Raw genomic sequence first — 57,242 nt, 5'->3', positions numbered from 1 at the left:
TTGGGAATGGTTTGCCATGGTCAAGGCCATGCTGGCCACCGGCATCACGCCGGACTTCATCGTGGTCGACGGTGCCGAGGGCGGCACCGGGGCCGCGCCGCTGGAATTCACCGACCATGTGGGCGCGCCGCTGCAGGAGGGGCTGCTGCTGGTGCACAACACGCTGCTGGGCGTGGGCCTGCGCAGCAGGATCAGCATCGGTTGCGCCGGCAAGGTGATCAGCGCCTTCGACATCACGCGCATGCTGGCACTGGGCGCCGACTGGTGCAACTCGGGCCGGGCCTTCATGTTTGCGCTGGGCTGCATCCAGGCGCAGACCTGCCACACCGGCAACTGCCCGACCGGCGTGACCACGCAGGACCCGTTGCGGCAAAAGGCGCTGATCGTGCCCGACAAGGCCGAGCGCGTCTGGCGCTTTCACCAGAGCACGCTGAAGGCGCTCAAGGAGTTGCTGGAAGCGGCCGGCCTGCGCCACACCGGCGAACTCACCGCGCACCATATCGTGCGGCGCATCAACGACACCGAGGTGCGCCTGCTGTCGAACCTGGTGCTGCATGTGAAAGAGGGCTCGCTGCTGACCGACCTGGACAGCCAGCACCAGGTCTTCAAGCTGTACTGGCCGCTGGCCAGCGCGCACAGTTTTGCGGTCAGCAAGCCCAAGGACAAGGTCTCCAGCACGGGCGAACAGGAGCCCGCTGCCGCGGTGGTGCCGGCATGACGGATCCTTCTGCCGCCATCGGCTCCATCCGCGATCTTTACGACGGCGCCCTGTGGCCCGACCTGCAGGTCAACACGCTTCGCAACGTGGACCGCCTGTTCCCCACCCGCCTCGTGGCGCGCGGCGCCCACGTCCATGCCCTGCCCGTCAGTTCCCGGCCCTGGCCCGCGATCGGCTTCGACGACGGCGGCCACCACTGGGATCTTTTCGACTACCTGTCCCTGAACCGTGTCAGCGGCTTGCTGGTCCTGCAGAACGGCGAGGTCGCCTTCGAACATTACGCGCTGGGCAATACACCGCAAACGCGCTGGACCTCGATGTCCATGGCCAAGTCCATCACCGCCACCCTGGTCGGTGCGGCCATCCACGACGGCCACATCGGCGGCCTGGACGAGCAGGTCTGCCGCTATGTCCCGGCGCTGGCCGGCTCGGCTTATGACGGCGTGACGATCCGGCAGGTCCTGCAAATGAACTCCGGCGTGCGCTGGAATGAAACCTACACCGACCCCCACTCCGACCGGCGCCGCCTGCTGGAGGCGCAACTGAGCCAGCGCCCGGGCGCCCTCATGGACTGCATGGCCGCGTTGCCGCGCGCCAGCCCACCGGGCACGGCATGGAATTACAGCACCGGTGAAACCCAGGTGGCCGGCGCCGTGCTGCGTGCTGCCGTCGGGCGGCCACTGTCCGACTACTTGTCCGAGCGTATCTGGGCCCGCTTCGGCATGGAGGCCGATGCCAGCTGGTGGCTGGAGTCGCCAGGCGGGATGGAAGTGGCCGGCAGCGGCTTGAGCGCACGCCTGCGCGACTTCGCGCGCTTTGGGCTGTTCATGCTGGGTGGCGGCGTGGCCGGTGGTACGCAGATCCTGCCCCAGGGCTGGATCGAGGAAGCCAGCAGCAGCCAGACAGTGAACGGCAGTGTGGTGCCGTATGGCTACATGTGGTGGCCGATGGAGGCTTCGGCCGGCGCGGTGCACCAGGGCGCTTATCTGGCGATCGGCATCTTTGGCCAGTACCTGTACATCCACCCCGCCAGGCAGCTGGTCATCGCCCAGTGGAGCGCCATGCCCAAGCCCAAGGGAACGCTGCCGATCCAGCCCGCGAGCTTCTTCGCTGCGGTCGTGCAAGCGCTGAGCTGAACCACAGACAAGTTCATATTGCTACCAAATTGATAGCCGTTTGCACCCGTACATCAAGGGCCAGCAGCCTTTTTTTCATGCAAAGCACGGCCTGGTCCTTGCTCAGCAGCCAGGCTTTGTGCGCCACCGCCAGGTCGATGAAGATCTGGTCGTCGGCGTCGCTGCAGGTCACCGGCGCCTTGCCGCCGGCCGCCACGGTGCGCGCATGGGTGTCGAAGGCCAGCAGCACTTGCGCCCCCGCCAGACCGTCGCGCGTCAGCCGTTTGGCGACCTGCGGGTAGTCCAGCACGCGCGCCAGCTCGACCCGCATGGCGGCGGTGGCCAGCCATTGCAGCCGCCCGGTGATCACCGCGCTTTTGAGCGCCTGCGCCGCCAGGTCGCCAAACACGAACAGGTCCAGCACGATGTTGGTGTCGAGCACCACGCAATCACCAGCCCGTGCCTGGGTATCCATGGCGACCGGGCTCAAGAGGTGGCGGCGGGCTTTTTCTCGCGCGCCGAGCCGGCCACCATGTCAAAGCGGAACAGCCGGCATTCGATGGGACCGTTCCACATCGGCACGCGGCGCGATTCCTTGAGCCGCATTTTCTGCGGCAGCTTCATGTCGGGCGTCAGCACGTGGGCGGTCCAACCGGCGTAGTTTTTCTTCCAGTGGCTGGCCAGTTGCGGGAAGAAGTCCGAGGCTTCCTCGCCCCAGGCATTGAGGGCCTGCTCGCGCCCCGGGTTGGCGGATCGGTCGCGCGAGGTCTCGAAGGCGGGCTCTTCGCGCGTGTCCCGGGTGTCGCGGCTGTCGCCGGCGTCACGGTTCAAGGGCTGGCCGAACTCGTCGATGGGCTGGTTGCGGTGGTCCTGTTGCGTCGGGCCGCCCTGCTGGCGGCGCTGGTCGCGTCCCTGCAGCGCGGGAATGCCGGCCACACCGGCCACATCGATACGCTCGCCATAAGGTGGGTTCACCAGCATCACGCCCGAAGGCGCGGGTGGCATGCGCTGCAGCGCGTCGCCGCCGCGCAGCTGCACCGCGTGCGCAACACCGGCGCGTTCGGCGTTGCGTTCGGCGAAGTCGACCATGCGGAAGGACACGTCGCTGCCGAACACCGGTGCCGTCGGCGGCGTGATGGCCTGCTCGGCCTGGTCCAGCAGGCCTTCCCAGACGTGGGGCTGGAAAGGCACGAATTTTTCAAACGCAAAATGCCGACCCATGCCGGCGGCGATGTTGCAGGCGATCTGCGCCGCCTCGATAACGATGGTGCCCGAGCCGCAGCAGGGGTCGTACAGCGGCACGCCCTGCTTGCACAGGCCGTTTTCCCCGCTCCAGCCGCTGGCAGCAATCATGGCGGCGGCCAGGGTTTCTTTCAGTGGCGCGTCACCCTTGTCCTCGCGCCAGCCGCGTTTGAACAGCGGCTCGCCCGAGGTGTCGATGTAGAGCGTGACGGTGTCGGTGGTCAGGTGGGCGTAGATGCGCACGTCGGGCCAGCGCGTGTCGACATCGGGGCGCACATCGTATTTCTCACGGAAGCGGTCGGCGATGGCGTCCTTGATCTTCAGCGCGGCAAAGTTCAGGCTGGTCAGCGGGCTGTGCTGCGCGGTGATCTCGACCTTGAAGGTCTGCTTGGGTGTGAACCAGATCTCCCACGCCACACTGGCTGCGGCGTTGTACAGGTCCTGCTCGCTGCGGTAGCTGTTGTGCTGCAGCTCGATCAGCACGCGCTGCGCCAGCCGGCTGTGCAGGTTGAGCTGCAGCGCGTCGCGCCAGGAGCCCGTCACCTGCACGCCGGCGCGCCAGGCCTTGCCCTGGGCGCCGGTGATGCGTTTGACCTCGGCGGCGAGAAGTTCCTCGACGCCGGCGGCGCAGGGTAAAAATAACTGGAGTTGGTTCATAAAGATTTTCGGAGGTTGGCCGGCGCAATGCGCAGGGCTTCGCGGTACTTGGCAACGGTGCGGCGCGCGCACTCGATGCCCTGCTCCTTGAGCATCTCGGAAATCTGGTTGTCGCTGAGCGGCTTTTTCAGGCTCTCGGAGGCAACAAACTGCTTGATCAGCGCGCGCACCGCGGTACTGGACGCATTGCCGCCGGTCTCGGTGCCCAGCGCCGAGCCGAAGAAATACTTGAGCTCGAAGGTGCCGAAGGGCGTGCTCATGTATTTGGCGGTGGTGACCCGCGAAATGGTCGATTCGTGCAGGCCCAGCTCGTCGGCGATTTCGCGCAGCACCAGCGGCCGCATGGCGAGTTCCCCGTGGGTGAAGAAGTTTTTCTGGCGCTCGACAATCGCGCTGCTGACGCGCAGGATGGTGTCAAAGCGCTGCTGGATGTTCTTGATGAACCAGCGCGCCTCCTGCAGGCGCTGCTGCAGCGCCGGCCCGCCCTGGCCCTTGTTCTGCTTGAGGGCGTTGGCGTAGATGTCGTGCACGCGCAGGCGCGGCATCACGTCGCTGTTGAGCGACACCTTGAAGCCGCGACCGGACTTGACCACCAGCACGTCGGGCACGATCAGGTTGCGCTCGACGTTGACAAAACGCCGGCCCGGCTTGGGGTCGAGCCGGCCGATCAGGCCGATCGCGCCTTTGATCACCGCATCGGGGAAACCGCAGAGCTGCGACAGGCGCTTGACGTCGCGCTTGGCCAGCAGCTCCATGGGTTGCTGGCACATCGCGATGGCGGCGCGGGTCTCGTCGTTGTCCCTGCAGTCGAGCAGTTGCAGGCTCAGGCACTCGGCCAGGTTGCGCGCGCCCACGCCGGCGGGCTCCATGTGTTGCAGCAGCTTGAGCGCCACCGCGAACTCATGCTCCACCGCTTCAAGCTGCTCAAGATCGTCACCGGCCAGGCCGGCGGCCAGCGCCGCCAGGCTGTCTTCGAGGTAGCCGTCGTCGTTCAGCGATTCGATCAGAAAATGCAGCGCGGCCTTGCCCTCGGGCGACAGGCGCAGCGACAGGGCCTGCCGGTGCAGATGGTCCTGCAGCGACTCCTGGCTGCGCGCCAGTTCGGTGGCATCGACATCGCTGTCATCGTTGTTGTTCTTGCGCGGCGTGGCGTCACCACCCCACTCGCTGTCGTCGGGTGCGGTGTCGACGCTGCCGTCGCCGTCCCAGCTTTCCTCGAGTTTGGCCTCGCTGCTCGGCTCCGCATCATTCTGGCCTGCAGCCCCCGTATCTTCTGCGGATACTGCTATTGAATCCGTAGTAGATTCAAACTCGCGGGTTTCCTGGCTGACCGGCGTGTCGACCTGGCCGAGGCCGAAATCCTCACGCGGGGCGGCCTCCTCGGCCACTTCAAGAAACGGGTTTTCGTCGAGCATCTGCTCGACTTCCTGGCTCAGCTCCAGCGTCGACAGCTGCAGCAGGCGGATCGACTGCTGCAGCTGCGGCGTGAGCGCCAGATGCTGCGAGACGCGGAGGGAAAGTCCCTGCTTCATGCCGCCCCCTAAACGCGCAGCAACGCGGGTTGGGAGGTATAAAGCAAGCGGGGGCCGCGCAACCGGCTTTGCCGGGGCGCAGGCGCCGCCCCCTGCAGGGGGGAGGGAGCTACACGCAGTGAGCGACAACGGGGGGGAGCCATCACGTCGGAGCCATCACATCTTGAAGTGCTCACCCAGGTAGACCCGGCGCACATCGGCATTGTTCACGATTTCAGAAGGGGTTCCCGTGGCCAGCACATGGCCGTCGCTGATGATGTAGGCGTGGTCGCAAATGCCCAGCGTTTCGCGCACGTTGTGGTCGGTGATGAGCACGCCGATGCCGCGCGACTTGAGGAAACCGATGATGCGCTGGATCTCGATCACCGCGATCGGGTCGATGCCGGCAAACGGCTCGTCGAGCAGGATGAAGCGCGGCTGGGTGGCCAGCGCGCGGGCGATTTCAACCCGGCGCCGCTCGCCGCCGGACAGCGCCGGTGCCGGCGAGTCGCGCAGGTGGTCGACCCGCAGGTCCTGCAGCAATGAATCCAGCCGTTTGTTGAGCACCGCGGCAGTGAGCGGTTTGCCGGCGTCGTCGGTCTGCAGCTCCAGCACGGCGCGCACATTCTGCTCGACCGTGAGTTTGCGGAAAATCGAGGCCTCCTGCGGCAGGTAGCTCAGGCCCAGGCGCGAACGCTTGTGGATCGGCATGTGCTCGATCGACTCGCCGTCGATGGTGATCTCGCCGGCATCGGCACGCACCAGCCCGACGATCATGTAAAACGAGGTGGTCTTGCCGGCGCCGTTGGGACCGAGCAGACCAACCACCTCCCCTTTTTTCACCTCGAGGGAGACATCCCTGACGACCTGGCGGCTTCCGTACGATTTTTGCAGGCCGGTGGCGACCAGGCGGCTGACGGGAGCGGTTTCCGGGGACACGTCCATAGGGGTTGGGTTATTTCTTGTCATTGCCCAGCGTGGTGCTGGGCCGCAGGGAGGGAGAAGGCCCGGCCGGCGCGGGCGCTGCGGTGGCACCGGAGACCGTGTTGCGCGGGGCCAGCAGGGCGCGCACGCGTCCCGTCGGGTTGGAAGGGGTCTTGGTTTGCGCGCCGCTGTCGACCGTGAAGACATCGGTCGGGTTGTCGTAAACAATCAGCTCGCCGGTGGTTTCGTCGGCCAGGGTGGCGCCCACATAACGGCGCAACACGGCGCGCTTGATGAACTTGACGGTGTCGGCGCGGCTGTCGTATTCGATTCTTTCGCCCTCGCCCTCGATGTATTCATCGACACCCTCGCGCTTCTTGCGGTAGTAGGCCAGCTTGTCGGGCGCCGCAATCACGATCGCGTTCTGGTAGCCCTCGGGGTCCTGCTGGACATCGACGCGGGCGCCACGAACAATGATGGTCCCCTTGGTGATGACCACGTTGCCGGTGAACACACTGGTTTGTTTGAGGTCGTCGTAACGCAGGGCATCAGCCTCGGCGTTCATGGGCTTGTCGCGGTCGGCCTTTTCAGCCGCAACCGGAAAAACCGCGAGGACGGCGGCCAGCATCAGTACACAGGCGGGTTTGTTCATAAAGGCACGAATCTTGCTGCTTTGGTGGTGTTGGCCCATTGTAGCGACGCAACTCCGGGTAAACCGCCACGCCCATAAAAAACCCGCCCAGCCGGGGCGGGGCTCGATAGCCACCAAGGGACATGCTTCGACAAGCTCAGGACGAACGGGATGGGAAGCAACAAGCGCGGGGCTGCTTCTCCCCCACCAGCCGGGGCCGCGGAACCGGCTCTGCCGGGCCGCAGGCGCAGCGGCCCCCTCGGGGGGCAGGGAGCTACACGCAGTGAGCGACCGTGGGGGGCTAACCTTTCCTTACCTGGGCAATCAGGTAGTCGGTGACCAGCAGTGCGCGCGCCATGGTCTGCGCCATCGACCCCGAGGTGAAATAACGCCCGGCCACGCCAAGCGCGGGAACCCCGTCGATCTTGTAGGCATCCTGCAGCTGGGTGGCCTTGCGGGCCTTGGTTGCCACCGAAAACGAGTTGTAGGTCTCGAGGAACTTCGCCTTGTTGAGGCCCTGCTTTTCCGCCCAGGCCGCAATCAGATCCGGCGTGTTGAGCATCTGCTTTTCCACATGGATGGCGTAAAACACCTTTTTGTGGAGTTCGTCGACCTTGTTCATGGCCTCGAGCACGTAATAAAGACGCTGCTGCGGCTCGAAATCGGCACGGAAGGCGATCGGCACGCGGCGGACCGCCACGTCTTTCGGCGCCTTTTTGATCCACTCCTCCAGTGCCGGCTCAAAACTGTTGCAGTGCGGGCAGCTGTACCAGAAGAACTCCACCACCTCGACCTTGCCGGCCGGCGCCTCGACCGGGGCCGGTTTGTCCAGGACCAGAAAGTCAGTTCCCGCGCGCGGCGCCGGTGCCTGGGCCCGGGCCGGGGTGCTCAGGGCGCCCAGCGAGGCGGCAGCAGCCACCGAAGCGGTGGCTATCGAAAATTCACGTCGTTGCATCGATCATTTCTCCGTTGGTTCTGGCGTTAGTTCTGGCAAGGTGCGACAAGGTTGGATACCCTGCCGGCAGAAAGTTCAGCGCTGGACGCGAACCAGGGCGGTTTCTATGCCGCTGGCGTCCAGCCGCTCCTTGGCCTTGTCGGCGTCGTCCTTCTTGTCGAAAGGCCCCAGGCGCACCCGGAACACCGTGCGGCCGGACTGCTCGCGCTCGGTCACCTTGGCCTCCAGGCCCATCAGCGAGATCTTGGCGCGCTGCTGCTCGGCGTCCTCGGGGCTGCGGAAAGCCCCCACCTGCACAAAATAGCTGAAGGGGTCGGCCCCGGTGGCGGCGGCCGGCGCGGCCAGCTTGGCCTTGGCCAGGTCGCCAATCGGGTCGGCCGCGGGTTTGGCGGCCTTGGCAGGCGGCTCGGCCGGGGCCACAGGCGCCGCGGCCGGCTTCTGGGGCGTGACATCGGTCACCGGTCCGCCCGATGCGGCAGCCGGCTTGGCCGGGTTTTTGCCATACAGGGGGGCATTGGGGTCCCAGTCCCGGTTTTTCTTGGCCTCGGCCGCGTCGTGGTCGGGGCTGCGCGACTGGCTCTTGTTCATGAAAGGCACCGGCACCTTGGTGATGTAGACGGCCACCGCCAGGGCAGCCGCCAGGCCGATCAGCGCGCCAATAATAAGCCCCAGCAGGGTCCCGCCTCGTTGTGTGTTCATGCCTTGCCCGGTTGGCTTGGTGAAAGGGTTGCGGTTACGCGTCATGGTGTCAGGCTCGGGTTTACATCTTCTGCGGGGCGTCCACGCCCAGCACCTTCAGGCCATTGTGCAACACCTGCGCGGTGGCGGCGACAAGTGCCAGGCGGGCCAGCTTGACCACGTCGTCATCGACCAGAATTCGCTCGGCATCGTAGTAGCTGTGGTAGCTGGCGGCGAGCTCGCGCAGGTAAAACGCCACGTCGTGCGGCGCAAACCCGGTGGCGGCATTGGCCAGCATGTCGGGGTACTTGGCCATCAGCAGCATCAGGGCCTGCGCCTGCGGGCTGTCGAGTGCGGACAGGTCCATGCCCTTGAGCGTGGCGACATCGCCGCCCCAGGCCGCCAGCACAGAGCAGATGCGGGCGTGCGCATATTGCACGTAATACACCGGGTTTTCGTTGTTCTTGGCCAGCGCTAGGTCGATGTCGAAGACGTATTCGGTGTCGGGCTTGCGGCTGAGCAGGAAAAAGCGCACCGCGTCCTTGCTGGTCCACTCGATCAGGTCGCGCAGCGTGACATAGCTGCCGGCGCGCTTGGAAATCTTCACTTCCTCGCCGTGGCGCATCACCCGCACCATGGTGTGCAGCACGTAATCCGGATAACCCGGGGGAATGCCGGCGCCGGCCGCCTGCAGGCCGGCACGCACGCGGGCGATCGTGCCGTGGTGGTCCATGCCCTGAATGTTGATGGCGCGCGTGAAACCGCGCTCCCACTTGGCCAGGTGGTAGGCCACGTCGGGCACGAAGTAGGTGTAGCTGCCGTCGCTTTTTTTCATCACGCGGTCTTTGTCGTCGCCGTAGTCGGTGGACTTCAGCCAGAGCGCGCCGTCCTGCTCGTAGGTTTTGCCGGCGGCCTTCAGCCTGGCCACCGTGGCCTCGACCCGGCCCGAGCTGTACAGGCTGGACTCGAGGTAGTAGTTGTCGAAGCCGACCGCAAACGCCTTGAGGTCCAGGTCCTGCTCGTGGCGCAGGTAGGCCACGGCGAACTGGCGGATCGCGTCCAGGTCCTCGATGTCGCCGGAAGCCGTGAACTCGCGGTCGTCGGACTTGACGGTTTTTTGGGCCATGAAGTCGGCCGCAATGTCGGCGATGTAGTCACCGTTGTAGGCCGGCTCGGGCCAGCGCGCGTCGCCGGGCTTGAGGCCCTTGGCGCGTGCCTGCGTGCTGGTGGCCAGGGTGTGGATCTGCACGCCGGCGTCGTTGTAGTAAAACTCGCGGTAAACGTCCCAGCCCTGGGTCGCGAACAGGTTGCAGATCGCGTCGCCGAGCGCCGCCTGCCGGCCATGGCCCACGTGCAGCGGCCCGGTCGGGTTGGCCGAGACAAACTCGACCACCACGCGGCGCGCCTTGTCTACCGGCTTGACGCCGTACTGCCCGGCCGCCGTCAGCACCTCGCGCACGGTTTCCTGCTTGGCCGCCGGCTTGAGCCGGAAGTTGATGAAGCCCGGCCCGGCGATTTCCACCGCATCAACCCAGCGCTGGTAAGCCGGCGCCGCCAGCAGGGACTCGCGCAGGCCCTCGGCGAGCTGGCGCGGGTTGAGCTTGAGCGGTTTGGCCAGCTGCATGGCGGCCGTGGACGCGAAGTCGCCATGGGCGGCGACCTTGGGCGACTCGAAAGCGGCCTTCTGGCCGGCACCGGGGGACAGCTTGTCCAGCTCAGCGGCCAGGACCGCGAGCAATTCTTGTTTGACTAGGAGCATGCGCTGATTTTACGGGTGCGGGCCGGCAAGCGGGCCGGCGCAGTTGGCCGCGCTGCCTACTTGCCGTAGCCGCGCGCCAGAAACACCGCGGCCAGCGGGATCAGCGGCAGCAGATGGGCCTGCACCATCACCAGCTTGCGCGCCTTGGTGACCTGGCTGTTGTCGGGCAAGCGGCCGGTGGCACGCAGCTCGCGGCGCCAGCGGGCAAACAGCCGCGTGGGCTGGATCGACAGCAGCGCGATGACAACGAACAAGGCCAGCTTGACGTAGAGCAGCGGGTTGGTGCCGTACCAGCCCGCCCCCTTGGCGCCCAGAAACACGCGCAGCAAGCCTGTCAGCAACACGGTACCCGCCGCCACGGCGTAGATCAGGTCGATCTTGCCCAGACGCTCGACCACGGCGGCATTGAGCCACTCGCTGCGGCACAGGGCGGCCTCGCTGGCAAGAAACACCACCATGGTCAGGATGGCCAGGATGTGGGCGTAGGCGAGCAGGGCTTCGAGGGTCATGAGTGTCTCGCGGAGGGTCCGGTGGTGGTGGTCAGGGGTGCGCGGTACGCAGGCCGGTCCAGAACGCCGGCTCGCCGTAGTTGTGCTTGAGGAAATCTATCCACAAGCGCACCCGCAGCGGCAGGTGCTTGCGCTGCGGGAACACCGCGTAAATCCCGTTGGGCGGCGCATCGAAGTCCTGCAGCACCGCCACCAGTTTGCCGGCGGCAATTTCAGCCTCGACCTCCCAGGTGCTGCGCCAGGCAATGCCGTAGCCGGCCATGCACCAGTCGTGCAACACCTGGCCGTCGGAGCAATCCAGCGGGCCGCCAGGCTTGAGATGGATGACCTCGCCATCGACCTGGAACGCCCAGCCCCGCGTCTGTGAAGCGTCGCTGGACAGCGTCAGGCAGTCAAATTTCGCGAGTTCGGTGGGGTGCTGTGGCGTGCCGTGGCGCTGCAGGTAGCCGGGCGTGGCCACACACAGGCGGCGGTTGTCGGCCATGCGCACACTGACCAGCGAGGAATCGGGCAGGTCGCCGACACGCACCGCGCAGTCAAAACCCTCGCCCGCCAGATCGACCACGCGGTCGCTGAGGTTCAGTGAAATGGTGACGTCGGCATGCAACTGGCGAAACAGCGGCACCAGCGGCGCCACATGGCGGCGGCCAAACCCGGCCGGCGCGGTGATGCGCAGATGCCCGCTGGCCTTGACCCCGCCAGCCGACACGCTGGCTTCGGCATTGGCCACGTCGATCAGCAGGCGCTGGCAGTCTTCCAGAAAGGCACTGCCTTCATGGGTCAGCGAAATCCGCCGCGTGGTGCGCACCAGCAGCTTGACGCCCAGACGTTCTTCCAGCGCATCAAGCCGCCGTCCCATGATGGCCGGTGCCACGCCCTCGGCGTTGGCCGCCGCGGTCAGGCTGCCGCGCGTGGCCACCGAGACGAAAGACTCCATCTGTTTGAGTTTGCTCATGACCCGCGATTATGAACACAAAAGGTGGCAATGGGACGTTGGAGGTCTTTATTGCGCTGCCGCTGCCGCAGCGTGTATCAATGCGTAGCGGCATCGAGGCCGCGCTTCAGACGAATGCGATTCGGCAAAGGCACGGACCGCCGGAGTACCTCTTCGCCCAGCCACAGCGCCGAGCGCCGGGCGCGCTGGGCCACCGTCGGCAACGGCATCTGCTGGTAGTCGTCGTTGAAGACTTCAAAGCTGTAGTCCCCGCGGTACCCCAGGCGGTGCAAACGGCTCACCAGGGCGGCGAGGTCGGCGCTGTGCACGCCTTCCCCGGGGAACACCCGGAAATGCCGGGCCGTGGCGATGCGCTCCTCCACCGACTTGATCTCGGTCCACATGAAGTCGGCCAGCTGCACCAGGAAGATCTTGGCGGGATCGAGCATGTCGAGTTCGTCCAACGGGGTCCGGGTCGCAAACATGTGAAACGAGTCAAAACCCAGACCCAGGTTGGGCATGTCGGCCTGGCAAATGAGCTCCCAGGCCTGCGGAAACTCATTGACGGTGCGGCCCCAGGACAGGGCTTCATAGGCGATCCGGATGTTCATCGGAATCGCCAGCATGGCCAGTTTGCGCAGGTCCCTGACCAGCGCCTGCGTCTCGCCGCTGGCATGCACCGAGGTCGAGGAGCAGATCAGCAGCAGTCGGCAACCGAGCGCATGGCACATCTCCAGCATGGACTTGGCAATGTCCACCTTGTAGTCGTGCAGGTGGCCCGACAGGCCCTCGAAATCACGCAGCACCTGAAAGCCGGTCACACGCAGGCCGCTGGCGCGCACGGCGGCCACCGCCGCGTCCAGCCCATCGGAGTGGCCCACCAGGTCCCGCGCGGCCAGCATGATCTGGGTGAACCCGGCGTCGCGCACGGCCTGGAGCTTGGCCTCGAGAGGCCCGGCCAGCGAGATGGTGTCCATCCCGAAGTCGGCGATATTTCCGCTGTCGTGGTTCATGGTGATCAGCCCCGTTCGTCGTGCACGAGCTCGAAACTCACACTGCCCAGCCAGGTGTGGGTCAGGGCGCCCCGGTCTTCGGTGTGCACACTGCGCGATTCGACAAAGGTTACGCCGCGCCGGCCGAGTTCGGCCACCGTGGCCAGCACATCGGCCGTGCCCAGGCCGATGCGCTGCAGGGCTTCGTCGTCCTCGACATCGAGCACCCCGGCTTCGGGCTCGATCAGCTGGATGTAAAAACGCGACGCGGGCGGGCACGGACTGCGCAGAATCCGACCCTTGGGCAGGATGCCGAAGCGCTGCTCGGCGGGCAACTCGGCAAAGCCGAACAACTCGCGGTAAAACTCGGACCAGTCCTCGGCGCGGTCATTGCCGATGTATTGCACGACGCCGAAAAAATGCAGGCCCGCCACCGCCGGCGGGTGCGGGTCCACCCCGGGAATCGGCACGAAGTCCACGTCGTAAATCGAAAACCTGTCGTAGCGGTCGACAAAATAGATGCGGCTGGTGCCCACGCCATGGATCGCCGGGATGTTCAGCTCCATCACCTCGACGCGGGGCGGCACGGCCCAGGCGCCCCGCTCCAGCGCGCGGCGGTAGGCGGCTGCGGCATCGCGCACGCGCAGCGCCACGGCGGCGATCACTGGCTTGTCCTGCGGTCCTGCCGCGTTGGGCAAGGCCGGCGTGTGGGCATTGACAATCACGTTGATGGCGCCCTGCCGGTAAAGCAGCACCTCGCGCGAGCGGTGCCGGGCCACCGGCCGGAAACCCATCATCTCCAGCACCTGGCCCAGCGCCTGCGGTCGGGTCGTGCTGTATTCGATGAACTCGATGCCGTCCAGCCCGAGCGGGTTGGCGGCCTCCGCAATCGCTTCCCGGTCGGCGGCTGTGGCCTGGCGTGGGGTGTTCATGGGGTTCTCCCTTGGGGTTGAGCAGTTCGACACATGAGACGACTTTCCGCCCGGCGGCGTCAGTAGCTCAGACGTGCCACCGAACGCAGGGCCTCGGGCGTTGCCGCGCCGAAACCGAAAAACTCGAGGTAGGCCGGAATCTGCTCGAACAGCATGTCCGAGCCCACCTGCACCTGGCAGCCGCGTGCCTGCGCCGCGCGCAGAAAGGCCGTCATCTCCTTTTTCATCACGACTTCGCCCGCAAAGGTCGATGGCGCCATGCGTGCCACATCGACCGGCAACGCGTCCCCGTCATTCATGCCCAGGGGTGTGGCATTGACCACCAGGTCGTAGCCGGCCGGGTCGTTGCTGCCGGTGCCGACCTGCAACGCCGGGTAATGCTTGCGCAGACGGGCGCCCAGCGCCTCGGCAGACGCCGGATGCACGTCATGCAGGCCAATCGCGCCAATGCCTGCCGCCGCCAGCGACGCCGCAATCGCCGATCCCACGCCGCCACTGCCGACCACGAGCACGCGGGCGCCTGCCAGCTTCAACCCCTTGCGCAACACGCCGCGCACAAAACCGGCGCCGTCGAACATGTCGCCGAGCAGGCTGCCGTCGGGACGGCGCAGGACGGCGTTGCAGGCGCCGGCAATTTCCACGGCCGGCGTGCATTCGTCCAGCAACGCCACGGTGCTCACCTTGTGCGGCATGGTGATCAGCGCGCCGCGGATGTTGGTGAGCTTGAACAGGCTTTTGAGCACCTGCGGGTAGTCCTCGGGCTTGACGCCCATGGGCACCACGACCGCGTCGATACCGGCCTGTTCAAACCAGGGGTTGTAGATCATCGGCGCCTTGAAGGCCTCGGTCGGGTAGCCGAGGTGGGCTATCAGGGTGGTGGTGCCGCGGATCATGTCCGCCTCCCGCAGGAGGCAGCGCGCGCGGCGTGGCCGCCGGAAAGAACGCTCAGGTCAGGGTTCATGCAAATCAGACAAGGGGATATCGTGCGGCCCGGCGCCCGGGGCCAGGCCCCGGACGCGCAGGCGTCTGCTTCTTATTTGCGCAGCTTGGCCAGCTCGGCCATCAGCTCATTGACCGTGGACTCGCCCACACCACCGGAGTACTTGGCGATCACCGGCTTCATCCGGTCGCGCAGCTTGGTCATTTCGGCGGGCGGCAATTCGGTGACCTGCATGCCGGCCTTCTTGAGGGCTTCCAGAGTGGCGCCCGCCGCATCACGCGATGCCTGACGCTGGTACTTGCCAGCTTCGACGGCAGCGTCGGCCAGCAGTTTTTTCTCGTCGTTGCTCAGGGTGTCCCAGAACTTCTTGCTGATGATGACCGACTGCGGGTTGTAGACATGGTTGGTCAGGGTCAGGTGTTTCTGGACCTCGGCGAACTTGTTGGCCAGGATGGTGCTCAGCGGGTTCTCCTGGCCGTCCAGCGCCTTGGATTCCAGCGCCGCATAGACCTCGGGGAAAGCCATGGGGGTGGGGTTGGCATCGAGCGCCTTGACCCAGTCCAGATTGATGGGGTTGGGAATCACGCGGATCCGCAGGCCGGCCAGGTCTTCCACCTTGTTGATGGGGCGTTTGCTGTTGGTCATGTTGCGAAAACCCAGCTCCCAGTAGGCCAGACCGACCATGCCTTTTTCCTGCAGCTTGTCGTGCAGTTTTTTACCGAAGGGGCCATCAACCACGGCATCGGCTTCCTTTGCATTGGCAAACAGGAAGGGGAAGTCGTACACCGCGAACTCCTTGGCCTGGCTGGCCAGGATGCCGGAGTTCAGCACCACCATTTCAATGGTGCCGCCCTGCAGGCCCGACACGTTGGGCGCATCCCCGCCAAGCACGCCGCCGGGAAACAGGTTGACCTTGATCTTGCCGCCCGACTTGGCGGTGACGATCTCGGCGAACTTCTCCATGCCCATCACGATGGGGTGGCCCTTGGGGTTCTGGTGGGCGAACTTGATCGTGCGCTCCTTGATGTCCTGGGCAGAAGCCAGGCCGAAGGCGGCCAGGGCGGCGGCAGCCACCAGGGTTTTGATCATCAGACGTTTCATGGTTGTCTCCTCGGGAAAGTTCAAAGTACGCAAACAGGGAGGGTGCAGGACCTGGCGTACCAGACACGCCCTGCTCCATGGAAATCACGATCTGCGCAGGGCTGCCTCCGACGGCAGCACAGCAAGACAAGCGGCAAGCATGGCGGCGGCATGTTCAGCCATAGAACCAGCGCGCTGGCACCATGACAATCTGGGGGAACAGCACCATCAGGAACATGACCGAGAACTGGGCCAGCATGAAGGGCCAGACCCCGCGGGTCACCTCGTCCATGCTGACCTTGCCGACACCGGCGACGGTGTTGAGCACCGTGCCCACCGGCGGGGTGATCAACCCGATGGCGTTGTTGATGATGAATAACACGCCGAAATAAACCGGGTCGATGCCCGCGGCCTTGACGATGGGCATCAGCACCGGCGTCAGGATCAGGATGGTGGGCGTCATGTCCATCGCCGTACCCACCACCATCACCAGCAGCATGATGGCCATCATCAGCAGTTTGGGACTGTCCAGCAGCGGCTGCAGCAGCGTCACCACCTGCGCCGGCAACTGGGCCACCGTGATCAGCCAGGCCGACACCATGGCCGCCGCCACCAGGAACATGATCACCGCCGTGGTTTTGGCTGCCGCGAGAAACAGGCCGTACAGCTGGCTCAGCTTGAGCTCCCGGTAGATCAGCGTCGAGACCAGCAGCGCGTACACAGCGGCCACCACCGCCGCTTCGGTCGGGGTGAACACGCCGAATTTCAGGCCGACCACCACAATCACCGGCAGCACCAGCGCAAAGGTGGCGTCCCGGAAGGCGGCAAGGACCTCGGCGCGGGACTTGCGCGCCGGAACCGCGACGGCTTCCTTGCGCGCCACCCACCACCAGGTCAACCAGAGCGCTGCGGCGAGCAGGACGCCGGGCGCAATGCCGGCCATGAACAGTTTTGAAATCGACACGTTGGCAGCCACGCCAAAAATCACGAAGCCGATGCTGGGCGGAATGATGGGCGCGATGATGCTGGCCGACGCCAGCAGGCCGGCGGATCGCGCCTTGTCGTGCCCGGCCGCCACCATCATCGGCAGCAGCAACGCCGACAGGGCTGCCGCGTCGGCGACGGCCGAGCCCGACAGGGCGGCCATCATGACCGCGGCCACGATGGCCACATAACCCAGACCGCCCTTGATGTGGCCCACCAGCGTCATGGCGAAGATGACGATGCGGCGCGACAGGCCGCCCGCGTTCATCACCTCGCCGGCGAGCATGAAGAAGGGCACGGCCAGCAGCGGAAAGCTGTCGGCGCCGTTGATCACGTTCTGCGCCAGGATCTGCGCGTCGAACATGTCGAGGTGCCACATCAGCGCGGCGCCGCACAGCAGCAGGGAAAAGGCAATGGGAATGCCCAGCGCCATGGCGGCGAGCAGGGAGCCCAGGAAAATGGCGATGGTCATGCGGTGTTCCTGCGGCTAGCGGGCGAGCGGTTGCTCTTCGTGAGGCACTTCTTCGTTTTCCCGAATGCCGACCAGTTCTTCGCTGGTGAGTTGGCCCGTGAGCAGGCGCCACAAATCGCTGAGCAGGATCAGCGCACCCGAAACGGCAAACACCAGGCCACAGCCGTAAAACAGCGCCATGGACACTTCCATCGCTGCACTGGTGGAGTCCCAGTTGATCTTGACCTGGTCCAGGGTGCCCCTGAAGAGCAGCCAGCAGATGAACAGCATGAGGACATGCCCCAGACCCAGGCAGATTTTCTTGCCCAGCACCGGCAAGCGGGCTACCAGCATGTCCGTGCCCAGGTGGGCGCGCTCGTGGAGTGCGACGATGGCGCCCAGAAAGGTCAGCCAGACGAACAGCCAGCGCGACAGTTCCTCGGAGACCGCGATGCCGGAGTTGAAGGCGTAACGCAAGACCACATTGGTGAACACCAGCACCACCATGAGCGCGAGGCTGGCGGCCATCAGCCAGGACAAAAGCTGGCAGTAGCTGTTGATGACTTTCCGGACCATGAATGTCTCCTGCAGGCGCTGCGAAAGGCGCCTGAAGCCATTAATGTACGAACTAGTTAGTTTCTATGAATCAGTATTTACCCTTGGCAGGGCGCCGGGACCGCTTAAGCGCGTACGAAGCGCACGACCATTTCGATGACGCTCTCGCGCCGCGCGGCCACCGCCTGCGGGGAGCGGGCATCCTGCTTGAAGATCAGGCCGAAGGTGTGCTGGTTGGACACATTGAAAAAGGTCAGGGCCGAGATCGAGGCGTGGATGTCGATCGGATCCAGGCCGGGCCGGAACACCCCGGAGGCCACGCCGCGGTCGTAGAGCTTGCGGATGGCCTGGATCGCGGGCACGTTGAGCTGCTGGATGCTTTTGCTCTGCGCCAGGTAGGCGCCGCGCTCCATGTTCTCGGTCATCACGAGCCGGATGTAGTCCTGGTTGTCATGGTGATGGTCGAAGGTGAAGCCCACCAGCCGGCGCAAGGCCTCTTCGGGCGGCAGGTCTTCAAGGTGCAGTTCGGCCTCGATGCTGCGCATGCGGCGGTAGGCTTCCTCGAGCACCGCGATGTACAGGCCCTCCTTGCTGCCGAAGTAGTAATAGATCATGCGCTTGCTGGTGCGCGTGGCCGCCGCGATCTCGTCGATGCGCGCGCCGCTGAGCCCCTTGCTGGCGAACTCCACAGTCGCCACTTCGAGAATCCCGGCCATGGTCCGGGCCGGATCGTTGGTGCGGGTGGTTTCGCGAACCGCGGTTTTGGCCACCGGCTTCGCCGGGCGCGCGGAATGTACTGACTGGTTCATTTCGGCAGTATAGAGGCGCAGGCGGCCGCCAGCCCGGCGCGCGCCACCTGCTTATCCCGCAACAATCTTTCCGCCCTGCAGGGCCTCGATGTCCGCCTCGCCATAGCCGAGCTCCTGCAGCAATCCCAGCGTGTGTTCGCCCAGCCGGGGCGGGTTCAGGCGCACGCCGGGGCGCTCGCCGCCCAGGGTCAGGGGCAGCAGCGGCACGCGGGTTTCCCGCCCGTCGGGCAGCCTCAAGGGCGCCAGGCCGCCGGTCTGCTGCAAATGCGGGTCCTCAAACAGGTCCTCGGGCCGCGTGATGGGCGCAAACGGCAGGCCGTGCTGCTCGAACAACGCGCTGAGTTCGGCCGCCGTTCGCGGCGCCAGGCGTTCGCGCAGCTGCGGCAGCAGCCAGTCGCGGGCACGCACGCGGTCGTTGTTGCTGTCCAGCCGCGGGTCGGCGCGCAGGTCGGCAAACCCGAAGGCGTCGCAAAACAGCTGCCACTGCGTGTCGCTGACCACGGCCAGAAAGATCTGTGCGCCGCCGTGCACGGTGAACACGTCGTAAATGCCCCAGGCCGAGATGCGGCCCGGCATGGGCGCGGCTGGCTGGCCGGTCACGGCAAACTGCATCATGTGCTGGGCCACCAGGAACACGTTGTTTTCAAACAGCGCCGCCTGCACCTCCTGGCCCTTGCCGGTTTGGGCGCGCGCAGCCAGCGCCGCCATGGCGCCGATGGCACCGAACATGCCGCCCATGATGTCGTTGACGCTGGTGCCGGCGCGCAGCGGGTCGCCGGGCCGGCCCGTCATGTAGGCCAGCCCGCCCATCATCTGCACAACTTCATCAAGCGCGGTGCGGTGGTCATACGGGCCGGGCAGAAAACCCTTGTGGCTGACATAAATCAGGCCTTGGTTGAGTTTCGACAGGCTGGCGTAGTCGAGCCCCAGCTTCTGCATGGTGCCGGGCTTGAAGTTCTCGCTGACGATATCGGCGGTCGCCACCAGCTTGAGCGCAATCTCCCGGCCCTGCGCCGTCTGCAGGTCCAGGGCGATGCTTTTCTTGTTGCGGTTGAACAGGGGGAAAAACCCCGCGCCGGAGCCGATCAGCTTTCGGGTGTTGTCCCCGGTGACGGGCTCGACCTTGATGACCTCCGCCCCCAGATCGGCCAGCACCATGCCGCAGGTCGGGCCCATGACCATGTGGGTGAACTCGACGACGCGCACGCCGGCATAAGGCAGGCTTTGGCCTTGCCCGCTGGAGGGAGCTGCTTCAGGCATGGACGGCTCCCTGCACAAAGCCCCGGGGCAGACCGGCCTGCGGCGTCATGCCGTAAAGAGGTTCACCCGGCAAACCCGTCTTCAGCGGCTCGCGCGCGGCCAGCAATTTCACGATATCAACGCCGGTGCGCAGGCCCATGGCCTCGAACATGAACACCAGGTCCTCCGTCACCACATTGCCCGAGGCGCCCGGCGCATGGGGGCAGCCGCCCAGGCCGGCCAGCGACGAGTCGAAGGTGCGCACACCCTCCTCGTATGCGGCCAGGCAGTTGGCCAGACCCAGACCGCGCGTGTTGTGCAGGTGCGCCGCGCCGGCCTTGTCGCCAATCTCGGCACGCAACCGCCTGAAGAGACGCCGGACCTGCGCCGGATTGGCATACCCCGTGGTGTCGGACAAGCCCGTTTCGTCGGCACCGGCGGCAATGCACTGTGCCGCCAGCCAGATCACCTCGTCTTCGGCCACATCGCCTTGCAAGGTGCAGCCGAAGGCCGTTGAAATGCCGGCTTCCACTTTCACGCCGGGCGCTGTGTCATTGCGCAGCTCGACGATGCGGCGGACCTCTTCGATCATTTCTTCGCGCGTCTTGCGCACATTGGCCAGCGAATGCGCGGCGCTGGCCGAAACCGGAATCGTCAGTTTGTGCACGCCAGCGGCCAGGGCGGCCTCGGCGCCCCGTGCGTTGGGCACCAGGGCCATCACGGTCAGGCCGGGCAGGGTCAGCGCGTGGCTCACCACCTCGGCCGCGTCGGCCATTTGCGGCAGGTGTTTGGCCGGCACAAAGGAACAAACCTCGATTTCGCGCAGGCCCGCGTCGTACAGGGCCGTGATCCAGCGCCGCTTGCAGGCCGTGGCCATGATGCGGGAGACACTTTGAAGGCCGTCGCGCGGACCGACCTCGCTGATCAGCACATCGTTGTCGGGATTGACTTGCATGGCATCCAATATTCTGTAAGATGGAATGGTATTCTTTTTTGTGAAATATTGAAGCAGAGTCCCGGCGCTGTCAAGCGGGGCCCGTCAGGAGAGCCGTTCATGCCGCGCAAAGCCCAGACCGAATCCGTCGCCGATGCCCATGCCGCGCCCGGTGGCGCCGCCGCCGTGGACCGCGCGTTGTCGCTGCTGGCAGCGTTCCGGGCCGGCGACACCGCACTGGGCCTGGGCGATCTGGCGCAGCGCACGCAGCTGTACAAAAGCACGGTGCTCAGGCTGCTGGCCTCGCTGGAGCACGCGCGGCTGATTCAGAAACTGGACGACGGCCGTTATGCGCTGGGTGCCGGGGTGGCGCGACTGCACAGCGTGTACACCGCCTCGTTTTCGCTGGACCGCGTGGTGCTGCCGGTGCTGCGCCGGCTGGTGGCAAGCACCGGCGAAAGCGCGGCCTACCACGTGCGCCAGGGCGAGGCGCGCCTGTGCCTGTACCGGGTGGACTCGCCGCACCCGATCCGTGACCACATCCGGGCCGGCGATGTGCTGCCCGCAGATCGCGGCACCGGCGCCCGCATACTGATTGCGTTCGATCCCCGGCGGGCAATGGCCAGAGACATCAAGAACCGCCGGCTTTACGCCCAGATCCGGGAACAGGGCTACTACACGGCCGTCGGCGACCGCCTCGCTGAAGTGGCCGGTATTTCAGCGCCGGTATTCAAGGCTGACGGTACGCTGGCGGGCGCACTTACCCTGACCATGCCAGCGTCCCGCTACGATTTGAAATGCGTCAAACCGGTGCTCGAAGCTGCCCGCCATCTCAGTGGCCTGCTCTGATGCCTCACTGCGGCGTCGGGTCGCGCGCTGACACGGACTCCGGAGTGACGGGCGGCGGCACGGTGGCCGATTGCGGTGCTACCGTCTGGCCAGAATCGTCTTGCGCGCGCAGGGCTTGGTCCTGGCCTTGGGCCTGGGCCTGGGACTCCGCCTCATAGGCGGCGCGTGCCCAATCACAGTATTTGAAAAATGCATCCTGAAAAGCCAGGCTGTCGGGCTCGCAATTGCATGTCGCCGCAGCGCGCCCGCACCAGACGAGCGCGAAGACCAATACCAAAATAGGCGTGTTCATGGTGATCCCCTTCTGATTGAGCGTCAATATTGGATACTGTCGTCCCGCCGCTGACGCGCTGGCGGGGTCTGCGGCCCGGTTGACTGTCCGTCAAAACGCGCCCGGCGCTCTTCAAATACCTTCCTGGCGTCGACGACCGACGCATGCTCGGGACGTGGCACCGGCACGCCGGCCGCCGGAGGGCGGAAGGCCAGGGCGGCATCCTGGTCTGGGCTGGTACTGATCCCGATCCAGGCCAGACCTGCCACGGCCAGCAGGCAAACGACGCTCTTCAGCACCGCGCCGACCACCCTGGCAGGTTCATAACGCATCTCGCGCAACAGCCTTTCTTTTTCATCATGCGTCAACATAACAATTCCCCTTTCCGAAGGTAAAAAGTCAATTGCCGGACCAGGCCGGCCGAAGCCACCGGCCGGCACGACGTCAAAATGCCTGGACATGCTCTTCCGGCTCTTTCGCCTGGTTGATGTAGTGGTCCGGGAAATAGTCGAACTCAGCGCTGATGCTCCCACCCGCCTTCACCTCGGGGGTTGCGGTACTCTGTCCGCTTCCGCGACCGGGTTGCGTCCATTGAGCGGCCGCGACAAGCAGCACGGCGGCGAGAATCGCGAGCGCCACGGCGACAGGATGCCTGGTGCGGCGTGTCGGCGCGGGCGGGCTCTCCTTGCCATGGCCGGGAGCATTGAAGTGTTGTTCACGTGTATTCATGACTGCCTCCTTGGTTTTGCACCGGATTGGCCGCCCCGATGCCATGCGGAAGAAGCTCGTTGGGTTCGCCTTCTTGTGATGACATTCTGGGCGGCCGGGAGACGCCGGGGAATCAGGCTGAAGCGCTACCACCAATGGCCTGGCCAGCGCCGCGACGGCAACAAAAAATCGTTCAAATACAAGCTGTTGTTAATTTTTTGACGCTTCGATCCCGCAAAAGACTAAGCTACGGCTCAAGTCCTATGACCTTGGTCATGGGGTGGAAAAATACGCCGCCATCTACCGCGCAGGGGAATGCAGATGAAAATTCTGACTGTCGACGATCACCCGTTGATTCGCGATGCGCTGCGCCAGGTGCTCGGGGCACTTGATGAGCGCATCGAACTCCTCGAGGCGCAAAACTGTACCGAGGCAATCGAGCAGGCGGCGGGCAATCCCGACCTCGCGCTGATACTGCTCGACCTGACCTTGCGGGGCAGCGACGGCTTTGTGGCCTTGCGCGAGCTGCGCAATCACTACCCTGCGGTACCGGTCGTCGTACTTTCGGCTTCGGACCAGTCCGAGGTCGTTACACGCGCCATCGACGGTGGCGCCATGGGTTTTATTCCCAAAACGTCAACCGGTCAGGGCCTGCTCAGCGCGCTTCGCCTGGTGCTTGCCGGCGGGGTTTACCTGCCTCTGGAAGTGCTTCACCGGTCTTCCGCAGACGGGTCAACGACATGGCCCGCGATGTCCACGAATGCCCCGCGCGAGATCGGACTCACCGAGCGCCAGGCCCAGGTGCTCGCGCTCGTGGTGCAAGGCAAACCCAACAAGCTTATCTGCCGCGAACTGAATCTGGCCGAGGGCACCGTCAAGATTCATGTGACAGCGATATTGAAAGCGCTCAACGTCACCAACCGCACGCAGGCGGTGATCGCGGTCAGCCAGCTCGGTCTGAAGCTCGGCGCCATCAGCGCCGGGACGCAGACTCCTGGCGGCGCATAGGGCCGAGCCAGCAGGGTGGTCCAGAGAAACGAAACGTGAACGGGGAAATCAGCGGCGGTTGATCCATGGCCATGACGCTGGCGCCTCTTTCCCCGATGGCCGGCCGATGGACATTCGCATCGATGCGGGGCAATCAGTCACGCGCCGGTGGCCGGGCGGCTATGACTTCTGTCCTATTCCACCCATCAGGGGACACGCGTATGGTAGGGCCAGCAGTGCCTGCGGCCGAATGACAGGCAGCACGGGAGAACATGGCAGACGGCGTTGAATCGCTCAAGGAAACGGCAATGACCCACTGGCTTCCGGAATGCAATGACCCTCCGACGACGCGGGAGTCGTGTCTTGTCTGATGCCGATTTGGCCGCCATCGCGCCGGCAGCCCGCGCGGCACAAGGCCCCGTCGATCCGGCGTGGGCCGCCCACCTGCGGCGCCAGCAGCTGGATCTGCTCGCCCGCCAATGGACACGCTCGCCGTTCGCGATCGTGATCGCCTGCGCCTTCGTCGCCTACACCGTGCGCAATCACGCGCCGCTTGCATTGGTCGGGGGCTGGACGCTGGTATTGACTGCGCTGCTCTTCGCGCGGCGCAGGTTCGTTCAGGCCCTGTTGCGCGAACCGCCCGCCGACACGCCACGCGCGCTCGATCATCTGGTCTGGTTCGCCTTCGCAAACGGCCTTCTCACGGGGATCGCGGCGCCGCTCTTCTTTACCGCGCTTCCGGGCGAAGAACGGGCGTTGCTCACCATGATTCTCGTGTGCTGGACGGCGGGCGGCGTCGCCACTGCCGCGGCCTATGCGCGGGCCTTCTACGCCTATGTCGCACCGGCACTGCTGCCAATTGCAGCGCTCTGGGCGCTGACCGGGGTACCGGCAAACATCGTGCTGGCCGTGTTGATCGTGCTGTTTGGCCTCATCCAGGTGTTCTTCGTTCGCGACAACGAACGCGTGGTGCACGAATCCTTCCTGATCCGCTACGAAAACGAGCGGCTTCTCGACGCGCTCGAGCGCGAGCGGCAGGAGGTGCTGCTCGCACGCGACCGCGCCGAGGAAGCTAGTCGCGCCAAGAGTCACTTTCTTGCGGCAGCGAGTCACGACCTGCGCCAACCGCTGCATGCGCTGTCGCTTTACAGTGCAGCCCTGAGCCTGCGCACGCCGGACGGCCCGGTGGGAGAAATCGCGGGGCACATCGTGCAGACACTCGATTCACTGTCGGCATTGCTGGACTCGCTGCTCGACATCTCCAGGCTGGATGCAGGCGCAGTACGGCCGGAACTCCGGCGCGTCAACGTGAAAGCAGTGCTCGAGCGCATCGAGGCTGATTTCCGGCCGGTAGCAAGCGCGAAGGGACTGGCGTTCCGCGTTACTGCGCTTGATACTGAGGTGGAAACCGATCCTGTGCTGCTCGAACGCGTGGTGCGCAACCTCGTGGACAACGCGTTCAAGTACACGGCGGCGGGAAGCGTCATGCTCGCCACAGAATCCGGCGAGCGCACGGTGCGCATCACGGTTCGCGACACAGGCGCGGGCATTCCCGCTGCCGAGCGGGAACGCATTTTCGGGGAGTTTTACCAGATCGGCAACCCGGAACGCGACCGCTCACAGGGGCTCGGGCTGGGACTCTCAATCGTGCAGCGGCTCGCGCGTCTGCTCGGGCTGCAGGTGGAACTCGACAGCGAACCGGGACGCGGCTCGACCTTCGCCATCACGCTGGCGCACGCGGCGCGGAGTGGCGCCGCATCGCCCGGAGCGCCTGCACCCGCGAAAACCGGAACACCTGTGTTCGACGCAGCCCGCGTGCTGGTCATCGACGACGAGCCCGCCGTGCGCCTCGGAATGCGCACCCTGCTCGAGTTGTGGGGTTGCAGGGTCGCCGCCTGCAGCGGCTATGCGGAGGCGGAACGGCTGATTGACGATGACGCGCTCGACGTCGACCTGATCATTGCCGATTTCAGGCTGCGACAGGGCGAGAGCGGAATTGAAACCGTGCACCGGCTGCGCGCGCGCCTGGGCGACGTGCCGGCGCTGCTGGTGAGCGGCGACACCGCGCCGGAGCGGTTGCGGGAAGCGCAGGCCAGCGGCATGCCCCTCCTGCACAAACCGGTGCCGGCCGACAAGTTGAAGCAAGCGATGGCCGGGGTACTGCGGCGCTGACGCAGCGCCGCGCGCTCTGCAACCGGGGAGAAATCACCATGGGATATCGTCCGGAATGGCTTTCGGCGGGAGCCGAAGTACTGGTCACGGAGCTTGACGCGAACGAGAAAGCCGGCCAGCCGACTGTTCTCGACGCGTTGGTCGTCGGCAGCGGTTACGGCGGCGCGGTGGCCGCGGCGCGGCTCGCTGGCGCCACCAGATCCGATGGAAAAAAACTCGATCTCTGCGTGCTCGAGCGCGGACGCGAGTATGTTCCCGGCACGTTCCCGTCCCGCTTTTCGGATCTGCCCGGGCACGTGCGTTTCAGCCGCTTCGATGATCCGAAACCCAAGGGCCGGGCGGACGGACTGTTTGACTTTCGCATCGGCGAGGATACAAGCCTGCTGCTCGGCAACGGACTGGGCGGCGGATCGCTCATCAACGCCAGCGTGGCGGAGCGCCCGCCGGAAGACGTGTTTGGCGAGGCGGCCTGGCCCGCGGCCTTGCGCCGCGATCGGGACATGCTGCGGGACTGCTTCGCTCAGGCGGAACGGATGCTCGGCGTGGAGCCGGCCGACGTGCGCGGACTGGCCAAGTACGAAGCGCTGCGCGGCTTCGCGCGCGCCATCGACGCCCAGGTGCGGCCGGCGAACATTGCCGTGCATTCGAAAGACGAAAACAACCCGCAAGGCGTGCCGCAGAAGGCCTGCACAGGCTGCGGCGATTGCGTCACCGGCTGCAATTTCTGGGCAAAGAACACCCTTGCGATGAACTACCTGGCCGAGGCCCGGCGCTGCGGCGCGCGCCTGTACACGAACGCGACCGTATCGCGCGTGCAACGCGCCACGGACCACTGGCTCGTGCATTTTCGTCTGACGGGCCCCCGGCATCCGCCCCTCGATCCGCCGGAGCGCATCGTGCGCGCACGGCACGTCGTGCTCGCCGCCGGCACGCTCGGCTCGACCGAAATCCTGATGCGCTCGCGCGCGGGCGGCCTGCGTGTGTCGGCCGAACTCGGCCAGCGCTTCTCCGGCAACGGCGACATGCTCAGCGTGCTCTACGGACAGTCGGCAGAGGTCAACGCGGCCCCCGAAGCCGCTTCTGACTTTACCGCGCGCCATGTCGGGCCGACCATCACCGGGCTCGTCCAGTCCGGCGCGACGCGCGCCGGACGGGTGGTCATCGAGGAATTGTCGATTCCCGCGCCGCTGCGGCGTATTTTCGAGGAGATCGTGACCACCGGCGCAGTCCCGGTCCGGCTCGCGAAATCCGACTGGAGCGCGCATTGCGGGGACGTGCCGGATCCGGCGGCCGTGGATCCGGACGCGATTCGGCGCTCGCAGATTTTTGCAGCCATGGGCGACGACGGCGCCCGTGGCCGGCTCGAGATGATCGACGGCTGGGAGACCGCCAATAGCGACGGCGACGGCGCGCTCCGGGTGCAGTGGGACAAAGCCGGCGCCCATCCGCTCTACGCGCGGCAGGACGACTTGCTGCGCCGGTCGGAAGCGCTGGGCGGCCTCTACCTGCGCAGCCCTTTGTGGAAACCGCTGCCCGACGCGCTCTCCGGGATGCTTTCCGGACCCACGCCAAGCGGCAAGCTCTTTTCCGTGCACCCGCTGGGCGGTTGCCCAATGGGCGACGACGCACAGTGCGGCGTGGTGGACGACCTCGGCCGCGTCTTCGATCCCTCGGACAAGGACAATCCCGCGCGCACTCACGACGGCCTGCTGGTCCTTGACGGTTCCATCGTGCCCATGGCCCTCGGGATCAATCCCCTGCTGACCATCACGGCCCTCGCGGAACGCGCCATCGCCGGCTACGTCGCGCTGCAGAACTGGACGACCGGCGGGGAGGCTGCGCGCGTGGCGCTGGCGTCTCCACCGCCGCTGCCGAAGGTCGAGCTGCCGCCGCAAGCGTCGACCGTCTTCCGTTTTACCGAGCGGATGACCGGCCATCTCGTGCTGGTGCCGGGAGACCGCGCACGGGAAGCCGTGCTGGAAGTCGAATTCGGCGAGATCGGCAACGTGCCGAAATTCCTGCGCGAGGGTCCGCACGAAGTCAAGGTCGCCCACGCGACGCTTGCGCTCAAGGACGGCCCGTCCGTTGCCCTCAAGGGAACCGTGTACTGGATGGAGCGCGGCACAACCCGGGGCGCCGGGCGCGCGGCCCGCGCGATCTGGACCTGGCTTTGCACACGCGCCATCAGCGACTGGTTCCAGCGCAAGCGTGAGAAAGGGCTGGGGGAAGCCCTCCGGACACTGTTCCGGAGCGGCCCGGTACTGGCACTTGCCACGCGCGTGGGAGAGCAGCGCTATCTGCGCTACGAGATGGAACTCGATGAAGCGCTCGAAATCTCAGGCAAGACCGTGCTGCCGCGCGGCACCCGCATCCAGGGCTTGAAAACGCTCCAGTATGTCCGCGGCGGCAATCCGTGGCAGCAGCTTTCAGAGCTGGCCATCACCCTGACGCTGCCCGAAGGCGGCCGGCAGCAGGCCGGCACGCTGCGCATTGCCGCGCTGCATCTGCTGCAGCGCTTCGCTGCGCAGTTCCAGATCGTGCGGCAACTCGACCGGCCCACCGCCATCCTGGACGTGGCATCCATCGCGCTCTTCATGGCGCGGATCGCGCTCCAGATTCACTTCTGGAGCCTGCGCGCGCCAGAGTACGAGAAGTACGATCCGGACCGGGCCCGGCGCCGGCTGCCGGGCCCGCTCGACGGCCTGCTGCTGGAGCGTTACCGCGTGCTGGTGAAAGCGCGCGACGGCGCGGAGCCGATCGCGCTTCCGCTCGCACGCTATTTCCAGGGCGCGAGCGCTGGCAAGCCGCCGGTACTGCTGATTCACGGCTTCGGTGCGAGCGGCGCGCAGTTCGCCCACCCCCAACTGGAGCGCAATCTGGTGCGCCATCTCTGCGAGCGTGGCTTTGACGTGTGGGTGGCCGAACTGCGCACCAGCATTGCGGTGCCCTCGTCCTTCGACCAATGGACCCTGGACGAGGTGGCGAAGGAGGATATCGGCAAGATCATGGACCAGGTCCGGAATGTGACGGGCCACCCCGAACTCGACATCGTCGCGCACTGCATCGGCTCGGCGATGTTCTGCACTGCGGCGCTGGCCGGCTGCCTGGACGGCCGCGTGCGCCGCGCGGTGCTGCTCCAGGTGGGACCGCTGATCACGCTGTCGCAAGGCAATCAGCTCCGGGGATATGTCGCCTCCGCGCTGCGCCGCTACATGCTCACCGGCCATGTGGACAGCTCGATCGATGACCGCGCCGGATGGTTGGACGTACTGATCGACCGGCTTGCCTCCACCTATCCGTACCCGGACTCGGAAAAACAGGCGCATCTGCTGCGGCCATGGCGCAAGCCGCATACGCATATCGCCAACTGCAACCGCTCGGCGGCGGTATTCGGACGACTCTTCCAGCATGCGAACGTGGACGCGAAGCTGCTTGACGCGCTTGGCGACCTGCTGGGCCACACCAACCTCAAGACCTTCGAGCAGACGCTGCAATACGCGTTCGTCAAGCGGCTGACCGACTACGACGGCTGCAATGCGTATGTCACCGACAGGCAGGTCGGGGATCATTTCCGCTTTCCAGTCCTGTTTCTGCACGGTGCCGAAAACCAGGTGTTCGCCCCGGAAACCACGCGTCGCTCCCAGAAACTGCTGAAAGACGTTTTCGGCGAGGCCCATCCGGCGCTGCGCGAGGTGATCCCCGGTTACGGCCACCTCGACCCGCTGATCGGCCGGGAGGCCGAATCGCTGTTTTTCAGCCGCATTTCGCGCTTTCTCCTGCGCGATGACCTGAAGCCGGCCACTGCCGCGCTCATTCACCACCGGCGCTATCCAAGACCGCCCCTCATCGGGCCCGTGCTGGGCTGGACGCGCAAGGAGAACGGCCGATGGGTCGCGCGGCTGTGGTGCCGCACCGACGACGAGCACTCGGATGCACGGTTTCTCGTGGGGGTCGTGCTCAGGGACGGCCAGCCCGTTGCCGGTCACTCGTTCTGGGCGCCCCTGCACCGGAAAATGGGCGCCCTGTCGGGATCGCTCGATCTGCAGGGCGTCATCGACGTGACGCTTCCGGACGCAGCGGGCGATTATGAGATCGCGGTTCTCGGTGCCTACGCCTCGACCGACGCCAATATGCCCCCGGACACAGCCGCCTTTGAACTGGATCAGCCAACCGGGGATGCGCTTGCACAGAACGCCCCAACGACCGACATGAAAGAGCAATTTGCCGCGCGGGCGGTCATGGGTGGGCCGCTCAACGACGCTTATGGCCGGGCGGTCGCCGAATTGCGCACGTCAAAGGACTGGCGCGCCCAGGCCCAGGCCAGCGGGAACGCGCGGCGCACCTGTGACCCGGGCTACGAGGGACGCCCCGATTCGGCGAAACTGTCGAAAGCGCTGCTCGAAAGACTCTCGCCCGACCGGGGCAGGCTCGATTTCGCGCTTGCCAGTTGCCGCTACCCGGCCTCGCTGATGGACCGGGAGCAGGCAGACGCGATGTTCGGCCGCCTTCGTGGTTTTCTCGAGACCGAGGGTGCGGGAGCGCCCGCGCTGCTGCTGCTGGCGGGTGACCAGATCTACGCCGATGCCACGGCCGGGCTGTTCGACGCCGGCAATCGCCGGGCGCGCTTCTACGACGCCTACCGCGAGGCGTGGACCGCGCCGAACGCGCGCGCGGTGCTGCGCCAGTTGCCGGTTTACATGATGATGGACGACCACGAGGTGAGCGATAACTGGCATCCCGCCGAAAAGGACGAGGGCAACATGCGGGCTTGGGGTCTTGCGGCATTCGAGGAGTACCAGCTTTCCCATTCGCCCAGGGGCCTTGATCCGGACCGGCTGCAGCGGGAGACCCCGCCGGCCTATCACTATGGGTTCGAGGCCGCGGGATTTCCTTTCTTCGTCTGCGATACGCGCACCGGCCGCGTGGGACACGACAAGATCATGTCCGACGGACAGTTCGAGGCGCTAACCGGCTGGCTGGAGAGAAACAACCGCGACAACCGGCCGAAATTCGTGCTGTCACCGAGCATCGTCGTGCCCTTCGAGGCACGGGGCGCGACGCCACGGCAAGACGCCGCCCACGCCGCGCCCTCCGACGACTGGAACGCGTTTCCCGAATCCTTGCACCGGCTGTTCGACTTCATCGCCGGACACGGAATTCAAAACACTGTGTTCCTGTCCGGCGGCCCGCATTTCTCGATGTCGGGCCGGATCCGGCTCGACAGGGCAGGCGCCGCGCCTCTGCACGCACTCAGCATCGTGGGGTCGCCGCTGTATGCGCCCTTCCCGTTTGCAAACAGGGAGCCGGCCGAATTTCTCGGCGACAGCTCCTTCGACCTGCCCGGCATGGGCGGCGCTGCAAAAATGCATTACCGCATCGACCCGGACAGCATCGTCCGCGGCGACAGCCTGACGCTGGTCAGCGCACATCCTGAGGGTGCGGGCTGGCGCGTGAACGTGAACGTGCATGGTCGTGAAGGTCCGCCGCACGAAACGTCGTTCGATCTGCCCTGATGCGGCAACCGGCATTACCAACAATATAGTCACGGATAAATCACTTATTAATCAATTAATCTTTGTCGAAGTATCAAATACAGTCTACCCATGGAAAAACCCAAAACCGGGCGCGTCGTGCCACGGGCTGTTCTTTTTGATGCCTACGGCACGCTGTTCGACGTTTACAGCGTGGGCCTGCTGGCGGAACAGCTGTTTCCGAGCCAGGGCCAGGCGCTGGGCGTGCTCTGGCGCGACAAGCAGATTGAATACACGCGGCTGGTCACCACCAGCAATGACGGCCAGTTTTACCAGCCCTTCTGGGACCTGACCCGCGCCGGCCTGCGTTACGCCTGCAAACGCCTGGGCCTGGACCTGACGGCCGAACGCGAGGAGCGGCTGATGAACCAGTACCGCCACCTGTCGGCCTTTCCGGAAAACCGCGAGGTGCTGCAGGCCCTGAAAAAACGCGGCATCGTCACCGGCATTTTGTCCAACGGCGATCCGTCGATGCTGGACGTGGCCGTCAAGTCCGCCGGGCTCGGGGACCTGCTTGACCATGTGCTCAGTGTCGACAGCATCCGCAAATACAAGACCCACCCCCAGGCCTATGCGCTCGGGCCGCAGGCCACGGGGCTGGCCGCAGCACAGATCGCCTTTGTCAGCTGCAACAGCTGGGACGCGCTGGCCGCGACCTGGTACGGCTACCAGACCCTCTGGGTCAACCGTTACGCCCTGCCCTTCGAGGAGCTGGGCACGCAGCCGTCGCGCACCGGCAGCAATCTGCGCGACGTGCTGGGTTTCTTCCCGGCGGGATAATCCGTTTCACTGTTTCGACCTTCCTTTTTCTTTTTCCTTCTTTTTTGCCCTTTTTTGAGGTTCCCCATGACGACAACAACCCCACGCACATCGCTCCACGGCCTGCAGGTGGCCACGGTTTTGCAACGCTTTGTTGATGACCAGGTCCTGCCCGGCACCGGCGTGGACCGCGCCGCCTTCTGGAAGGGTTTTGACGCCATCGTGGCGGACCTGGCGCCGAAAAACATTGCCCTGCTGGCCGAGCGCGACCGCCTGCAGACCGAGATGGACAGCTGGCACAAAGCCAACCCCGGACCGATTGCCGACATGAAGGCCTACCGCGCCTTCCTGGAAAAAACCGGCTACCTTGTGCCCTCGCCGAAAACAGTCACCATCACCACGGGCAATGTCGATGCCGAACTCGCCAAACAGGCCGGCCCGCAACTGGTGGTGCCCGTCCTGAATGCGCGTTATGCGCTGAACGCGGCCAATGCGCGCTGGGGCTCGCTGTACGACGCGCTGTACGGCACCGACGTGCTCTCCGAAGACAACGGCGCTGAAAAAGGCAAGGGCTACAACCCGGTGCGCGGCGCCAAGGTGATCGAGTACGCACGTCATGTGCTGGACCGCACCGCGCCGCTGGTCAAGGGCTCGCACATCGATTCGACCGGCTATGCGCTGCGCGGCGGCAAGCTGGTCGTCACCCTCAAGGGCGGCAAGAACACCACGCTGGCCGACACGAGCCAGCTCGTCGGTTACCAGGGCAAGGCCTCGGCACCGTCGTCGGTGCTGCTGCAGCACAACGGCCTGCACATCGACATCCGCATCGACCGCGGCACGCCCATCGGCAAGACCGATCCGGCCGGCGTCAGCGACCTGGTCATCGAAGCGGCGCTGTCGACCATCATGGACCTGGAAGACTCGGTGGCGGTGGTCGATGCCGACGACAAGGTGCTGGCCTACAGCAACTGGCTGGGCATTCTGCAGGGCACGCTGACCGAAAGCGTCACCAAGGACGGCAAGACCTTCACCCGCGGCCTGAACCCGGACCGCGAGTACACCTCGCCCAAGGGCAAACCCGTCACCCTGCATGGCCGCTCGCTGATGTTTGTGCGCAATGTCGGCCACCTGATGACCAACCCGGCCATCCTCTACACCGCCACCGACGGCTCGACGAAAGAAATCCCCGAAGGCATCCTCGACGCCGTCATCACCACCACGATTGCGATTCACGACCTCAAGCGCAAGGGCAAAAAAGGCATCAGGAACTCGCGCAAGGGCTCGGTCTACATCGTCAAGCCCAAGATGCACGGTCCGGCCGAAGTCGCCTTTGCCGCCGAGCTGTTCAGCCGTGTCGAAAAAATGCTGGGCCTGCCGGACAGCACCGTCAAGCTCGGCATCATGGACGAAGAGCGCCGCACCAGCGTCAACCTGAAAGCCTGCATCGCCGCGGCGAAAAGCCGCGTCGCCTTCATCAACACCGGCTTCCTGGACCGCACCGGCGACGAGATGCACACCGCCATGTACGCCGGCCCCATGATCCGCAAGGGCGACATGAAAAGCAGCGCCTGGATTGCGGCTTACGAGAAGAACAACGTGCTGGTGGGCCTGTCCTGCGGCCTGCGCGGCAAGGCGCAGATCGGCAAGGGCATGTGGGCCATGCCCGACCTGATGAAAGCCATGATGGAGCAGAAGATTGCCCACCCCCTGGCCGGCGCCAACACCGCCTGGGTCCCCAGCCCGACCGGCGCGACGCTGCATGCGCTGCACTACCACCAGGTCAAGGTCAACAAGGTGCAGAAAGACCTCGAAAAAATCGATGCCAACAAGGAGCGCAACGCCCTGCTGAACGGCTTGTTGCAGGTGCCCGTCACGGCCACGCCCGACTGGAGCGCCGAGGCGAAACAGCAGGAACTCGACAACAACGCCCAGGGCATCCTCGGTTATGTGGTGCGTTGGATCGACCAGGGCGTGGGCTGCTCCAAGGTGCCCGACATCCACAACGTCGGCCTGATGGAAGACCGCGCCACCCTGCGCATCTCCAGCCAGCACATGGCCAACTGGCTGCTGCACGGCGTGGTGACGAAAGCGCAAGTGAAGGAGACCTTTGAACGCATGGCCGCCGTGGTGGACAAACAGAACGCCGGCGACCCGCTGTACCAGCCCATGGCCGGCCATTTCGACACGTCAGCAGCCTACAAGGCGGCCTGTGATCTGGTCTTCAAGGGCTTGGAGCAGCCGAGCGGCTACACCGAGCCGCTGCTGCACGCCTGGCGGCTGAAGGTGAAGGCCGGCAACGCCTGACCTGCTACCGAATCAATAGCTGCCTCCGCCCGTTCCATCAGGCCGGGGCAGGATTTGATACACAAACCCACCTCCACGGCGTCTTTGGACGCCGTTTTTTCTTTTTTTCATTGCAGGGCTGCAACGGGCCCGGACCAACACCCTCCCACCACAGCGCGATGCGCTGCGGTTGTCACCTCACCGTAACCGGCCTCAGCCAGCCACAGCCCGTCGCTGACCGCTCAGCGCGCCGTCCGGTCGCGCATCCAGCCGCTGTAGTCCTTGTCGGTCAGCAGCGTCCACAGGGCCAGGACGGCGATGGCCAAGCCGGCCGCCACCGCATTGAGTGTGGCCTGTCCATGTGTGCTGAATCCGAGAACCCAGGGCGAGGCGACCAGCCACAGGCCCAGCGCTCCTTCGGTCCACTCCTCCCAGGCACGCGGGACAAAAATGGCGCCCAGTGCCACGGCAACCAGCGCCGCGCCGACGATGACCGCGTTCAGCATGATCATCCGCTCATCCTGGAAACCCAGCGCCCAAGGTGAAAGAAGGACCCAGAGACCCAACAAGGCATTGATCGGGTCTTGCCAGTGTTTCAGTTGCTCCATGGTGACACCTCCTGACAGCGGGGAAAAAAAGGATCCGCTGCGAGAGGTTCGACCTCACCCGGCCCGGTTTGTTCCCGGGGGGCTGGTCCCTGGTGCGGTGAAGATTGACCCTTGAATCCAGCGGGGCATTCCGCGCGTATCCCTTCCAGGCGGACAACACGCTGACGCGCTGTGGCGGATTCCACAGACCAACAACCCTCAACAGGAGTCTCACTATGAAAAAACTACTCATTGCAGCCGGCGTTGCCGTTTTACTCAGCGCTTGTGCCGGTGGCATGTCCGGCAGCCAGATGGCCGGCGGCCCCTCGGTCATGGTCGGCGGCGCCGCCATGTTCCCGACCAAGGACATCGTTGACAACGCCGTCAATTCCAGGGACCACACGACGCTGGTGGCCGCCGTCAAGGCTGCCGGCCTGGTCGACACGCTCAAGAGCCCCGGCCCGTTCACCGTGTTTGCACCGACCAACGCCGCGTTTGACGCCCTGCCGGCCGGCACCGTCGCCACGCTGCTCAAGCCCGAGAACAAGGCCCTGCTGACAAAAATCCTGACGGCCCACGTGGTACCCGGCAAGCTCGACGCTGCCGCCCTGAGCCAGCGCGTGATGGCCGGCAATGGCCGGGCTACCCTGACCACCGCCAGCGGCGACAGCCTGGTGGTCACGGCCAGCGGCTCCAATGTGATGGTGACCGACGAAAAAGGCGGCACGGCGATGGTCAGCATTGCCAACGTCTACCAGTCCAACGGCGTGATCCACGTGGTCAACAAGGTGCTGGTGCCCAACTGATCCCGGGTTGCGCGACCCCAGGGCGGGGCCGCCAGGCCGGCAGCGCCGCCGCCCACGGCAAAGCCACAACAAACTGCAACGGTTTGTTGTGGCTTTGACCGTTCCGGCCCGGCCACACACCAACAGTGAGCGCCGGCAGACAGGCTGCAGCAGTTGCACGGGGCGCCCCGATTCGCTATGCAAAACATAGCTGCAGGTAACCGTTCCTGTTGGGTCCATGGCGGATTTGCCTGCACGTCCCCGCCGCCTGGGCCACCCGCGCGAAAAGCCGCCCCCGGAAGGCGCCAGCGGGCTGCGGCCAGGTTGCCGGAATGTAAGCAGCGTCTCTTTGCTGCGCAGCAAGTTAAAAATCGTTACAAGATACTTCGGCATTTCCAGCAGCATCCCGCCAGTTCAGCCCACACTTCGGGGTCGGGTGAAGCGGGATTCCCCCCCACCCTTGACTTGACACCTCTTCAGACCCACGCCTCTTCTTAGCCTTAGCCACATCGCCCTCCACCATGGCATCGCAAGCCGACGTCTTACTCCGCTGTCTGCAGGAAGCTGCCCAAGCCGCCAAGCCGGCGCTTGAACGTTGTATTGACCACGCGGTGGCGGCGCTGCAGCTGACAGACACCCAAAGCCTGAAAGTCGCCGAGCGCGACGAGGTGGCGCTGGCCTGGCGCGAACTGCAGCGCCACCGCGACGGCTGGTGTGCGCAATACCCCGGGGCCCTGCTGGCGGCCTTCCAGCAGCCCGAAAAACCTGCTGCGCAGCCCGTCGCGGCGCGCACCCCGGTGCCAGCGCTGGCGGGCGCCGACAGGTTCTCGCTGGTTGACGACACCGAGGTCGAGCAAGGCATCGAGTCCGCGCGGCTGCTGCAGCAGGTCGCCCCCATGGTCGAGCAGGTGCTGGCCGAACTCGACGGCCTGATGAGTTCGGCGCAGGGGCTGGTCACTGTCCGCGCGCAGGCCAACCCGGTGCGGCCCGAGGTTTTTGCGCAGACGCTGCGCACCCTGCTGTTGGGCGCGCCGGTGGCGCCCGCGATCAGCACGCTGTGGATCAAGCACCTCGGCGAGCCGCTGGGGCGCGAACTCAAACGCATCTACGAACGCCTGATCAATGTGCTGGAACTGGCCCAGGTGCGGACCGCCAGTTACCGGGTGCTGCAGACCCCCGCCAGCGCCGGCAAAAAGCCGGGCCGTGCCGCAGCCGGCACCCCTATGGGCGACAACAAGCCCGGCGCCGCCCCGGGCGCGCAAGGCGGCCCCGCCGGCATCGGTTATGCCTCGGACGAACCCTTCACCCGGGTGCCGTCGCAATACGCGGACCTGTCCAACGACGACGTCAAGGACGCGCTGCTCCAGGACTTCCTGTTTCGCGGCGGCAGCAAGGCCGACCATGGGCTGGCGCCGGCCTACTACGCCACCATCGAAGAAGAACTGATCGCGCTGAAGGGCACGCCCGACTCGGCACAAGCGGCACTGCAGGCCGAGCCCGGGCCCGCCCCCCCCGAGGCCGAAGCTGACGACCGAAGCTACTGCGGCACCCGCAGCGACCCGCGCCGTCCGGCGCTGCCGGCGCAGGACGCCGACGAGGAGCCGGACAACCCGTCACGCATCGTGGACGTGCTGAGCCAGCTGAGCTCGCAGGTCTGGGGCGTCTACGGCCGTGCCCGCGAGCGCGCGATGGTGCGCACGCAGCTGCACAAAGACGCCACCCGTGTCGGCCAGGTGCTGGGCATGGAGGTGGTGAAAAAACTCGTGACCCAGGTCGCGCAGGACCCGCGCCTGCTGGTGCCGGTGCGCGAGGCAATTGTGGCGCTGGAGCCTTCGCTGCTGCGCCTGGCCATGGTGGACCCGCACTTTTTCAGCGAGGAAAACCACCCCGCGCGCCGCCTGATGGAGCGTGTGGCGCAACGCAGCTTCAAGTACAACGACGAACACAGCCCGGCGTTCGACGTTTTTTTCCATTCGCTGACCGAGGCCTTCAACGGGCTCAACGCCCTGGAGATCGAGGACGCCCGGCCCTTCGGCGCCGCGCTGGGCGAACTGCAGGCGCTGTGGGACGAGCAGGACCAGCACGAGCGCGATCTGCGCGGCACCATGCGCCAGACCATGCAGTTTGCCGAAGAGCGGCAGGCGCAGGCCGACCAGATTGCACTGGACATGAGCCTGCGCGCCGACCTGGACCAGGTGCCCGGGGTGGTGCTGGACTTCCTGTTCGGGCCCTGGGCGCTGGTGATGGCGCATGCCCGGCTGACCGACACCGCGCGCCAGATTGACCCCCAGGGTTACGGCTCGCTGGTGACCGACCTGCTGTGGAGCGTCAAGCGCGAGGCCACGCTCAAACGCCCGGGCAAACTCATCGCCATGATTCCCGGCCTGCTCGGCAAGCTGCAGGCGGGCCTGGCATCACTGGGGCTGGACCCGGGCGAGACCGAGGCGTTTTTCGACGCCATGGAAAGATTGCACCGCCCGGTGCTCAGGCTGCGCCGCGTCCGCAGCCGGCGCGACGCCGTCGACTCGGACAACGCCCCGCTCGAAGTGGGCATGGGTGAAACCGACCTGTCCGACCTGGGCGACCTCCTGCCGGCCACCCCCGAGCAGCGCAAAGCCAAGGCGGCCGGCCAGCCCTGGCTGGCGCCGCAGGAACTCGACAAGGCCGGCTTTAAAGACACCCCGACGTCCGGCCCGGCAGCGCTGGGCGCCACGCCGGAGGACGACGCCCCGGCCTCCGAAGCGCCCGACAGCGGTGCGGCTGACACCCCGGGAGACGCCGCCGCTGGCGATGGCGATGGCGATGGCGCGCGCCAGCCCGAAGACATCCTGAGGGGCCTGCGCGAAGGCAGCTGGGTGGATATCTATTCCCGGCGCCACTGGCTGCGCGCGCAGCTGATCTGGGCCAGCAACCGCGGCACCCTGTTCATGTTCGTCAGCCACGGCGGCCAGCCCCACTCGATGACCAGACGCAGTTGCGAACGCCTGATCAGGGACAAGCTGATGCGTCCCGTCGATACCCACGGCGTGGTGGCCCACGCGCTGGACCACCTGGTCAAGGACGCCGCGCCGGAGGACCCGCAAGGCCCTGCCGCTTAACGCAGGCTTGCCGGCCCCGCCCGGGCTTCACCCCCGGAACGCTACAAATTCAATAGCGCCTTGCGCCCGCCATTTGCGGGCCGGAAGCCGATTTCATTAAAAATCTTGCGGCCAGCGCCGGCGCCGGCGGCTCCCCGCACCATAATATCCACTGTCATGCTTCTTGCATGGCAGAGGTCCATCTTGTTCAAATTTCTGCTTCGACTCACCGCCAGGGAACGCACGCGCCGCAGCAACCGGCAGTTTGGCGGCATCCTGGCGTTTGTGGCCGGGGCCATCAATGCCGGCGGCTTTCTCGCCGTGCAGCGCTACACCTCGCACATGACGGGCATCGTCTCGGCCATCGCCGACGACCTGGTGGTCGGCAGCATCGGCCTGGCGCTGGCCGGCCTGGTGAGCCTGGCCGCGTTTATCGGCGGGGCCATCACCACCACCTTGCTCATCAGCTGGGCGAGGCGCCAGGAACTGCGCAGCAAGTACGCGCTGGCCCTGCTGCTGGAAGCCGCGCTGCTGCTGATGTTCGGCCTGGTGGGCGCCAACCTGAAATCCTTTGCCACCCTGCTGGTGCCGACGGCGGTGCTGCTGCTGTGTTTCATCATGGGCCTGCAAAACGCCATCATCACCAAGATCTCGCACGCCGAGATCCGCACCACCCACATGACCGGGGTCATCACCGACCTGGGCATCGAGCTGGGGCGCCTGATTTACTGGAACCAGTCGAAAAAGGCCAACAGCATCCAGTTTGTCGCGGCCAACACCGACAAGCTGTTCATCCATGCCACGCTGCTCGGGCTGTTTTTTTCAGGCGGCCTGTTTGGCGCCGTCGCCTTCAAGGCCCTGGGCTTCAGCGCCACCCTGCCGATTGCCCTGCTGCTGGTGGCGATGGCCCTGCCGGCCATCGCGCTGGACCTGCGCAAGATCGCGAGGTCGCTGTGACCACGGCGCCCGGCGACTTTGAGTCGCTGCACTACGTCAAACCCTTTGTGCGGGAAGACGGCGCGTCGAAGTCGCTGCATTTCACGCTGGGCGAGCTGCAAAGCCGCATGCTTTTGCACCAGCCCTGGCGGCTGGATGTGGACTACACCCGGACCATGATGGGGTTTCTGCTGTTCCAGCCCGCGCCGGCCCACATCGGCATGATCGGCCTCGGCGGCGGCTCGCTGGCCAAATTCTGCCACCGGCAGCTGCCGGCCTCGCGCATGACCGTGCTCGAGATCAACCCACACGTGATCGCCCTGCGGCGCGAGTTCCAGATTCCCGACGACGACGAACGGTTTGCGGTGATCGCCGCCGACGGCGCGCTTTACCTGCAGGCCGCGGCGCCGGTCTTCGATGTGCTGCTGGTCGACGGTTTCGACCAGGACGGCCAGCCCGCGGCGCTGTGCTCCCAGCGTTTTTATGACGACTGCTTTGCCGCCTTGGGCGAGGATGGTGTGCTGGCGGTCAACCTGCACCACGACCACCCCGACTACCCGGTGCTGGCCGGCCGCATCCAGCGCAGCTTCAACGGCAACGCGGTCGAAGTCATGGCCGCGGAAAAAAGCAACGCGATTGTGTTTGCCTCCCGCGGCCCGGCCATTTCGCCGCGCCGCGTGAACCTGGCCAGAAGCCTGGCCGGCCTGGACGACCCGGCGCGCCTGCAGCTCAAAGCGGAGCTGGGACGCATCGCCTGGGAAATGAAAGACCTCGCCGGGGAAGGCTAACAAGGGGGCCAGGCCGCCGACGGCAGCGCGCGCCCCTGTCCCACGCCAGCCGCTCGGCGTGCAGGCACACTGGCAGCTTCCCGACGCACACGAAGGATCAGGATGAGCCAGAAAACCAATTTTTCGTTTGACATTCACTACCCGGCCGACACCCGCACGCCCGAGGCGCAACGCACGCAGCTGATGGCCTCGCTGGGCCCGACGCTGCAGGCGCTGTTTGCCGCTGACGACAGCGCGGCCACGGTGGCCGTCAGCGACAGCCACCAGGGCAGCGACCACAAGCTGGTCGAGCTGGTGACCACCTTGCAGGACAGGCAGATTGCCAGCCTCCTGAAGGCGTTTTCCGAACAGCACGGTCTGTCCGTGCAGGCGCTCGAATAGCGGGTCCGGGCCGCATCGGCCAGCGCGGTCAGTCGTTAGCTCTCAAATCAGGAGCTGGTTGCGACCGCAGATACTGGGCCGGATCGGCCTTTTGATCAGGGCAGGCTTTGCTGCTGGCCCTGTCCATCGCCTGCCCCATCATGGACGGACGTCACCACCAGGTGGATGAAATGCAGCTTGGCCACCACTTCGCGCGGCAGCACAAAGGGGTAAAAGTCGGGTTGCCCCATGGCGCGCGACATTTCGTTGAGCAAGGTGGTCAGCCGGGTCCACTGGTTCAGGAAGTCCAGGAAGACCTGCGCGCCCGGGTGGTCCGGCTGGTACAAGGCGTCCAGCGTGAAGGGCGTGAACTCCAGCTGGGCGCTTTCCGCCGACAGGCCAAAACTCAGGGCCGTGTCGACGGTGTCGCGCATGTGCAGGTAGTGGGCCCAGCACTCGGCCCAGTCTTCCCAGGGGTGCACGCTGGCGTAGGCACTCACGTAGTGCAGCGCCCAGTCCGGCCGCGGCCCCTGCTCGTAATTGGCCTGCAAGCTGGCCAGGTAGTCCTGGCTTTCATCGCCGAACAGCGCCCGGAAACCGGGCTGCCAGGACGTGCCGGCAACCAGGCGGTCCCAGTAGTAGTGGCCGACCTCGTGGCGGAAGTGGCCCAGCAAGGTGCGGTAGGGCTCATGCATGGCCTTGCGTGTGGCCTCGCGCGTGGCGTCGTCGGCCTCGTTGAGGTTGAGGGTGATCAGGCCGGTGTCGTGCCCGGTCATGATGTGCGGACCAAAGTCGGGGGAACGCAGGAAGTCGAACATCAGGCCGTGTTCGGTGTCCTCACTCGCCCGCGACGCCACCGGCAGGCCCAGCACCAGCAGGGCCGACACCAGGCGCCGCTTGGCCAGCTCGATCTTGCCCCACAGCTCGCCGTTGTCCGGGTGCGCCGGGTCGTTCAGGTCGGGAATCGTGCGGTTGAGGCGGCAGGCCTGGCACAGCAGCAGCTGCGGTTCGTCCTGGCTGACCGGCACCAGCCAGTTGCAGGCCGCCGGGGTATGCAGGTTGGCGCAGCGCAGGTAGACCGCCGCCGGTGTGTCGGGTTGCGCAGCGCCGTCCGGCCCCGGCGCACGGCCGCCCTCGGGCTGCCACGCGACCCAGGTGTCGGGCTGCTCGCCCGGCATCAGGGGCAGCAGGCTCGCCTGGGCCGGGTCGTAACCCAGCGCCGTGCCGCAGGCCAGGCAGGTGCTGTTCCTGAAAAACACGGGACAGCCGCACTGGCAGTGGTAGGCACGGCCGGCCAGACGCGGCAGGTGGGCGGTGGCGGAGGAAGGGCTGTCGTTGAACAAGGGATTTTTTCGAAGCGCCTGGCGCGGTGAACAAGGGCGACAGGCCGGTGGGGCCAGCGGTCCGTTTCCTTTGGAGTTTCCCATGTTTGCCAAGCCGCCCGGGCACCCGCCCGCCTTGTCCTTCTGTCAGTCTTTGCCGACAAAAAATGGCATGCGCCCGCCGGGCTTTTATCATCGGAGCACCGGTTCACATCAATTCAAAGGAAAACCATGCCCACCTACCACGTCGAAATGATGGAAGGCCGCACCATCGAACAGAAGAAAAAGCTGGTCGCCGAGATCACCCGCGTCAGTGTCGACATCCTGGGCGGCGCGCCCGATTCGGTGGATGTGATCATCACCGACATCAAGCGCGAGAACTGGTCCACCGGCGGCAAGCTCTGGTCCGAACCGCGCGACTGATGCCAGTTCGTTGCGCCGCGACAGAACAAAGCCGGTCGTGAGCCGCCCCTCCACGCTGGACGAAATGCAGGCGCGTTACGGCGCGCGTTACCGCTGGCTGCTGCTGCTCTCGGTGATGATCGGCACGATGGCCTCCATCATGTCCTCGACCATCGTCAACGTGGCGATTCCCGACATGAGCCAGCACTTCACCCTGGGCCAGGAGCGGGCGCAATGGGTCACCTCGGGCTTCATGGTGGCGATGACGGTGTCCATGCTGACCACGCCCTGGCTGCTGGCACGGTACGGCTACCGCCGCACCTATGTGGGCACCATGCTGCTGCTGCTGGCCGGCGGCATCGTCGGCGGCTTTGCCAACAGCTTCGCGCTGGTGCTGGGCGCGCGTGTGGCCGAGGGCCTGGCGGCCGGCGTGGTGCAGCCGATTCCGGCCATCATCATCATGCGGGCTTTTGCGCCGCACGAACAGGGGCGCGCCAGCGGCATCTTCGGCATGGGCGTGGTGCTGGCACCGGCCATCGGCCCCAGCCTGGGCGGCGTGCTGGTCGACCTGTTCGGCTGGCGCTCGATTTTTTTCATGGTGATCCCGTTTTGCCTGGCCTCGCTGTGGATGGCCTACCGCTATGTGCCGGTCACCGCCCCGGGCGGCGTCGCGCCGAACCGCAAGGGCGCCACACTGGACTGGCGCGGCCTGCTGCTGGGCGGCGCCGGCACCCTGTGCCTGCTCAATGGCATGGTGGCCCTGCACGGCGGCTCGGCGCTGCAAGCCGCCTTGCTGCTGGGCGGCGCGGCATTGGCGCTGGTGGCGTTTCTGGCCTGGCAGCGGCGCCTGGCCGCCACCGGGCGCGAACCGCTGATGAACCTGGCGCTGTTCGGCTACCGGACTTTCGCGATGGGCAGCATCGTGGCCTTCATCTACGGCACGGCGCTGTTCGGCTCCACCTATCTGCTGCCGGTCTACATGCAGCTCGGGCTGGGCCTGTCGGCCTCCTATGTCGGCACCATCCTGCTGCCCGCCGGTTTTGTGCTGGCGGTCACGATTGCGCTGGTGGGCCGGCTGGCCGACCGCCATCCGACCTACTGGCTGGTGAGCATCGGGCTGGCGCTGCTGGCCCTGTCGTTTGCGCTGATGCTGACCGTCACGCTGACCAGCGCCATCTGGGTGCTGGTGCTCTGGGCCATCCTGGGGCGCATCGGGCTGGGCTTCATCCTTCCGTCGCTCAACCTCGGTTCCTTGCGGGCGCTCGACCACAGCCTGATTTCGCAAGGCTCGAGCGCCATCAACTTCGTGCGCATGCTGGGCGGCGCCATTGGCGTGAGCCTGTGCGGCATCGTGCTGGAATGGCGGCTCGCGGCGCATGGCGATGCGCTGACACAGGCCGCGACCAGCCCGGCGCGGCTGGCCGCGTTCAACGAGTCCTTCATGATGCTGGCGGCGCTGTGCGCGCTGGCGCTGGTGGCGGCATGGCGCTTGCGCGAAGTGCCGGCTGCTTCTTCCAAGGGGTCCTGAATCATGTGCCAGTTGCTTGGAATGAACTGCAACACGCCGACCGACGTGACCTTCAGCTTCAGCGGTTTTGCGCAACGCGGCGGCAACACCGGCGAACACACGGACGGCTGGGGCATCGCCTTTTTTGAAGGCGACGGCAGCGGCGGCAGCGACAAGGGCCTGCGCCATTTTGTCGACCACCAGTCGGCGTGCGCCTCGCCCGTGGCCGAGCTGATACGCCGCTACCCGATCAAGAGCCGCAACGTCATTGCCCACATCCGCAAGGCCACGCAGGGCCGGGTCGCGCTGGAAAACTGCCACCCCTTCGTGCGGGAGCTGTGGGGCCGCTACTGGGTGTTCGCGCACAACGGCGACCTCAAGGATTTTTCACCGCAGCTGCACGGCAGCTTCCGGCCGGTGGGCACGACCGACAGCGAACGCGCGTTTTGCTGGCTCATGCAGGAACTGGCCAAATCACACGCCGGCGTGCCCAGCGTGGACGAGCTGACCCTGACCCTGCGCGAACTGGCGGCGCAGGTCGCGCCCCACGGCACCTTCAACTTTTTGCTCGGCAACGGCCAGGCCTTGTGGGCCCATGCCTCGACCAGCCTGTATTACGTCGAACGCAAACACCCGTTTGCCCACGCCACGCTCAGCGATGAAGACCTCACCGTGAACTTTGCCGAACACACGCAGCCGACCGACCGGGTCGCGGTGGTGGTGACGGCGCCGCTGACCACCAATGAACACTGGGTCGCCTTTGCGCCGGGCGAGCTCAAGGTCTTCGAAGGCGGCGCCCTGCGCGCCTGAACTGCTATTTAATCAGGAGCAGCCGCCGCATGGGCAGCATGGGCCAGCGCCGTTTTTTTCCTGTTTCAGAGGGTGGCTTCGAGCGCATCGACAAACATCGCCGCCACGTCGAACCCGGTCTGGTCGAAAATTTCCTGGAAGCAGGTCGGGCTGGTGACATTGATCTCGGTCACGCAGTCGCCGATCACGTCGACCCCGGCCAGCAGCAGCCCGCGGCTGTGCAGGATGGGGCCCAGCGCCTCGGCGATCTCGCGGTCGCGCGCCGACAGGGGCAGCGCCACGCCCAGGCCGCCGGCCGCCAGGTTGCCGCGCACCTCGCTGCCCTGCGGGATGCGCGCCAGGCTGTGCGGCACGGGCCGGCCGCCGATGATCAGCACACGTTTGTCGCCCTTGACGATCTCGGGCAGGAACTTCTGCACCATCAGGCTTTGCGCGCCGTGGCGGTTCAGCGTTTCGGTGATGGAGCCCAGGTTCAGCCCATCGGGCCCGACGCGGAAAATGCCCATGCCGCCCATGCCGTCCAGCGGCTTGAGGATGATGTCCTGGTGTTCGGCGTGGAAACGCTTGATGTCCTCGGGGTCGCGCGTCACCAGCGTGGGGCCGATGAACTGCGGGAACTCCATGATGGCGAGTTTTTCCGGGTGGTCGCGCAGCGCGCGCGGCTTGTTGAAGACCCGCGCGCCGTCACGCTCGGCCTGCTCCAGCAGGTGGGTGGCGTAGAAATACTCGCTGTCGAACGGCGGGTCTTTGCGCATCAGGATGGCGTCGACGTCTTTCAGCGCGACCTGGCGCGTGCCGCGCTCGGTGAACCACTCCTGCGCGTCGCCGGTCAGCGTGATGTCGCGCACATGGGCCATCACGGGTGCACCGCGCTGCCACATCAGGTCCTGCTGCTCGCAGGCGCTGATGCGATGGCCGCGCCGCTGCGCTTCGCGCATCATCGCAAAGGTGGTGTCCTTGTAGATCTTGAAGGAGGCCAGCGGGTCGGCAATGAAAAGAATATCCATGAACGGGGTCCATCAGTAAAAGGGGGTCGGGACTGCTCAGGCAGTACGCTGCCGGTATTGTTGTACAAATAGCGCCATCGCGCCGGCTGGATCACGTCCGGGATGACAAGCACGAGGAAATTCATGCTACAAATTTCATAGCTGCTTGCACCCAAATCCATGGGGCAAACGCCACAAAACATCAAGATCAAATCTCGATCTTGCTGCCCAGCTCCACCACCGAATTGTTCGGCAGGTTGAGGAAGTCCGCCGCGCCACTGGCGTTGTGGTGCATCTGCGCAAACAGCTTCTCGCGCCACGGCGCCATGCCGCTGCCTATGGAGGGCACCACCACATCGCGCGAGAGGAAGTAGCTGGTCGTCATGACGTCCAGTTCGCAGCCGCGCGTGCGCATCTGCTCCAGCGCCTTGGGCAGGTCCGGGTCATTCTTGAAACCGTAGTGAATCACCACCTGCCAGCAGTTGTGGCCCAGCGACTCGATCGCGAGCCGCTTGTCCATGCCGATCCATGGCACCTCATGGTTGCGTACCGTGACAAACAGGTTCTGCTCGTGCAGCACCTTGTTGTGCTTGAGGTTGTGCAGCAGCGCATTGGGCACGGCGCCCGGCTCGGCGGTCAGGAACACCGCCGTGCCTTCCACGCGGGCCGGCGGGCTGATGAACACCGCTTCCAGGAAGCTGGGCAGGTCGATCGCATCGGCACGCAGTTTCTCGTTGAGCAAGGCCCGCCCCTGCTTCCAGGTCATCATCAGCGTGAAGATGATCCCGCCAATGACCAGCGGAAACCAGCCGCCGGCAAACAGCTTCATCAGGTTGGAGGCGAAGAAGGCGAAATCCACGACGAAAAAGACACCGGTGGCGGAAAGGCAGAGCCACAAGGGGTATTTCCAGCCATAACGGATCACATAGAACGTCAGGATGGTCGTGATCAGCATGTCGGTGCAGACGGCGATGCCGTAGGCGGCCGCCAGGTTGCTTGACGAGCGGAACATCACCACGGCCAGCACGATGGTGACAAACAGGCCCCAGTTCACCAGCGGAATGTAGATCTGCCCGGTGTCGCGCACGCTGGTGTGCTCGATATTCAGGCGCGGCAGGTAACCCAGCTGGATCACCTGTTTGGTGACACTGAAGGCGCCCGTGATCAGCGCCTGCGAGGCGATCACCGTCGCCATGGTGGCCAGCAGCACCAGCGGCACCAGCGCCCAATCCGGGGCCATCAGGTAAAAGGGGTTTTTCACCGCTTCCGGGTTGCTCAGCAACAGCGCGCCCTGGCCGAAATAATTCAGGGTCAGGGCAGGCATGACCACGGCAAACCACGCCAGGCGAATCGGCTTCTTGCCGAAGTGGCCGAGGTCGGCATACAGGGCCTCGGCGCCCGTCACGCACAGCACCACCGCGCCGAGAATGATGAAGGTCGTCCCCGGGTTGAACCACATGAACATCACGGCGTAATGCGGGCTCAGTGCCTTGAGAATGATGGGGTTGGTGATGATCTGCGCCGCGCCCAGCACTGCCAGCACGGCAAACCAGACCAGCGTGATGGGGCCGAAAAACTTGCCGATGCCGGCGGTACCGCGCTTTTGCACGGCAAAGAGCGCAAACAGGATCACCAGCGTGGCCGGGATCACGTACTTTTCGAAGGCCGGGGAGATGACCTCCAGACCTTCGACCGCGGACAGGACCGAGATGGCGGGCGTGATCACGCCGTCGCCGTAAAACAGCGAGGTGCCGAAAATGCCGATGATCAGGAGAACCCGCCGCAGCTCCGGCTTGTCCTTGACCGCCTGCGAGGCCAGCGCCAGCATGGCGACCAGCCCCCCCTCGCCGTTGTTGTCGGCACGCAGCACCAGCAACACGTACTTGATCGAGACGATCACGGTCAGTGTCCAGAAGAAGATGGACAGGATGCCGTAAACGTTGTCAGGGGTGAAAGCGACGTGCCCGGAGCCGAAGACTTCCTTGATGGCATACAGGACGCTGGTTCCGATGTCGCCGTAGACGACGCCGACGGCGCCCAGGGTCAGCGCCGCAAGTGATGATTTTTTACTGGACACAAAAAAATTCCCGCTTGGGCTGGATCAGACAGGTGCCAGCGGCGGGAAGGGTTGCCATGAGGAACGCTATTTTGCGCCTCGTCCGGCACTTGGCAAGTCAGCGCAGACCCCTAATTGCGAGAATCCGGTATTTTGTTGCACTGCAACAACTTGTAACAACGGCGCGAAGCGGCCGTTTTTTTTATCCCCCTGGCAGGGGGAAAAATTCGCTCTTTTTTTGATAGCTTCCGGTGCCCGCCCATCAATGGCTGGAGGCCAAAAGGGCATGAAAAAGGGCCGCGTGGGCCCTTTTTCAGTCATACACCTCGGCGTTCGGGTCGGTGGCTTCCAGCTCGTAACTGGCGGCCAGCATGGCCAGCCGGCCGATCACGCCGTACATGTAAAAGCGGTTCGGCCCGCTGGAGCCGGGTTTGACGCCAGGCTGCGGCAGGCGGCCGCTTTCGGCAAACGCCAGCGGCACGAAGCTGGCGCCGGGGGCGTTGAGGTTTTCGTCGATGCCGCGGTCGGCATGCACGCGGTAGAAGCCGCCAACCACATAACGGTCCATCATGTAAACCACCGGCTCGGCCACCGCGTCGTTGATGCGTTCGTGGGTCTGCACCCCTTCCTGGATGATGACCTCGGACAGCTGCTGGCCGTCCTTGGTGGTGCTCATCTTGTTTTGGGTCTTGCGGCTGAGCTCGTCGAGGTCTTTGACGTCGCGCACCGTCATGATGCCCATGCCGCAGGTGCCGTTGTCGGCCTTGACGATGACAAACGGCTTTTCGTTGATGCCGTATTCCTTGTACTTGCGCTTGATCTTGGTCAGCAGCGCGTCGACGTTGGTGGTCAGGCAGTCCATGCCCGTGCCTTCGGCGATGTTGACCTCGCCGCACTTGGCAAACATCGGGTTGATCAGCCAGGGGTCCACGCCCAGCAGCTTGCCGAAACGCTTGGACACCTCTTCATAGGCCTGGAAATGGCGCGACTTGCGCCGCACCGACCAGCCCGCATGCAGCGGCGGCAGCAAATACTGCTCGTTGAGGTCTTCCAGCATGCCGGGAATGCCGGCCGACAGGTCGTTGTTGAGCAGGATGGTGCAGGGGTCGAAATTTTTCAGCCCCAGGCGCCGGTCGGTGCGCACCAGCGGCTCCAGCGTGATCTGCTCGCCGGTGGGCAGGGTCAGCGTGGTTGGCTCGGTGATTTCCGGGCTCAGCGAGCCAAAACGCACGTTGAGCCCGGCCTGGTGAAAAATCCGCTTGAGCTGCAGGATGTTGGCCAGGTAGAAGGTGTTGCGCGTGTGGTTTTCAGGAATGACCAGCAGGTTGCGCGCCTCGGGACAGATCTTCTCGATCGCCGCCATCGCCGCCTGGACCGCCAGCGGCAGCATTTCCGGCGTCAGGTTGTTCCAGCCGCCGGGATACAGGTTGGTGTCCACCGGCGCCAGCTTGAAACCGGCGTTGCGCACATCGACCGAGCTGTAAAACGGCGGCGTATGCTCCATCCACTCGAGGCGGAACCAGCGCTCGATCGCCGGTGTGGTGTCCAGGATGCGCTGCTCGAGTTCGTTGATCGGGCCGTTCAGGGCAGTGATGAGATGCGGAACCATGCAGCCTTCTTTTATAAGTATTGGTAACGAGTTTTAGGAGGTGGAGGCGATCACACCGCATTCAAGGCGAGGCGCCGGGTCGTTTCCCCCCAAGGGGCGACCGGCGGACCCCGCCGCGCTGCTAGCTATTATTTTGCGCCCTCGAGCCGCCGGTGAAGCAGCGCCCTGGCGGTTGCCGGGCTGAACCGGCCTGGCGCGCCATCGGTGAGGCGAGAAGCGCCATGACAAAGGCGGCCAGCCTGGTGCGACCGGCAAAGCCTGAAAAACCTGGAAAAGCGCCTCTCACAGCCGCACTTCCCCGTTGCCCAGCACCACGTATTTCAGCGAGGTCAGGCCCTCGATGCCGACCGGGCCGCGGGCATGGAATTTGTCGGTGGAGATGCCGATTTCGGCACCCAGGCCGAACTCGAAGCCATCAGCGAAGCGGGTGCTCGCATTCACCATGACGCTGGCCGAATCGACCTCGCGCAAGAACTGCTGGGCATGCATGTGGTCGCGCGTGAGGATGGCATCGGTGTGGTGGCTGGAGTACTGGTTGATGTGGGCAATCGCCTCGTCCACCCCGGCCACCACCTTGATGCTGATGACCGGCGCCAGGTATTCCTCGTACCAGTCCTGCTCGCTGGCGGGCTGGACCACGGCTTGCGGCACGCCTGCAAGCATCGCCCGGGCTTCGGCGTCGCAGCGCATCTCCACCCCTTTGGCGGCGTAGATGGCGCCGATTTTCGGCAAGAAGTCTGCCGCCACGCCGCGCGCCACCAGCAGTCCTTCGCTGGCGTTGCAGGGGCTGTATTTGCTGGTCTTGGCGTTGTCGGCCACAGCCACGGCCATGGCCATGTCGCAGGGGTCGTCCACATAGACATGGCAGTTGCCGTCCAGGTGTTTGATGACCGGCACTTTCGCGTCGCGGCTGATGCGCTCGATCAGGCCCTTGCCGCCGCGCGGAATGATCACGTCCACATACTGCGGCATGGTGATCAGGAGGCCGACCGCCGCACGGTCGATGGTCGGGACCAGCTGCACGGCCTCTGCCGGCAGGCCGGCATCCAGCAAGGCCTGGTGCACCAGGGCCGCCAGCGCCTTGTTCGACTCGATCGCCTCGGAGCCGCCGCGCAGGATGCAGGCGTTGCCGCTCTTGATGGCCAGCGACGCGGCTTCGATCGTGACGTTGGGCCGGCTTTCGTAAATCATGCCGAACACGCCGATGGGCACCCGCATCTGGCCGACGCGGATGCCGCTGGGCTGCTGCTTCATGCCGATGATCTCGCCGATCACGTCCGGCATGGCGGCGAGCTGCTCACACCCCGCGGCCACCGTGGCAATGTCCTTGGCTCCCAGCTTGAGGCGGTCCAGCATGGGACCGGCCAGGCCGGCCGCGGCCGCCCGTTCGAGGTCGCGCTGGTTGGCCGCCTGCAAGGGCGCGATGTTCTGGCGCAGCAAGCCGGCCAGCGTCAGGAGTGCTCTGTTTTTGATAGCTGCAGGCACCCTTGCTGTCTGGGCCGAGGCCGATTTTGCCTTGGCACCCATGACCGCCATCAGGCCTGCCAGTTCGGGATCGGCGTGGCCGGTTCGGGCCAGCGTGTTGGAAAGATCGGGCGCGTTCATGGCCCTATTTTGCCCGTATTCATGCGCCGGGGAGCACAGCCGTCACTTCCGGGCGGGCACGCCGCGGCGCTGCATCATGTCCTGGCTCATGGCCTGCAGGGCGTCACCCGTCAGCGTGGCCTGCGCCGCAGGGTAGGCCAGCTGGTCCTCGTCTGCCAGGTGGCGCACATACAGCGCGGCGAACCGGTTCAGCGCAGCGGTCCGGTCGCGGTCCAGCGGCGTCCAGTCCGCAGCCGGGCTGTCGGCAACGGCCTGCAGCACGCTGCGCGCCATCGGCCAGGCGGCTTCCATGTCGCGGTGGTCCTGCAGCAGGCGCTGCACCAAGGTGCGCAGGCCGGCGTCCGGCCCTGCCAGCAGCGGCGGGAACACGTGCAGTTCCTCGTCCTGGTGGTGCAGCGGTGCGGCGAGGTCGAAGTAGCGCATCACGTCACGCGCGGCCTGCCGCGCGGCATCGTCGCAGCCGTGCGCCAGCAGGTGCTGCTGCAGGCGGGCCTGCAAGGCCAGCATGCGCTCGACCCGCTCGTGGCAGGCGCCCAGCATCTCGAAAGGCGCTTCAAAACCCGCCCCGGGCGCATAAACGCCGGGCAAGGCCTGCGTCCGCGCACTGCGGCGCACGGTGCCCATGTCAGCCGAACTGCACCGGTTGGCCCTGCGGGTCAAACGGGATGAAAGCGCCAATCTGGCCCTGCTTGATGGACTCGACCATGCGCTGCAGCGGCTCCTCGGCATCTTCGGTGGTGGGCGCGCGGTTCACCGAGCCCGACAGGGCGGCCGCAAACACCAGGCCCCAGTTGTGGCCGAACTGGCTGGACTCCTGCACCAGCGCGGCAAACGAGCTCAGTTCCTCCGGCCGTTTGTCCACACACATCAGCGGCACCAGCGCACCGCCCTGGCCGGCTTCAAAACGCTCGCGCTGCACCGGTGTGCTGTCCTCGGGCAGCTCCACACCGGTGAACACAAACAGCAGGCGCTGCGGCTCGGGCTGGGCCCGGGCCGCCTGCAGCAGGTCATCAAAACTCAGAATGTCCATGAATCCATCCAGTCACAGGGAATAAAAAAAATCCGCCGGTTCGCGCCCCGGCGCGTCCCCGTCGGCAGAAAGGCTGCTTACAAAATCCGGCGGCACAGGGCGCAGGCGCGCGGGCTTGCGCGACTGGGCCGTGCCGATGCTGACAAAACACAGCGCCTGTTCGCTGGCCGCCAGGCCAAACAGGGTGCGCAGCCCGTCGGACTTCAGCGCCTTGCCACTGGTCAATGCCGAACCATACCCCAATGCGGTGGCCATGAGCAGCATGTTCTGGATCGCGCAGCCGGCAGACACGGTGCGTTCGGCCAGGTCGATCTCCGCATCGCCGCACTGGCCATCGACAACCACCAGCATCAGCAAGGGGGCACGGTGCGCTTTTTCGCGCGCCTGCGCCAGCTGCTCCGCAGTAGCCTGGGCGTCACGCGCCATCAGCGCCGCACCGAATACCTCGGCCAGCCGCGCGCGCGCCGCCTGCGGCACGAGCACCAGGCGCCAGGGTTGCAGCTGCCCGTGGTCGGGCGCCGTGGCCGCCGCGTTCAGGATCATGCCGAGCTGCTTCGCATCGGGACCGGGTGCCAGCAGGCGTTTGGGCAAAATGGTCTGGCGCGACTGCATCAGCGTCGCCGCCAGGCTGGCCGGATCGTGGTCTGGCGCGGTGGACAAGGGCAACGGGGCCGGGACGGCAAGCAGCTTCATCATTAAGCGCCTCAACCCGGCCGTGCGTCGGCACGCAGGCGGCCATACCAGTTGCCCAGCCGCACACCCCACACTCCCATGACGCCGGCCCACAACAGGGCGGCCGCCAGCAGCAGCCAGCCCGCGCGGGCCGTTTGCGCGGCAGCGGCAATGCGCAGCAGCGTCGCGGCCTGCAGCAGCCAGAACAGCGTCCAGACCAGGTTGTCGGCCACCAGCGCGCGGCCGCTGTGGCCACAGGACACCCGCGTGACCATGGCCAGCATCAGCGACGCCAGGCAACCCATGGTCAGCGCATGCAGCGAGCCGAGGGCCAGCACCGGCGCGTCCTGCGCCAGGCCCAGCCACTGCGACAGGCCCCCGAGCACCAGCGCCAGGCCGAGCCAGAAAAACCCGATGTGCAGCATGGCCAGCAGACGGTTCTTGAGGCTTTGCAGCAGCCCCCAGGCGACAGCGAGCCAGAGCAGCACGCCGCCCGCGGCCAGCTCGAAGGCCCCGCGCACCACCCGCCAGAGCATGCCCGCCGTGCCTTGCAGCGGGCCGTCCAGCTCGACCCACACGGCCACGACCTCGGTCGCGGCGACGGCCAGCATCAGCCACAACACCCAGAACGGGCGCCAGGCGTCAATGCGCGGCAGGGCATTGGCGGTGAAAAACGGAATCATGCGATGCGCCACCGAGACGTAGACCACCACCACAAACCCCCACAAGCCGGTGAGGATGCAGGCGCGCGCCACGTCGGGCTCGCCCAGCAGCAGACCGAGCGCCAGGCCGGCCAGGCTCAGGCAGCCCACGATGCAGGCCGCACCCACCGTGCGCGCATGTACCTGGTCGTCGGCCCGGCTGCGCCGGATCAGCCCCCAGAACAGGGCCGTCACCCACGCCAGACCTGCGCAGGCCAGCACCAGCCCGGCCAAGGCCGTCAGGCCATGCAGGTGCGCGCCGGCCAGGCACAGCAGCCAGCCGGTGGCCTGCAGCAGCAGTGGCACCCGAAGCTGCCGGGGCGCCAACGGCTGCACGCCCAGCCATTTGGGCCCGGCGGTGAACAGAAAACCCGCAAAAAACAGCGGAATGAAGCCAAAGGTCATGACCGCGCCATGGGCCAGCGAGGGCGACAGCGCATAAGGCAGGCTCAACACGGGACTGAGGCGGTCCAGCTGTACCAACGCCCACCAGCCGCCTGCGGCCACCAGCACCACCATGGCCAGGAAAAAACCCAGCCGGTGCGGCGCCAGCAGCAGATGGCTGGCGCGCCAGCGGCGGTCCACCCTGGCCCGTTCGCTGGCCGTGGGTTTGCCCGGCCTCACCCGCAAGGCGATGACCGGGCGCTCAGTCATCCGCAAACGCCCAGGTGGCCGCACTGGGTGCAATAGTCGCAACCGTCCTTGCGGATCACCGCGTGGGCGCCACATTCGCCGCACTTCTTGCCCGCCATCACCGGCGGCGCGAGCGCCATGTCGACCTGGGGCTCCACCACGGCTGCGACGCTGGCAACGCCCTGCTGGGCGCGGCGCGCAATGATGTTCTGCACCGCATAGGCAATGGCCGCGACTTCCGAGTCGTGCCACAGCGGCACGCGTGTGCCGTCGGCCTTCTCATAGGTGCCCAGCCGCACCGGGCCCCGGTCCCAGGCGACCTTGCGCATGTCGCTGAGCGCACGCTCGAGGAAGCCGCCGCGCGCGGCCAGCGACAGCATGCGCATGCTGGAGGTGATCCACTGCTGCGACTCGCCGCTTTGGCCTACTGGCATGAAAAATTCGATGGCACGTTCGACCGTGCCCTCGCCGCTGGCCGAGGGCACCGGCAGGAAAGACACCACGATGTAGAGCGTCTTGTGCCCTTCCTGCGTCCAGTAGTCGACCTTTTCGGCCACCGCCGACAGGGCGCCCTTGGGACGGCTTTCGATCACCGTGCGCATCGGGTCCAGGGGCACCGCTGCGGCCACCGCGGCGGCGGGCGCATGGGTTTCCAGCACCGAGCCCAGAATCGCATTGGGCCGGTAGGTGGCCAGGCCCTTGAGCCTGGCGCGCCAGGCCTGCTGGTACAGGCTCTTGAAATCCTCGTAGGCGTAGTCGGCCGGCACGTTGACGGTTTTGGAGATCGCCGTGTCCACAAAGGGCTGCACCGCTTCCATCATGCCAATGTGGCTGTCCGCCGACATCTCGAGCGCCGAGACAAAGTAGCCGGGCAGCTTGTCCACATTGCCGCCGAGTTCGCGGTACAGGCGCCAGGCATGGTCTTCCACCGCGTATTCGGTGGTGCTGCCGTCAGACTCGCGTTTCTTGCGCCGGTACATCCACGAAAACGGCGGCTCGATGCCGTTCGACGCGTTGTCGGCAAACGCCAGGCTGACCGTGCCGGTCGGCGCAATCGACAGCAGGTGGCTGTTGCGGATGCCGTTGGCGCGAATGGCCTGTTGCAGGGCGGCCGGCAGGCGGCTGGCAAAGGTGCCTGCGGCAAGATAGCCGTTGGCGTCAAACTTCGGAAACGCGCCTTTTTCTTTCGCCAGCGCGACCGAGGCGGCGTAGGCGGCGTCGCGCATGGCGACGGCAATACGCGCCGCCATCTCGCGGCCCTCGGGCGCGTCGTAACGCAGGCACAGCATCGCCAGCGCATTGCCCAGGCCGGTGAAACCGACGCCGATGCGGCGCTTGGCCGCCGACTCGGCCTGCTGCTGCGGCAGCGGCCAGAAAGTCAGGTCCAGCACGTTGTCGAGCGCCCGCACCTGGGTGGTCACCGACTTGGCGAAAGCCTCAAAATCAAAGTCGGGCGCGCCATTGAAGCCGAAGGGCTGGCGCACAAAACGCGTGAGGATGATGGGCCCGAGGTCGCAGCAGCCATAAGGCGGCAGCGGTTGCTCGCCGCAGGGATTGGTCGCCGCAATTTCCTCGCAATAACGCAGGTTGTTGTCCTGGTTGATGTGGTCCAGGAACAGGATGCCGGGCTCGGCGAAGTCGTAGGCCGAATGCATCACGGTGTCCCACAACTCGCGCGCCGCCACCGTCTGGTAAACCCAGAGGCCGTCGGCACGCTGGAACGCACCCTGCGCGATCAGCGGCGCACCGGGTTTGGCCTTGTGCACCAGCTCCCAGGGCTGGTCGTCGGCCAGGGCGTGCATGAACGCGTCCGGCATGCCGACCGAGACATTGAAGTTGTTCCAGCGTCCGGGCGTGCGCTTGGCGGTGATGAACTCGTGCACGTCGGGGTGGTCGATACGCAGCACGCCCATTTGCGCGCCGCGCCGTGAACCCGCGCTTTCCACGGTGGAGCAGGACTGGTCAAACACATTGATGTAGCTGCACGGACCCGAGGCCATGGAGGCCGTGGCCTTGACCTCGGCGCCACGCGGCCGGATGCGTGAAAAATCGTAACCCACGCCGCCGCCACGCCGCATGGTTTCGGCGGCTTCGCGCAAGGCCTCGTAAATGCCGGGGTAGCCGCCGTCATCGACGCCCTGGATGCAGTCGCCCACGGGCTGCACAAAGCAGTTGATCAGGGTGGCCTGGATGGCCGTGCCGGCCGCGCTCATGATGCGGCCGGCGCCGATGGCGCCAGCGTGCAGGTTCTCGAGGAACAGGGCCTCGTGTTTGGCGCGCTCCGCTTCGGGTTCGACCGAGGCCAGGGCCCGCGCCACGCGCCGGTACAGGTCTTCCACACCCGACTCGCCGGGTTTGAGGTATTTTTCCTTCAGCACGTCCTGGCTGATGGGCTGGGTGGCTGTCAGGTCCTGGGGCCGGCCGAATTGATCGCGTTTCATGCTTGTGCTCCTGCGAGGGACGCTGCTGGCCGGATTCCGCCGAGCAGCCATTGCATCAATTCTTGCACCGAACGGATCTGGTCGCCAAACGGCAGGCGGGCAGCACCACGGAAGAAAAGGCCTTTGCGCGTGTTGCCGTCAAACGCATGGCCGAGCTGCTGGTCGATGCAGAACTGGCCCATGGTGGCCACGCCATCGCGCAGGCCGCAGTGGGCCAGGCAGTCAAACGACATGTTGCATTTGGCCTTGACATGGGCCGCCGCCTGGAGTTTGGGCTCGAGCCGGATGTATTTGTCCAGCCAGGGCGTGCGCACCGCGCGCGCCGGCAGGCCGGCCACACTGATGAACTCCACCATGTCTTCCGGCTTGGCTTCGGCCAGCACCTTCTTGAAGGCGGGATCGGCATCACATTCCTGAGTCACGGCAAACGCCGTTCCGAGCTGCACCGCCGAAGCGCCCAGGGCCTGCAGGCGCTGGATGTCGTCCCGGCAATTGATGCCGCCGGCGGCAATCAGCGGAATCTCGCGCTCGATGCCCGCTGTCTTGAAGAATTCCAGCACCTGCGGGATGACCACCTCGAAATCGAAGCGCGGATCATGCAGGTCCGCGACCTTCGCCGCGCCCAGATGACCGCCGGCCAGGCCCGGGTGCTCGATCACGATGGCGTCGGGCAGACGGCCCTTTTTCTGCCACTTGCGCACCAGCAATTGCGCGCCCCGCGCATCCGACAGGATGGGGATCAGCGCGACCTGGGGGTAGTCACGCGCCAGCTCCGGCAAGTCCAGCGGCAAGCCGGCGCCGACCACCAGGGCATCAGCTCCGCTGG

At 65.8% G+C, this 57,242-nt stretch carries 50 protein-coding genes and 1 pseudogene (2 of these 51 running past the window's edge); 16 read left to right on the top strand and 35 right to left on the bottom strand.

What is annotated here, in order from left to right; translation table 11 throughout:
* Together B7G53_RS11490 and B7G53_RS11485 are read left to right on the top strand one after the other, a co-directional pair.
* A protein-coding gene (locus tag B7G53_RS11490; RefSeq protein ID WP_096667703.1) for an FMN-binding glutamate synthase family protein crosses the window boundary here: on the top strand, positions 1-718 show its 3' portion. 962 nt of this gene lie to the left of the window's left edge; 718 of the gene's 1,680 nt are visible here — the last part of the coding sequence; its start codon lies beyond the left edge, outside the window; its stop codon occupies positions 716-718.
* On the top strand, positions 715-1,854 hold the full coding sequence (locus B7G53_RS11485; protein WP_096667701.1) for a serine hydrolase domain-containing protein: 1,140 nt from the start codon (positions 715-717) through the stop codon (positions 1,852-1,854). The genes B7G53_RS11490 and B7G53_RS11485 overlap by 4 nt, the downstream gene beginning before the upstream one ends.
* A gap of 13 nt (positions 1,855-1,867) precedes the next feature.
* Here the strand turns inward: B7G53_RS11485 and B7G53_RS11480 are convergent, their stop codons facing one another.
* The 19 genes from B7G53_RS11480 to B7G53_RS11390 all read right to left on the bottom strand — a co-directional run bounded on the left by B7G53_RS11480 (position 1,868) and on the right by B7G53_RS11390 (position 20,570).
* Positions 1,868-2,308, bottom strand: coding sequence for a putative toxin-antitoxin system toxin component, PIN family (locus tag B7G53_RS11480; RefSeq protein WP_096667699.1), 441 nt, complete (start codon positions 2,306-2,308; stop codon positions 1,868-1,870).
* Positions 2,309-2,319: 11 nt separating this feature from the next.
* Complete coding sequence (locus B7G53_RS11475) at positions 2,320-3,732, bottom strand: THUMP domain-containing class I SAM-dependent RNA methyltransferase (protein WP_096667697.1); 1,413 nt, start codon at positions 3,730-3,732, stop codon at positions 2,320-2,322.
* Entirely contained in the window at positions 3,729-5,264 is a 1,536-nt protein-coding gene (locus B7G53_RS11470; protein ID WP_096667695.1) for an RNA polymerase factor sigma-54, read from the bottom strand. The genes B7G53_RS11475 and B7G53_RS11470 overlap by 4 nt, the downstream gene beginning before the upstream one ends.
* Positions 5,265-5,420: 156 nt before the next feature.
* On the bottom strand, positions 5,421-6,188 hold the full coding sequence (gene lptB / locus B7G53_RS11465; protein WP_096667693.1) for an LPS export ABC transporter ATP-binding protein: 768 nt from the start codon (positions 6,186-6,188) through the stop codon (positions 5,421-5,423).
* Positions 6,189-6,198: 10 nt separating this feature from the next.
* The gene (lptA, locus tag B7G53_RS11460; protein WP_176491342.1) at positions 6,199-6,819 is read right to left on the bottom strand and encodes a lipopolysaccharide transport periplasmic protein LptA; all 621 of its coding nucleotides are present in this window, start codon (positions 6,817-6,819) and stop codon (positions 6,199-6,201) included.
* Between the two features lie 280 nt (positions 6,820-7,099).
* The gene (locus tag B7G53_RS11455) at positions 7,100-7,753 is read right to left on the bottom strand and encodes a thiol:disulfide interchange protein DsbA/DsbL (protein WP_096667689.1); all 654 of its coding nucleotides are present in this window, start codon (positions 7,751-7,753) and stop codon (positions 7,100-7,102) included.
* 75 nt (positions 7,754-7,828) lie between these two features.
* The gene (locus B7G53_RS11450) at positions 7,829-8,452 is read right to left on the bottom strand and encodes an SPOR domain-containing protein (RefSeq protein WP_096667687.1); all 624 of its coding nucleotides are present in this window, start codon (positions 8,450-8,452) and stop codon (positions 7,829-7,831) included.
* A 61-nt stretch (positions 8,453-8,513) separates the two neighbouring features.
* Positions 8,514-10,190: an arginine--tRNA ligase gene (gene argS, locus B7G53_RS11445; RefSeq protein WP_096667685.1), complete on the bottom strand. Its 1,677-nt coding sequence runs from the start codon at positions 10,188-10,190 to the stop codon at positions 8,514-8,516.
* Between the two features lie 56 nt (positions 10,191-10,246).
* Positions 10,247-10,699 carry a DUF2214 family protein gene (locus B7G53_RS11440; protein WP_096667683.1) on the bottom strand — a complete coding sequence of 151 codons (453 nt, stop codon included), beginning with the start codon at positions 10,697-10,699 and terminating at the stop codon, positions 10,247-10,249.
* Positions 10,700-10,730: 31 nt separating this feature from the next.
* Positions 10,731-11,654, bottom strand: coding sequence for a LysR family transcriptional regulator (locus B7G53_RS11435; RefSeq protein WP_096667681.1), 924 nt, complete (start codon positions 11,652-11,654; stop codon positions 10,731-10,733).
* A 77-nt stretch (positions 11,655-11,731) separates the two neighbouring features.
* A complete protein-coding gene (locus B7G53_RS11430) occupies positions 11,732-12,646 on the bottom strand; it encodes a sugar phosphate isomerase/epimerase family protein (RefSeq protein WP_096667679.1) in 915 nt (304 codons plus the stop codon).
* 5 nt (positions 12,647-12,651) lie between these two features.
* Complete coding sequence (locus B7G53_RS11425; protein WP_096667677.1) at positions 12,652-13,557, bottom strand: 4-hydroxyphenylpyruvate dioxygenase; 906 nt, start codon at positions 13,555-13,557, stop codon at positions 12,652-12,654.
* A 59-nt stretch (positions 13,558-13,616) separates the two neighbouring features.
* On the bottom strand, positions 13,617-14,450 hold the full coding sequence (locus tag B7G53_RS11420; protein ID WP_096667675.1) for a shikimate dehydrogenase family protein: 834 nt from the start codon (positions 14,448-14,450) through the stop codon (positions 13,617-13,619).
* 140 nt (positions 14,451-14,590) lie between these two features.
* Positions 14,591-15,598, bottom strand: coding sequence for a TRAP transporter substrate-binding protein (locus B7G53_RS11415; RefSeq protein ID WP_096667673.1), 1,008 nt, complete (start codon positions 15,596-15,598; stop codon positions 14,591-14,593).
* A gap of 154 nt (positions 15,599-15,752) precedes the next feature.
* A complete protein-coding gene (locus tag B7G53_RS11410; protein WP_096667671.1) occupies positions 15,753-17,033 on the bottom strand; it encodes a TRAP transporter large permease subunit in 1,281 nt (426 codons plus the stop codon).
* Between the two features lie 15 nt (positions 17,034-17,048).
* Complete coding sequence (locus B7G53_RS11405; RefSeq protein WP_096667669.1) at positions 17,049-17,588, bottom strand: TRAP transporter small permease; 540 nt, start codon at positions 17,586-17,588, stop codon at positions 17,049-17,051.
* Positions 17,589-17,692: 104 nt separating this feature from the next.
* On the bottom strand, positions 17,693-18,376 hold the full coding sequence (locus B7G53_RS11400; RefSeq protein ID WP_096667667.1) for a TetR/AcrR family transcriptional regulator: 684 nt from the start codon (positions 18,374-18,376) through the stop codon (positions 17,693-17,695).
* A 51-nt stretch (positions 18,377-18,427) separates the two neighbouring features.
* The gene (locus B7G53_RS11395) at positions 18,428-19,636 is read right to left on the bottom strand and encodes a CaiB/BaiF CoA transferase family protein (RefSeq protein ID WP_096667665.1); all 1,209 of its coding nucleotides are present in this window, start codon (positions 19,634-19,636) and stop codon (positions 18,428-18,430) included.
* Positions 19,629-20,570: a hydroxymethylglutaryl-CoA lyase gene (locus tag B7G53_RS11390; RefSeq protein ID WP_096667751.1), complete on the bottom strand. Its 942-nt coding sequence runs from the start codon at positions 20,568-20,570 to the stop codon at positions 19,629-19,631. Before B7G53_RS11390 ends, B7G53_RS11395 begins: the two co-directional genes overlap by 8 nt.
* Before the next feature lie 99 nt (positions 20,571-20,669).
* Here B7G53_RS11390 and B7G53_RS11385 point away from each other — a divergent pair, with 99 nt between their 5' ends.
* The gene (locus B7G53_RS11385; protein ID WP_096667663.1) at positions 20,670-21,398 is read left to right on the top strand and encodes an IclR family transcriptional regulator; all 729 of its coding nucleotides are present in this window, start codon (positions 20,670-20,672) and stop codon (positions 21,396-21,398) included.
* A gap of 4 nt (positions 21,399-21,402) precedes the next feature.
* Here B7G53_RS11385 and B7G53_RS11380 read toward each other — a convergent pair whose 3' ends face one another.
* The 3 genes from B7G53_RS11380 to B7G53_RS11370 all read right to left on the bottom strand — a co-directional run bounded on the left by B7G53_RS11380 (position 21,403) and on the right by B7G53_RS11370 (position 22,398).
* Positions 21,403-21,690 carry a hypothetical protein gene (locus B7G53_RS11380; RefSeq protein ID WP_141396324.1) on the bottom strand — a complete coding sequence of 96 codons (288 nt, stop codon included), beginning with the start codon at positions 21,688-21,690 and terminating at the stop codon, positions 21,403-21,405.
* 23 nt (positions 21,691-21,713) lie between these two features.
* Complete coding sequence (locus tag B7G53_RS11375) at positions 21,714-22,040, bottom strand: hypothetical protein (protein ID WP_096667659.1); 327 nt, start codon at positions 22,038-22,040, stop codon at positions 21,714-21,716.
* Between the two features lie 73 nt (positions 22,041-22,113).
* Positions 22,114-22,398, bottom strand: a complete 285-nt coding sequence (locus B7G53_RS11370; RefSeq protein ID WP_096667657.1) for a hypothetical protein — start codon at positions 22,396-22,398, stop codon at positions 22,114-22,116.
* 300 nt (positions 22,399-22,698) lie between these two features.
* Between B7G53_RS11370 and B7G53_RS11365 the strand changes: the two genes are divergently transcribed.
* The 5 genes from B7G53_RS11365 to B7G53_RS11345 all read left to right on the top strand — a co-directional run bounded on the left by B7G53_RS11365 (position 22,699) and on the right by B7G53_RS11345 (position 34,130).
* Positions 22,699-23,385 carry a response regulator gene (locus tag B7G53_RS11365; protein ID WP_096667749.1) on the top strand — a complete coding sequence of 229 codons (687 nt, stop codon included), beginning with the start codon at positions 22,699-22,701 and terminating at the stop codon, positions 23,383-23,385.
* A gap of 342 nt (positions 23,386-23,727) precedes the next feature.
* Entirely contained in the window at positions 23,728-25,536 is a 1,809-nt protein-coding gene (locus B7G53_RS11360) for an ATP-binding response regulator (protein WP_176491341.1), read from the top strand.
* Between the two features lie 38 nt (positions 25,537-25,574).
* Positions 25,575-31,049 carry an alpha/beta fold hydrolase gene (locus B7G53_RS11355; RefSeq protein ID WP_096667653.1) on the top strand — a complete coding sequence of 1,825 codons (5,475 nt, stop codon included), beginning with the start codon at positions 25,575-25,577 and terminating at the stop codon, positions 31,047-31,049.
* Positions 31,050-31,139: 90 nt separating this feature from the next.
* Positions 31,140-31,847: a haloacid dehalogenase type II gene (locus tag B7G53_RS11350; RefSeq protein WP_096667651.1), complete on the top strand. Its 708-nt coding sequence runs from the start codon at positions 31,140-31,142 to the stop codon at positions 31,845-31,847.
* A 66-nt stretch (positions 31,848-31,913) separates the two neighbouring features.
* Positions 31,914-34,130 carry a malate synthase G gene (locus B7G53_RS11345; protein WP_096667649.1) on the top strand — a complete coding sequence of 739 codons (2,217 nt, stop codon included), beginning with the start codon at positions 31,914-31,916 and terminating at the stop codon, positions 34,128-34,130.
* A 221-nt stretch (positions 34,131-34,351) separates the two neighbouring features.
* Here B7G53_RS11345 and B7G53_RS11340 read toward each other — a convergent pair whose 3' ends face one another.
* Positions 34,352-34,717 (bottom strand): SPW repeat protein, encoded by a 366-nt coding sequence (locus B7G53_RS11340; RefSeq protein ID WP_096667647.1) that lies wholly within the window; start codon positions 34,715-34,717, stop codon positions 34,352-34,354.
* Positions 34,718-34,932: 215 nt separating this feature from the next.
* On the opposite strand from B7G53_RS11340, the gene B7G53_RS11335 reads away from it, so the two are divergent.
* Positions 34,933-35,502 carry a fasciclin domain-containing protein gene (locus B7G53_RS11335; protein WP_096667645.1) on the top strand — a complete coding sequence of 190 codons (570 nt, stop codon included), beginning with the start codon at positions 34,933-34,935 and terminating at the stop codon, positions 35,500-35,502.
* 500 nt (positions 35,503-36,002) lie between these two features.
* The gene (locus B7G53_RS11330) at positions 36,003-38,579 is read left to right on the top strand and encodes a DUF1631 family protein (protein WP_096667643.1); all 2,577 of its coding nucleotides are present in this window, start codon (positions 36,003-36,005) and stop codon (positions 38,577-38,579) included.
* Positions 38,580-38,620: 41 nt separating this feature from the next.
* Here the strand turns inward: B7G53_RS11330 and B7G53_RS22840 are convergent, their stop codons facing one another.
* The gene (locus B7G53_RS22840) at positions 38,621-38,770 is read right to left on the bottom strand and encodes a hypothetical protein (RefSeq protein WP_176491338.1); all 150 of its coding nucleotides are present in this window, start codon (positions 38,768-38,770) and stop codon (positions 38,621-38,623) included.
* Here B7G53_RS22840 and B7G53_RS11325 point away from each other — a divergent pair.
* The 3 genes from B7G53_RS11325 to B7G53_RS11315 all read left to right on the top strand — a co-directional run bounded on the left by B7G53_RS11325 (position 38,760) and on the right by B7G53_RS11315 (position 40,663).
* Positions 38,760-39,515, top strand: a complete 756-nt coding sequence (locus B7G53_RS11325; RefSeq protein WP_096667747.1) for a YoaK family protein — start codon at positions 38,760-38,762, stop codon at positions 39,513-39,515. The genes B7G53_RS22840 and B7G53_RS11325 overlap by 11 nt on opposite strands.
* A complete protein-coding gene (locus tag B7G53_RS11320) occupies positions 39,512-40,282 on the top strand; it encodes a fused MFS/spermidine synthase (protein WP_096667641.1) in 771 nt (256 codons plus the stop codon). Before B7G53_RS11325 ends, B7G53_RS11320 begins: the two co-directional genes overlap by 4 nt.
* Before the next feature lie 102 nt (positions 40,283-40,384).
* Complete coding sequence (locus tag B7G53_RS11315; RefSeq protein WP_096667639.1) at positions 40,385-40,663, top strand: hypothetical protein; 279 nt, start codon at positions 40,385-40,387, stop codon at positions 40,661-40,663.
* Positions 40,664-40,758: 95 nt separating this feature from the next.
* On the opposite strand, the gene B7G53_RS11310 is transcribed toward B7G53_RS11315, so the two are convergent.
* Positions 40,759-41,985: a zinc-binding metallopeptidase family protein gene (locus B7G53_RS11310; protein ID WP_255249977.1), complete on the bottom strand. Its 1,227-nt coding sequence runs from the start codon at positions 41,983-41,985 to the stop codon at positions 40,759-40,761.
* A 210-nt stretch (positions 41,986-42,195) separates the two neighbouring features.
* Here B7G53_RS11310 and B7G53_RS11305 point away from each other — a divergent pair, with 210 nt between their 5' ends.
* From B7G53_RS11305 to B7G53_RS11295, 3 genes and pseudogenes are all read left to right on the top strand, one after another.
* On the top strand, positions 42,196-42,387 hold the full coding sequence (locus B7G53_RS11305; RefSeq protein ID WP_096667635.1) for a 4-oxalocrotonate tautomerase: 192 nt from the start codon (positions 42,196-42,198) through the stop codon (positions 42,385-42,387).
* Positions 42,335-43,894 (top strand): annotated as a pseudogene (locus B7G53_RS11300) (MFS transporter); the annotation flags it as partial. The gene B7G53_RS11305 and the pseudogene B7G53_RS11300, both read left to right, overlap by 53 nt.
* Positions 43,895-43,897: 3 nt before the next feature.
* Entirely contained in the window at positions 43,898-44,683 is a 786-nt protein-coding gene (locus tag B7G53_RS11295) for a class II glutamine amidotransferase (RefSeq protein WP_096667633.1), read from the top strand.
* Positions 44,684-44,748: 65 nt separating this feature from the next.
* Here B7G53_RS11295 and gshB read toward each other — a convergent pair whose 3' ends face one another.
* From gshB to B7G53_RS11245, 10 genes are all read right to left on the bottom strand, one after another.
* Positions 44,749-45,690 (bottom strand): glutathione synthase, encoded by a 942-nt coding sequence (gshB, locus tag B7G53_RS11290; protein ID WP_096667631.1) that lies wholly within the window; start codon positions 45,688-45,690, stop codon positions 44,749-44,751.
* A 187-nt stretch (positions 45,691-45,877) separates the two neighbouring features.
* Positions 45,878-47,746, bottom strand: coding sequence for a potassium transporter Kup (locus B7G53_RS11285; protein ID WP_096667629.1), 1,869 nt, complete (start codon positions 47,744-47,746; stop codon positions 45,878-45,880).
* A 292-nt stretch (positions 47,747-48,038) separates the two neighbouring features.
* Positions 48,039-49,334 carry a glutamate--cysteine ligase gene (gene gshA, locus B7G53_RS11280; protein ID WP_096667627.1) on the bottom strand — a complete coding sequence of 432 codons (1,296 nt, stop codon included), beginning with the start codon at positions 49,332-49,334 and terminating at the stop codon, positions 48,039-48,041.
* Between the two features lie 282 nt (positions 49,335-49,616).
* Positions 49,617-50,870, bottom strand: coding sequence for a glutamate-5-semialdehyde dehydrogenase (locus B7G53_RS11275; RefSeq protein WP_176491344.1), 1,254 nt, complete (start codon positions 50,868-50,870; stop codon positions 49,617-49,619).
* A gap of 111 nt (positions 50,871-50,981) precedes the next feature.
* On the bottom strand, positions 50,982-51,479 hold the full coding sequence (locus B7G53_RS11270; RefSeq protein WP_096667743.1) for a hemerythrin domain-containing protein: 498 nt from the start codon (positions 51,477-51,479) through the stop codon (positions 50,982-50,984).
* An 85-nt stretch (positions 51,480-51,564) separates the two neighbouring features.
* Positions 51,565-51,969, bottom strand: a complete 405-nt coding sequence (locus B7G53_RS11265) for a ribonucleotide reductase subunit alpha (protein WP_096667623.1) — start codon at positions 51,967-51,969, stop codon at positions 51,565-51,567.
* A 12-nt stretch (positions 51,970-51,981) separates the two neighbouring features.
* The gene (locus B7G53_RS11260; RefSeq protein WP_096667741.1) at positions 51,982-52,662 is read right to left on the bottom strand and encodes a nitroreductase family protein; all 681 of its coding nucleotides are present in this window, start codon (positions 52,660-52,662) and stop codon (positions 51,982-51,984) included.
* Positions 52,663-52,673: 11 nt separating this feature from the next.
* Positions 52,674-53,996: an NnrS family protein gene (locus tag B7G53_RS11255; protein WP_096667621.1), complete on the bottom strand. Its 1,323-nt coding sequence runs from the start codon at positions 53,994-53,996 to the stop codon at positions 52,674-52,676.
* The gene (locus B7G53_RS11250; protein ID WP_096667619.1) at positions 53,993-56,416 is read right to left on the bottom strand and encodes an adenosylcobalamin-dependent ribonucleoside-diphosphate reductase; all 2,424 of its coding nucleotides are present in this window, start codon (positions 56,414-56,416) and stop codon (positions 53,993-53,995) included. The genes B7G53_RS11255 and B7G53_RS11250 overlap by 4 nt, the downstream gene beginning before the upstream one ends.
* Positions 56,413-57,242: the 3' portion of an NAD(P)H-dependent flavin oxidoreductase gene (locus B7G53_RS11245; protein WP_096667617.1), read on the bottom strand. It continues 439 nt past the right edge of the window; the window shows 830 of its 1,269 coding nt (coding positions 440-1,269); its start codon lies off the right edge, out of view; the stop codon is at positions 56,413-56,415. The genes B7G53_RS11250 and B7G53_RS11245 overlap by 4 nt, the downstream gene beginning before the upstream one ends.

Origin of the sequence: Polaromonas sp. AET17H-212, from assembly GCF_002379085.1 — a bacterium.
Classification (GTDB): Bacteria; Pseudomonadota; Gammaproteobacteria; order Burkholderiales; family Burkholderiaceae_C; genus Polaromonas.
The sequence above is the reverse complement of the archived record's forward strand: the minus strand, read 5'-3'. Positions and strand labels throughout refer to the sequence as shown.

Bases quoted from the DNA above. Each gene is read 5' to 3' on its own strand.
- B7G53_RS11455 (WP_096667689.1), bottom strand. From the start codon at position 7,753: ATGCAACGACGTGAATTTTCGATAGCCACCGCTTCGGTGGCTGCTGCC.
- B7G53_RS11415 (WP_096667673.1), bottom strand. From the start codon at position 15,598: ATGAAACGTCTGATGATCAAAACCCTGGTGGCTGCCGCCGCCCTGGCC.
- B7G53_RS11295 (WP_096667633.1), top strand. From the start codon at position 43,898: ATGTGCCAGTTGCTTGGAATGAACTGCAACACGCCGACCGACGTGACC.
- argS (WP_096667685.1), bottom strand. From the start codon at position 10,190: ATGCTCCTAGTCAAACAAGAATTGCTCGCGGTCCTGGCCGCTGAGCTG.
- B7G53_RS11270 (WP_096667743.1), bottom strand. From the start codon at position 51,479: ATGCTGGGCGCCTGCCACGAGCGGGTCGAGCGCATGCTGGCCTTGCAG.
- B7G53_RS11395 (WP_096667665.1), bottom strand. From the start codon at position 19,636: ATGCCTGAAGCAGCTCCCTCCAGCGGGCAAGGCCAAAGCCTGCCTTAT.
- lptA (WP_176491342.1), bottom strand. From the start codon at position 6,819: ATGAACAAACCCGCCTGTGTACTGATGCTGGCCGCCGTCCTCGCGGTT.
- B7G53_RS11365 (WP_096667749.1), top strand. From the start codon at position 22,699: ATGAAAATTCTGACTGTCGACGATCACCCGTTGATTCGCGATGCGCTG.
- B7G53_RS11470 (WP_096667695.1), bottom strand. From the start codon at position 5,264: ATGAAGCAGGGACTTTCCCTCCGCGTCTCGCAGCATCTGGCGCTCACG.
- B7G53_RS11335 (WP_096667645.1), top strand. From the start codon at position 34,933: ATGAAAAAACTACTCATTGCAGCCGGCGTTGCCGTTTTACTCAGCGCT.
- B7G53_RS11420 (WP_096667675.1), bottom strand. From the start codon at position 14,450: ATGATCCGCGGCACCACCACCCTGATAGCCCACCTCGGCTACCCGACC.
- B7G53_RS11385 (WP_096667663.1), top strand. From the start codon at position 20,670: ATGCCGCGCAAAGCCCAGACCGAATCCGTCGCCGATGCCCATGCCGCG.
- B7G53_RS11450 (WP_096667687.1), bottom strand. From the start codon at position 8,452: ATGAACACACAACGAGGCGGGACCCTGCTGGGGCTTATTATTGGCGCG.
- B7G53_RS11370 (WP_096667657.1), bottom strand. From the start codon at position 22,398: ATGAATACACGTGAACAACACTTCAATGCTCCCGGCCATGGCAAGGAG.
- B7G53_RS11485 (WP_096667701.1), top strand. From the start codon at position 715: ATGACGGATCCTTCTGCCGCCATCGGCTCCATCCGCGATCTTTACGAC.
- B7G53_RS11315 (WP_096667639.1), top strand. From the start codon at position 40,385: ATGAGCCAGAAAACCAATTTTTCGTTTGACATTCACTACCCGGCCGAC.
- B7G53_RS11380 (WP_141396324.1), bottom strand. From the start codon at position 21,690: ATGAACACGCCTATTTTGGTATTGGTCTTCGCGCTCGTCTGGTGCGGG.
- B7G53_RS11480 (WP_096667699.1), bottom strand. From the start codon at position 2,308: ATGGATACCCAGGCACGGGCTGGTGATTGCGTGGTGCTCGACACCAAC.
- B7G53_RS11475 (WP_096667697.1), bottom strand. From the start codon at position 3,732: ATGAACCAACTCCAGTTATTTTTACCCTGCGCCGCCGGCGTCGAGGAA.
- B7G53_RS11355 (WP_096667653.1), top strand. From the start codon at position 25,575: ATGGGATATCGTCCGGAATGGCTTTCGGCGGGAGCCGAAGTACTGGTC.
- B7G53_RS11330 (WP_096667643.1), top strand. From the start codon at position 36,003: ATGGCATCGCAAGCCGACGTCTTACTCCGCTGTCTGCAGGAAGCTGCC.
- B7G53_RS11255 (WP_096667621.1), bottom strand. From the start codon at position 53,996: ATGACTGAGCGCCCGGTCATCGCCTTGCGGGTGAGGCCGGGCAAACCC.
- B7G53_RS11390 (WP_096667751.1), bottom strand. From the start codon at position 20,570: ATGCAAGTCAATCCCGACAACGATGTGCTGATCAGCGAGGTCGGTCCG.
- B7G53_RS11405 (WP_096667669.1), bottom strand. From the start codon at position 17,588: ATGGTCCGGAAAGTCATCAACAGCTACTGCCAGCTTTTGTCCTGGCTG.
- B7G53_RS11425 (WP_096667677.1), bottom strand. From the start codon at position 13,557: ATGAACACCCCACGCCAGGCCACAGCCGCCGACCGGGAAGCGATTGCG.
- gshB (WP_096667631.1), bottom strand. From the start codon at position 45,690: ATGGATATTCTTTTCATTGCCGACCCGCTGGCCTCCTTCAAGATCTAC.
- B7G53_RS11350 (WP_096667651.1), top strand. From the start codon at position 31,140: ATGGAAAAACCCAAAACCGGGCGCGTCGTGCCACGGGCTGTTCTTTTT.
- gshA (WP_096667627.1), bottom strand. From the start codon at position 49,334: ATGGTTCCGCATCTCATCACTGCCCTGAACGGCCCGATCAACGAACTC.
- B7G53_RS11435 (WP_096667681.1), bottom strand. From the start codon at position 11,654: ATGAGCAAACTCAAACAGATGGAGTCTTTCGTCTCGGTGGCCACGCGC.
- B7G53_RS11275 (WP_176491344.1), bottom strand. From the start codon at position 50,870: ATGGCGGTCATGGGTGCCAAGGCAAAATCGGCCTCGGCCCAGACAGCA.
- B7G53_RS11430 (WP_096667679.1), bottom strand. From the start codon at position 12,646: ATGAACCACGACAGCGGAAATATCGCCGACTTCGGGATGGACACCATC.
- B7G53_RS11260 (WP_096667741.1), bottom strand. From the start codon at position 52,662: ATGAAGCTGCTTGCCGTCCCGGCCCCGTTGCCCTTGTCCACCGCGCCA.
- B7G53_RS11410 (WP_096667671.1), bottom strand. From the start codon at position 17,033: ATGACCATCGCCATTTTCCTGGGCTCCCTGCTCGCCGCCATGGCGCTG.
- B7G53_RS11440 (WP_096667683.1), bottom strand. From the start codon at position 10,699: ATGACCCTCGAAGCCCTGCTCGCCTACGCCCACATCCTGGCCATCCTG.
- B7G53_RS11400 (WP_096667667.1), bottom strand. From the start codon at position 18,376: ATGAACCAGTCAGTACATTCCGCGCGCCCGGCGAAGCCGGTGGCCAAA.
- B7G53_RS11250 (WP_096667619.1), bottom strand. From the start codon at position 56,416: ATGAAACGCGATCAATTCGGCCGGCCCCAGGACCTGACAGCCACCCAG.
- B7G53_RS11265 (WP_096667623.1), bottom strand. From the start codon at position 51,969: ATGGACATTCTGAGTTTTGATGACCTGCTGCAGGCGGCCCGGGCCCAG.
- B7G53_RS11305 (WP_096667635.1), top strand. From the start codon at position 42,196: ATGCCCACCTACCACGTCGAAATGATGGAAGGCCGCACCATCGAACAG.
- lptB (WP_096667693.1), bottom strand. From the start codon at position 6,188: ATGGACGTGTCCCCGGAAACCGCTCCCGTCAGCCGCCTGGTCGCCACC.
- B7G53_RS11375 (WP_096667659.1), bottom strand. From the start codon at position 22,040: ATGTTGACGCATGATGAAAAAGAAAGGCTGTTGCGCGAGATGCGTTAT.
- B7G53_RS11345 (WP_096667649.1), top strand. From the start codon at position 31,914: ATGACGACAACAACCCCACGCACATCGCTCCACGGCCTGCAGGTGGCC.
- B7G53_RS11340 (WP_096667647.1), bottom strand. From the start codon at position 34,717: ATGGAGCAACTGAAACACTGGCAAGACCCGATCAATGCCTTGTTGGGT.